Origin of the sequence: Candidatus Clostridium helianthi (genome assembly GCF_045310795.1) — a bacterium.
Classification (GTDB): Bacteria; Bacillota; Clostridia; order Clostridiales; family Clostridiaceae; genus Clostridium; species Clostridium helianthi.
In genome coordinates this window covers 1-45,116 of record NZ_JBJIAB010000032.1, presented here as the reverse complement: position 1 = coordinate 45,116, position 45,116 = coordinate 1, and the positions used below count along the sequence as shown (strand labels likewise).

The 45,116-nt window shown below is 29.9% G+C and carries 40 protein-coding genes, 1 tRNA gene and 1 riboswitch; of the genes, 7 read left to right on the top strand and 34 right to left on the bottom strand.

The features are described from left to right. Nucleotides 1–86: 86 nt before the first annotated feature. The 19 genes from ACJDTP_RS20030 to purR all read right to left on the bottom strand — a co-directional run bounded on the left by ACJDTP_RS20030 (nucleotide 87) and on the right by purR (nucleotide 18,873). Nucleotides 87–175, bottom strand: a tRNA-Leu gene (locus ACJDTP_RS20030). Between the two features lie 275 nt (nucleotides 176–450). Further along, on the bottom strand, nucleotides 451–861 hold the full coding sequence (locus tag ACJDTP_RS20025) for a S1 domain-containing RNA-binding protein (protein WP_017209499.1): 411 nt from the start codon (nucleotides 859–861) through the stop codon (nucleotides 451–453). A gap of 149 nt (nucleotides 862–1,010) precedes the next feature. Continuing rightward, complete coding sequence (locus ACJDTP_RS20020; RefSeq protein ID WP_077837368.1) at nucleotides 1,011–1,298, bottom strand: FtsB family cell division protein; 288 nt, start codon at nucleotides 1,296–1,298, stop codon at nucleotides 1,011–1,013. 77 nt (nucleotides 1,299–1,375) lie between these two features. Further along, on the bottom strand, nucleotides 1,376–1,768 hold the full coding sequence (gene yabQ / locus ACJDTP_RS20015; RefSeq protein WP_017209500.1) for a spore cortex biosynthesis protein YabQ: 393 nt from the start codon (nucleotides 1,766–1,768) through the stop codon (nucleotides 1,376–1,378). Nucleotides 1,769–1,777: 9 nt separating this feature from the next. Continuing rightward, nucleotides 1,778–2,071, bottom strand: coding sequence for a sporulation protein YabP (yabP, locus tag ACJDTP_RS20010; RefSeq protein ID WP_011967457.1), 294 nt, complete (start codon nucleotides 2,069–2,071; stop codon nucleotides 1,778–1,780). 213 nt (nucleotides 2,072–2,284) lie between these two features. Continuing rightward, entirely contained in the window at nucleotides 2,285–2,545 is a 261-nt protein-coding gene (locus ACJDTP_RS20005) for an RNA-binding S4 domain-containing protein (RefSeq protein WP_077837367.1), read from the bottom strand. 70 nt (nucleotides 2,546–2,615) lie between these two features. Continuing rightward, nucleotides 2,616–2,891, bottom strand: coding sequence for an HU family DNA-binding protein (locus tag ACJDTP_RS20000; RefSeq protein ID WP_008422747.1), 276 nt, complete (start codon nucleotides 2,889–2,891; stop codon nucleotides 2,616–2,618). A 220-nt stretch (nucleotides 2,892–3,111) separates the two neighbouring features. Then, entirely contained in the window at nucleotides 3,112–4,563 is a 1,452-nt protein-coding gene (gene yabN / locus ACJDTP_RS19995) for a bifunctional methyltransferase/pyrophosphohydrolase YabN (RefSeq protein WP_077841500.1), read from the bottom strand. A gap of 17 nt (nucleotides 4,564–4,580) precedes the next feature. Beyond that, nucleotides 4,581–6,116 (bottom strand): putative polysaccharide biosynthesis protein, encoded by a 1,536-nt coding sequence (locus ACJDTP_RS19990; RefSeq protein ID WP_077841501.1) that lies wholly within the window; start codon nucleotides 6,114–6,116, stop codon nucleotides 4,581–4,583. 95 nt (nucleotides 6,117–6,211) lie between these two features. Beyond that, nucleotides 6,212–6,760, bottom strand: coding sequence for a stage V sporulation protein T (spoVT, locus tag ACJDTP_RS19985; protein WP_011967453.1), 549 nt, complete (start codon nucleotides 6,758–6,760; stop codon nucleotides 6,212–6,214). 255 nt (nucleotides 6,761–7,015) lie between these two features. Next, nucleotides 7,016–8,050: a peptidylprolyl isomerase gene (locus tag ACJDTP_RS19980; protein ID WP_406762221.1), complete on the bottom strand. Its 1,035-nt coding sequence runs from the start codon at nucleotides 8,048–8,050 to the stop codon at nucleotides 7,016–7,018. 287 nt (nucleotides 8,051–8,337) lie between these two features. Next, entirely contained in the window at nucleotides 8,338–11,838 is a 3,501-nt protein-coding gene (mfd, locus tag ACJDTP_RS19975; protein ID WP_077841503.1) for a transcription-repair coupling factor, read from the bottom strand. 14 nt (nucleotides 11,839–11,852) lie between these two features. Further along, a complete protein-coding gene (pth, locus tag ACJDTP_RS19970; protein ID WP_077841504.1) occupies nucleotides 11,853–12,428 on the bottom strand; it encodes an aminoacyl-tRNA hydrolase in 576 nt (191 codons plus the stop codon). Nucleotides 12,429–12,450: 22 nt separating this feature from the next. Continuing rightward, nucleotides 12,451–13,872 (bottom strand): sensor histidine kinase, encoded by a 1,422-nt coding sequence (locus tag ACJDTP_RS19965; RefSeq protein ID WP_077841505.1) that lies wholly within the window; start codon nucleotides 13,870–13,872, stop codon nucleotides 12,451–12,453. Continuing rightward, nucleotides 13,873–14,559 (bottom strand): response regulator transcription factor, encoded by a 687-nt coding sequence (locus ACJDTP_RS19960; protein ID WP_011967448.1) that lies wholly within the window; start codon nucleotides 14,557–14,559, stop codon nucleotides 13,873–13,875. It abuts the gene before it with no gap. A 318-nt stretch (nucleotides 14,560–14,877) separates the two neighbouring features. Next, nucleotides 14,878–15,843 (bottom strand): ribose-phosphate diphosphokinase, encoded by a 966-nt coding sequence (locus ACJDTP_RS19955; protein ID WP_077837361.1) that lies wholly within the window; start codon nucleotides 15,841–15,843, stop codon nucleotides 14,878–14,880. A 47-nt stretch (nucleotides 15,844–15,890) separates the two neighbouring features. Next, nucleotides 15,891–17,258 (bottom strand): bifunctional UDP-N-acetylglucosamine diphosphorylase/glucosamine-1-phosphate N-acetyltransferase GlmU, encoded by a 1,368-nt coding sequence (gene glmU, locus ACJDTP_RS19950; RefSeq protein ID WP_077841920.1) that lies wholly within the window; start codon nucleotides 17,256–17,258, stop codon nucleotides 15,891–15,893. 195 nt (nucleotides 17,259–17,453) lie between these two features. Beyond that, a complete protein-coding gene (gene spoVG, locus ACJDTP_RS19945; RefSeq protein ID WP_011967445.1) occupies nucleotides 17,454–17,729 on the bottom strand; it encodes a septation regulator SpoVG in 276 nt (91 codons plus the stop codon). A gap of 328 nt (nucleotides 17,730–18,057) precedes the next feature. Further along, a complete protein-coding gene (gene purR / locus ACJDTP_RS19940) occupies nucleotides 18,058–18,873 on the bottom strand; it encodes a pur operon repressor (protein WP_077837359.1) in 816 nt (271 codons plus the stop codon). 286 nt (nucleotides 18,874–19,159) lie between these two features. Between purR and murC the strand changes: the two genes are divergently transcribed. From murC to asnS, 3 genes are all read left to right on the top strand, one after another. After that, a complete protein-coding gene (gene murC / locus ACJDTP_RS19935; RefSeq protein WP_077841921.1) occupies nucleotides 19,160–20,539 on the top strand; it encodes a UDP-N-acetylmuramate--L-alanine ligase in 1,380 nt (459 codons plus the stop codon). A gap of 36 nt (nucleotides 20,540–20,575) precedes the next feature. Further along, the gene (locus ACJDTP_RS19930) at nucleotides 20,576–21,274 is read left to right on the top strand and encodes a metallophosphoesterase family protein (RefSeq protein WP_077837357.1); all 699 of its coding nucleotides are present in this window, start codon (nucleotides 20,576–20,578) and stop codon (nucleotides 21,272–21,274) included. Nucleotides 21,275–21,606: 332 nt separating this feature from the next. Continuing rightward, a complete protein-coding gene (gene asnS / locus ACJDTP_RS19925; RefSeq protein ID WP_077837356.1) occupies nucleotides 21,607–23,001 on the top strand; it encodes an asparagine--tRNA ligase in 1,395 nt (464 codons plus the stop codon). 502 nt (nucleotides 23,002–23,503) lie between these two features. On the opposite strand, the gene serC is transcribed toward asnS, so the two are convergent. After that, entirely contained in the window at nucleotides 23,504–24,586 is a 1,083-nt protein-coding gene (serC, locus tag ACJDTP_RS19920) for a 3-phosphoserine/phosphohydroxythreonine transaminase (RefSeq protein ID WP_406762220.1), read from the bottom strand. A gap of 381 nt (nucleotides 24,587–24,967) precedes the next feature. Between serC and ACJDTP_RS19915 the strand changes: the two genes are divergently transcribed. Continuing rightward, nucleotides 24,968–26,053, top strand: a complete 1,086-nt coding sequence (locus ACJDTP_RS19915) for an HD-GYP domain-containing protein (RefSeq protein ID WP_406762219.1) — start codon at nucleotides 24,968–24,970, stop codon at nucleotides 26,051–26,053. Nucleotides 26,054–26,128: 75 nt separating this feature from the next. Continuing rightward, nucleotides 26,129–27,094 (top strand): glycosyltransferase family 2 protein, encoded by a 966-nt coding sequence (locus ACJDTP_RS19910; RefSeq protein ID WP_406762218.1) that lies wholly within the window; start codon nucleotides 26,129–26,131, stop codon nucleotides 27,092–27,094. 55 nt (nucleotides 27,095–27,149) lie between these two features. On the opposite strand, the gene ACJDTP_RS19905 is transcribed toward ACJDTP_RS19910, so the two are convergent. The 6 genes from ACJDTP_RS19905 to ACJDTP_RS19880 all read right to left on the bottom strand — a co-directional run bounded on the left by ACJDTP_RS19905 (nucleotide 27,150) and on the right by ACJDTP_RS19880 (nucleotide 34,786). Next, on the bottom strand, nucleotides 27,150–27,347 hold the full coding sequence (locus ACJDTP_RS19905; protein WP_038457010.1) for a hypothetical protein: 198 nt from the start codon (nucleotides 27,345–27,347) through the stop codon (nucleotides 27,150–27,152). Between the two features lie 126 nt (nucleotides 27,348–27,473). Beyond that, on the bottom strand, nucleotides 27,474–28,085 hold the full coding sequence (locus ACJDTP_RS19900) for a DNA-3-methyladenine glycosylase (RefSeq protein WP_173711570.1): 612 nt from the start codon (nucleotides 28,083–28,085) through the stop codon (nucleotides 27,474–27,476). A 165-nt stretch (nucleotides 28,086–28,250) separates the two neighbouring features. Beyond that, entirely contained in the window at nucleotides 28,251–28,760 is a 510-nt protein-coding gene (nrdG, locus tag ACJDTP_RS19895) for an anaerobic ribonucleoside-triphosphate reductase activating protein (protein WP_406762217.1), read from the bottom strand. Nucleotides 28,761–28,965: 205 nt separating this feature from the next. Further along, nucleotides 28,966–30,888, bottom strand: a complete 1,923-nt coding sequence (locus ACJDTP_RS19890) for an aconitate hydratase (RefSeq protein WP_406762216.1) — start codon at nucleotides 30,886–30,888, stop codon at nucleotides 28,966–28,968. 15 nt (nucleotides 30,889–30,903) lie between these two features. Continuing rightward, entirely contained in the window at nucleotides 30,904–32,073 is a 1,170-nt protein-coding gene (nifV, locus tag ACJDTP_RS19885; RefSeq protein WP_011967434.1) for a homocitrate synthase, read from the bottom strand. 604 nt (nucleotides 32,074–32,677) lie between these two features. Further along, complete coding sequence (locus ACJDTP_RS19880; RefSeq protein ID WP_078117587.1) at nucleotides 32,678–34,786, bottom strand: anaerobic ribonucleoside triphosphate reductase; 2,109 nt, start codon at nucleotides 34,784–34,786, stop codon at nucleotides 32,678–32,680. 460 nt (nucleotides 34,787–35,246) lie between these two features. On the opposite strand from ACJDTP_RS19880, the gene ACJDTP_RS19875 reads away from it, so the two are divergent. After that, entirely contained in the window at nucleotides 35,247–36,095 is an 849-nt protein-coding gene (locus ACJDTP_RS19875; RefSeq protein ID WP_077841928.1) for a DegV family protein, read from the top strand. A gap of 404 nt (nucleotides 36,096–36,499) precedes the next feature. Further along, a riboswitch (TPP riboswitch) is annotated at nucleotides 36,500–36,600 on the top strand. Nucleotides 36,601–36,654: 54 nt separating this feature from the next. After that, complete coding sequence (gene thiT / locus ACJDTP_RS19870; RefSeq protein WP_077841930.1) at nucleotides 36,655–37,332, top strand: energy-coupled thiamine transporter ThiT; 678 nt, start codon at nucleotides 36,655–36,657, stop codon at nucleotides 37,330–37,332. Nucleotides 37,333–37,553: 221 nt separating this feature from the next. Here the strand turns inward: thiT and ACJDTP_RS19865 are convergent, their stop codons facing one another. From ACJDTP_RS19865 to rnmV, 8 genes are all read right to left on the bottom strand, one after another. Then, nucleotides 37,554–37,745 carry a ferredoxin gene (locus ACJDTP_RS19865; RefSeq protein ID WP_011967430.1) on the bottom strand — a complete coding sequence of 64 codons (192 nt, stop codon included), beginning with the start codon at nucleotides 37,743–37,745 and terminating at the stop codon, nucleotides 37,554–37,556. Nucleotides 37,746–37,874: 129 nt separating this feature from the next. After that, nucleotides 37,875–38,714, bottom strand: coding sequence for an Mrp/NBP35 family ATP-binding protein (locus ACJDTP_RS19860; RefSeq protein WP_077841931.1), 840 nt, complete (start codon nucleotides 38,712–38,714; stop codon nucleotides 37,875–37,877). Nucleotides 38,715–38,732: 18 nt separating this feature from the next. Further along, entirely contained in the window at nucleotides 38,733–39,515 is a 783-nt protein-coding gene (locus ACJDTP_RS19855; RefSeq protein ID WP_192927367.1) for a YhfM domain-containing protein, read from the bottom strand. 43 nt (nucleotides 39,516–39,558) lie between these two features. Next, entirely contained in the window at nucleotides 39,559–40,329 is a 771-nt protein-coding gene (locus ACJDTP_RS19850; RefSeq protein WP_078117590.1) for a prolipoprotein diacylglyceryl transferase, read from the bottom strand. Nucleotides 40,330–40,548: 219 nt separating this feature from the next. After that, nucleotides 40,549–41,121 (bottom strand): hypothetical protein, encoded by a 573-nt coding sequence (locus ACJDTP_RS19845; RefSeq protein WP_078117591.1) that lies wholly within the window; start codon nucleotides 41,119–41,121, stop codon nucleotides 40,549–40,551. Nucleotides 41,122–41,132: 11 nt separating this feature from the next. Beyond that, nucleotides 41,133–43,367, bottom strand: coding sequence for a DUF7922 domain-containing protein (locus ACJDTP_RS19840; protein WP_406762215.1), 2,235 nt, complete (start codon nucleotides 43,365–43,367; stop codon nucleotides 41,133–41,135). A gap of 169 nt (nucleotides 43,368–43,536) precedes the next feature. Further along, nucleotides 43,537–44,382, bottom strand: coding sequence for a 16S rRNA (adenine(1518)-N(6)/adenine(1519)-N(6))-dimethyltransferase RsmA (gene rsmA / locus ACJDTP_RS19835; protein WP_077837339.1), 846 nt, complete (start codon nucleotides 44,380–44,382; stop codon nucleotides 43,537–43,539). Continuing rightward, complete coding sequence (gene rnmV, locus ACJDTP_RS19830; RefSeq protein WP_077837338.1) at nucleotides 44,383–44,940, bottom strand: ribonuclease M5; 558 nt, start codon at nucleotides 44,938–44,940, stop codon at nucleotides 44,383–44,385. Between the last annotated feature and the right edge of the window lie 176 nt (nucleotides 44,941–45,116).

The following is a 45,116-nucleotide window of genomic DNA, read 5'->3' as shown; positions in this document are numbered from 1 at the left end:
GGCAGGACTTGAACCTACGACCTTCGGGTTATGAGCCCGACGAGCTACCAACTGCTCCACCCCGCGATATTATTTTTTCATATATATGGTGCCGAAGACCGGAATCGAACCGGTACGGTGTTTAACCACCGCAGGATTTTAAGTCCTGTGCGTCTGCCAGTTCCGCCACTTCGGCATATCTTATAAACTAATTTCCAACGACAAGGCTAATTATAATACATATTATTTTCAGTGTCAACAATATTTTTTTATTAATCTTAAATATTTAAATTTTTAATTGTAATAATCGGTAATTTACACGTTTTAATCACTATAAATACCCATTTATAATCTTAATAATGCAGAATAAACTGTAAACAAATATAAAAATTTCTCTACAAATCTATTCTACATTTGAAATTTATCAAGCAAATTTTATATTTATTTTCCTAATAAAGATTTTAAAAATTTTTAGTAGCCTTTTTTTCCACCTTTACTTTTAAATTCTTGATGTTTCTTTACATCTTGCATTCTTTCTTCGCTATCTTTTAGAAACTTAGACATAATATCTTCGAAATTTCCTGAATTAGTAGTTTTCTTCTTATCAGGTGCTTTCCAGTCAATCTCTGCTGGTTTAACCGATTTTCTTTGAACATTTGCTTGCTTTATTGAAAGACTAATCTTACCATTATCATCAATTGAGATAACTTTCACTTTCACTTTATCTTGCTCGCTAAGATGTTCTCTAATATCTTTTACGTAAGAATCTGCCACTTCTGAAATATGAACTAATCCAGTTTTGCCTTCAACTTCAATAAAAGCTCCAAAGTTTGTGATGTTTATCACTGTGCCCTCTACTATGTTTCCTGCCATTAAGGTCATGTTTAAAAGACTCCTCCTTAAATTTAAAAATATATAAATTTATAAGAACAAATCTGCTGTGCAGATGCTCTTTAATTTAGAATACAAATTTAATTATTCAGCTACTATAATATTACCAGAGTTTTATAAGTTTTTCTATAAATTGAAATTTAATTTTGATTTGTTATCTCACCATTAACAACTTTTTCACCAGGCTTAATCATCCCAAGTCTTTCCCTTGCTAATTTTTCAAGATAATCCGATGAATTTGAATTAATTTTATCAACTTCATCTTGAAGTCTTTCGTTTTTTTGATTAATTTCATTTAACTGAACTTGCTTACTGTCAATTTCCTTTTGAATTCTATTCATTGTTATACTTTGCCTAATATAACTAAAGGCAAAGAAAATAATAAATCCAGTAATTATTGTCCGCTTTAATATTAACTTCGTTTTCATCTATAAGAACCTCTATTTTGCAAATTCTCTTAAGTCTATTGTAAACACTATATTAGTATTATTCAAGTAATTTTTTATCATTTCCTTTTATCTGTAATTTTATATGCAATTATTTTTAATGGATACAATAAATTTTTCAATAAAATTCTAATCAACTTATAAGATAATTTTGCAATTAGCATCTCACTGTTATAAAAATACTTACTAATAAATTTGAAGTATAATATAATGGCCATAATTATGAAAATATATACATAGGGAGTTAAAAATGCGTAATTAGTATATAATAAAAAGGTAAACACAATCAAAGCAATAAGTACACAAAATAGCATATCTTCTATTATTGTTAATATTTTTATAGAGTTTAATCCTCTTATTCCTCTATATATATCAAACAATATTCCCGTTATAACACCTCCAATTAAGCTGCATACAACAAGGTTAATCTGCATATTCAATCCTAAAGGCATACTATATTCCTACTTAAACAATCTGCTTATTATACTTTCATTGCTTTTCTTAGATATCTTCCCATTATATACCATAGATGCAATGCTTCCAGCAATTATAACATCGCCATTTTGCACATCCAACTTGTTCATTTTTAACTCTTCTCCCTTAATAGTTAAATTCCCTAGATTAGTTGTTAAATCTATTTTTTGCTCATCAAAACTTATAACCTCTATAACACCACTTAAAGTTAATTTTTTTCTATTCTCTAGAGATAAACTTGATTTATTATCTTCTACTTTATTTTCCACTCTTTTCTCCATTAAAAATTCCTCCATTTATTTTTCTTATACAATATATGTTTATATTTTGTATTTTAGAATTTAGAACCTTTAATAAGTTAAGTATAGTAAAATTTATATCAAGTTATTTCTTAGAAGCCATTAAGTGTTATTATTTATGATAATTTTACTTAACATAAATCATTCTTGTTCAATACCCATATATAGATAAAGAGTAGATAAACTATACAGTTTCTACTCTTTATCTTCCTCACCCTCAAGGATAATATACATTTCTTTTGCTTCTTCCTTTCTCACATGTTCTGCTATACTAGCAATTTCTGCTTTTAATACTTTATTAGCAAAAGTTATTTCAATTATATCTCCTTCTTTTATTTTTGTAGAAGGCTTTGCTACTTTCCCGTTTATTAATATACGACCACTCTCACATATTTCTTTCGCTACAGTTCTTCTTTTTATAATACGCGATACCTTTAAATATTTATCTAGCCTCACAATTTCTCCTCCATTCAAAAGAACCCGAGAAAACTCGGGTTCATATTTACTCTGTCTAACTTGTATTTTATTACTTGTTAACTTTATCTTTGAATTCCTTACCTGCTTTAAATACTGGAACTGTTGTTGCAGGAATGTTTATAACTTCTTTAGTTCTAGGATTTCTTCCTTCTCTAGCTGCTCTTTCTCTAGTTTCAAAAGTTCCAAATCCAACTAATTGAACCTTTTCTCCTTTTTCTAGTGCTTCCTCAACACTTTCAATTAAAGCTTTTAATGCTAATTCTGCATCTTTTTTTGTTAATTTACTTTTTTCCGCCATACTAGTAATTAATTCTGCTTTATTCACAATAACATCCTCCTTAAAATCCAGTTACATATTTTCTAACTGTTTTCTTTATGTACTAAATTGCACTTCTTTATTATATAACCTCTTCAGCTACCCGTCTATAGAAAAACGCTTTCTTTTCCTATATATAACTAAATAATCCAATAAATCGTTACAAAGTAGTTCTTTATAAAATTATTATTCTTCATAAACTAGAAAATTCCTTTATTTAAATTACCTATCAACCTAAATTTTTCGAAATTTCCCATAGTTCATTCATTTCATCTAAAGTCATACTTGTTAATTCAATATTCTTATCTTTAGCTGCTCTTTCAATATACTGAAATCTTTTTATAAACTTGTCTATAGTACAATTTAATGCTATTTCCTCATCTACTTTCAGAAACCTTGCAATATTTACACATGAAAATATTAAATCTCCGACTTCTTCTTCTATTTTCTCCACATTTTCTGTATTATATACATCAATTACTTCTTTTAACTCTTCTTTTACCTTACTTACAGCAAAATCTATATTTTCAAAGTCAAATCCAACCTTACTTGCTTTTTCTTGGATCTTATGTGCTCTTAAAAGTGCAGGTAACCCTTTTGTTATACCTTTCATTTCGTCCACAACACTATTATATCCCTTTTCCTTTTTCTTCAACTCATCCCACTTTATTAGTACATCTTCCGAGGAATTCAATCCATCAGCATCTTTAAACACATGAGGATGCCTACTTATCATTTTATTACAAATTCCTTCTATAACATCTCCTATATCGAAATATCCATCCTCTTTTCCAATAGATGCATGAAAAACAACTTGAAGAAGTACATCTCCTAATTCTTCGATTAACGAATTATCATCTTCTTGATCTATCGCATCTATTACCTCATAGCTTTCTTCTATTAAAGCTTTCTTAAGAGACTTATGGGTTTGTTCTCTATCCCACGGACATCCATCTTCACCTCTCAAAACTTCTATTATATCTAAAAAATCATTAAAGTCTTTTTTATTTTTAAAATCCTTTGGTATATAAATAGATGTTAAATAATCTATGTCTTCCTGCATATCCAGTTCAAATAAAGGTATCTTTCTTATGCTTTCCTGTCCTTCTATTCCGGCTGCTCTTACATAATAAATCTCTGTTTCATCATTATAGCATTCTAGCAATCTTAATTTAACTTCTGATGCTATCAATTGATTGTATACCTGAGTAACAATTGTTCCTATTCTTTTGTCTAAAATTTGATTATTTATATCAAAAGAGTCTATAACCTTTAGCCCCTCTATAGGATCAATCTTAAGGCTTTCAATCATTGCATCGATAAAACTTACTGCTGGTATAACTTTATATTCTATTCCATTTTCTTTACATAGTTCTATTAAGTTAAATACTGATTTTTCTGCAACCAGTGGATGGCCTGGAACTGCATAAATTAAATCAGTCATATTCTTATGTTTATTAATTATGTCTTTTGCGATATTTAAGTATACTTCATCAAAATTATCTGTACTATCATAAATATTATCATAAGTATCAAATACGATATTTTTTTCCTTCAGGTAATCTACTGTTGGATGCTTTTCTGTTCTTAGAAATATATGTTTGCTTGCTTCGAGCTCATTTATTGTTCCTATTGTCAATGCATCCTTACTTCCTGGTCCTAATCCCACTATCTTAATCATTAGAATTTCTCTCCTTTTTACTTTCTTTTAAATCTATCTCTTATTTCTTCAACATTAAATACCTTAAATACAATTATCATTATAATATATACTATCATACCCAAAAATATAGATGTCAAGCAAGATATTCCATTACTAATTGTATTCTTATATAAAATATTATAACTTATTAATACAATTAACATCATAATACTCGATGCATAGCAAGGTTTTATTAATATTTCGTATAAGTTAAGTCTTACTCTTAGTGTAAATTTCATCATCATTATATTTAAAATACTTACTGTTAAATAAGCTCCAAAGCTCGCCAAAACAGCACCATATATGTTAAACATTTGCATAGGAACTAATACCCATGTTAATACAATTTTAATCAAACATCCAATCAAGAGGTTAATAACAGGTTTTATATAATGCCCTGTTCCTTGTAGTATTGCTGTTGTTGTTTGAGTAATTATTATAAAAGGAATTGTTAATGATAAATATTTTAATATCTCTATTCCTTCAAACCTACCAGGAAATATAAACTTCATTACTGGTTCAGCTAAAAAGAATAACCCAAAAGTACACGGAATAGCAATTACTGATGCCATTTTCATAGATGCATCTATTTTACTTTTTAGTTCCTTCTGTTTCTTAAGTATAAAATTCTCAGCTATGATAGGAATTAGAGATGTACAAATAGCCATAGAAAGAGTTAATGGAATATTTACAATTACAGACGCTTTCCCTGTTAATTGCGCATACAATACAGTTGATTGTACATTTGTAAATCCTGCATCTAATAGTTTTTGTGGTACTAAAATGGAATCTATTAAATTCATGATGCTTGATACTGTAGTACCTAATGATATTGGTATTGCAATCTTTAATATAGTATTTAATATTTCTGGATTACTTTTTATTCTTTTAATGGCATAACGTTTCTTTACTCTTTTATAATTCGAGTATAAATAAGCTCCTCCAAGAACAGCTCCTGCAGTTGCTCCAAATGCTGCACCGCCTGCTGAGTACTCTATGCCTCTAGGTAGTAAAAATACAGCAAGTCCAACACCGAATATGACTCTACCAATCTGCTCTATTATCTGTGATATAGCTGACGGAGTCATATTTTGCAGCCCTTGAAAGAATCCTCTAAATATAGTTACAAAGGATATTACAATTGGTGCAAATGATATTCCGATTAATGAGTAATACGCTTTTGAATCCCACTTCAAAAATGATACTATTGGTTTTGCAAAAAAGAATAATGCTAAAGTTGTGCCTGTCCCTATTATTGTCATTAAAATAGCAGATTCTTTCATTACTTCAAAGCTTCCATATATATCATTTGTTGCATTCTTTTCTGATATCATCTTAGAAATTGCAACTGGAACTCCAGAAGCCATAGCTATAAAAAACATATACAGCGGGTATGACATTTGATAATATCCAATTCCCTCATCTCCAATTAACATTATTAGTGGCCATCTAAAGAATAGACCTAAAAATCTTGTTAATATTCCTGCAACTCCAAGAATTATGCTCCCTCTTATTAGGGATTGTTTTTTCATAAAACACCTCCAAACTTACATGTTACTAATTAATTATTATTGTAAGTTTGGAGGTATTATTCCTTTTATTTTCATAATGTGGTTATTTATAAGTATTATTGCTCCATTTGTTTGCCTAAGAATGCTGCTGCTGTCTCAACTAGTTTTGTTTCAACTTCACCAAGCTCTCCATCTTCTTTTGAAAGAATAATTACAGCTCCTATTTCATCACCTTCAGCTATGATTGGTGATATAACTTGACTAGTATACTCTGTTTCATCGTCATCATTATGTAATGGTATTACTGCGTTATCAGCTTTATTTAATAATACAGTTTTTCTTCCGTCCATTATCTTTTCTAGCTCACTGCTTACTTTTCTTTCTATATAGTCTTTTTTTGGTGCTCCGCTTACTGAAACAAATGCATCTTTATCAGCTATTAGTACTACATGACCTATAACTTGTTGCAAGCTTTCACAATATTCTTTTGAAAAGTTAGTAAGTTCTTCAATTGGCGAATATTTTTTTAAAATTACTCCACCATCTCTATCAGTAAAAATTTCTAAAGGATCCCCTTCTCTTATTCTTAAAGTTCTCCTTATCTCCTTTGGTATTACTACTCTTCCTAAATCATCAATTCTTCTAACAATTCCTGTTGCCTTCATTGGTTATATAACCTCCTTTGAACTCTATTAATTGGTTGCACTATTATTATTTGAATTTCTAGAAATTTTATACACTTATAGACAAATTTTATATTAATTATTTTTTTGTTAATATAAATGCTGTTATTTCAATGTGATACATATAGTAGAAACAAAAATAGGACTACTTTGAATAATCAGAGATATTTCAAAGTAGTCCTAACTTTCATTATTAAATAGCTAAATTATTAATAGATACCTAACTATATTTTGGTATTATAATTTATCTTCATAAGTTTTTACTTTTAGGTCTGTTTTCCATTCTGTAATCTTAGCACTTAAAGCATCTTGTTGCTTTTGTTGTAATAATGATGATTTTATTTGATCCTTAACTTGTTCGAAAGGAGTTACTTGTGAGTCTTTTAATCCAGTAGCCTTAATTATATGATATCCAAACTGACTCTTTACTGGTGCTGAAACTTCCCCTTCTTTCAAATTCTTAAACCCATCCATAAATTCAGTAACTAATTGTGTTGAGTTGTATGCTACAAATCCTAAACTACCACCATTATCTTTTGTTGCTGCATCTGTTGAGTTATCCTTAGCTAATTTCGCAAAATCAGCTCCAGAATCTAATTTTGCTTTTATAGCGTTAGCTTTTGTTAATGATGCATCATAATCTATTGATCCATCACTAGCCTTTTCAGCTATTAGAATGTGTGATGCATTCGCTCCAGCTCCTTGTGTATATTTTGAATCCTTATTTTCATTATAATATGTTTGAACATCGTCATCAGTAACTTCTATATCTTTCACTATATCTTGTTGAACAGCCTGCATTATAACATTATTTTTTATAGCATCTTTTAGCTGATCTTCAGTCAATCCATTTTGCTCTAAAACACTTTCAAATTGTCCTTCTTCTGAATATTGAGATTTAATTTGAGCTATCTGATCATCAACTTGCTTATTTATATCATCATCAGACGGCTTAAGATTTAACTCAGTAGCCTTTTGTAATACTACTTTTTGAGTTACTAAGTTGTCTAATTCCTGTTTTTTTGCTTGTTGCAACTGATCTTTAACTTGAGCATTACTTTCATAATTATCTCCATACTGCTGTTTTAGTTGTGCAGTATACTTTTCCATTTCTTTATCTAAATCACCTTTTGTTATTTTTTCATTTCCAACTGTTGCAAGAACTGTTTTCTGTATCGCTTCTGGTGTTTTCTCAATCATTTTGCAACCCATAGCTGATACCGCAATTGTCACCATAGCTAAAGCTGCAACAAATTTTTTTAATTTTTTCAAAGTTTTCCCCTCGCTTATTCTAGATTTAAACCCACTAAAAATAACTTTCCACATAAATATATATAATTTAGACAAACTAAAATCACTTTTCAAATTCTACTTAAACAAAACTTGCTAGAATTATAAAACGAAATTTGAAAAGCAAAATTAATTTTTGTCGGATAACATTATTCTTTTAGGTTTCTTACTGTAAAAATTCATAACATTAGTATATCAATATTGCTTTTATAATTCAAATTTTTTACACTATTTTATTTCTTCTACTTTTCTTTTATATCATAGATTTGTTACAATATTATGTCATCAAAAACGTCCTTCAGAAACTCCAATTTATTTTCTTTCTTAATATATTTTAATTTAAATGCGAAATAAGGGTTTGAACCAAATTTTAATACTACACTACTTTTATATTTTTCCATCAATATTTTAAATATATTTTTATATTCACTTTCACCTTGTGCAAACTTGAACAATAATTCTTTTGGGGTTTCTTTTATCTCTTCAATGAATATAGATTTAGCTCTACTCTTTATATAAGCAATATCCATTAAATTATATACAGGTTCTGGTATCTTAGAGTATCTATCTTCTAGTTCTTCTTTGATATCACTATAATCGTCTAATCCCTCAATTGCAGCAATTTTCTTATAAACTTCAATTTTTTGAATTTCATCTTCTATATAATTTTCTGATATAAAGGCATCTACCTTTATATCTAAGGTTGTTTCTATAGGTTCTTTTTGAATTTCACCTTTAAGAAGTTTAACAGTATCTTCAAGCATTCTGCAATACAGATCATATCCTATAGAGGCCATATGTCCATGTTGAGAAGATCCCATCATATTACCTGCACCTCTAATTTCCAAATCTCTCATAGCTATTTTAAAACCAGAGCCCAATTCAGTGAAATCCTTTAATGCCTTAAGCCTTTTTTCAGCAACTTCTGTTAACACTTTATCCTTAGTATACAGCAAATACGCATATGCAATTCTATTTGATCTACCAACTCTACCTCTAAGCTGATATAACTGAGAAAGTCCCATCTTATCTGCATCATATATTATTATAGTATTTACATTTTGAATATCCATTCCAGTTTCTATTATAGTAGTGCAGACTAATACGTTATACTCTTCTGACATAAAGTCAAACATTTCCTTCTCAAGTTGTCTTTCTGCCATTTGACCATGAGCAATTCCAACCTTACTCTCTGGAACTAGCGCTTGAACATACTTAGCCATCCTTTCTATATCTTCCACTCTATTGTATACAAAGTAAACTTGGCCGCCTCTACCTATCTCCCTAAGAATTGCGTCTCTTATGAGCTGATCATTCTGCTCAACAACATATGTTTGAACAGGATACCTTTCTTCCGGCGGTGTTTCTATAACCGAAATATCTCTAACCCCGCTTAGTGACATATGAAGGGTTCTAGGAATTGGAGTTGCACTTAGAGTTAAAACATCAACATTTTTCTTAATCCCTTTAATTTTCTCTTTTTGTTTAACTCCAAATCTTTGCTCTTCGTCTACTATTAATAAACCTAGATCTTTAAATTGAATGTCTTTAGATACTAATCTATGGGTACCTATTAAAATATCTAAATTACCTTCCTTCACCTTTTGAAGTATTTCCTTCTGTTGTTTTGCTGTCCTAAACCTACTAACCATATCTATCTTTATTGGAAAATCTGAAAATCTATTTTTTATATTTTTATAATGTTGCTCTGCTAAAATAGTAGTTGGAACTAAAAGGGCAACTTGTTTTCCATCCATTACAGCTTTAAACGCGGCTCTTATGGCAACTTCTGTTTTGCCATACCCAACATCTCCACATAAAAGTCTATCCATAGGTTTATCAGATTCCATATCTGTCTTTATTTCTTCCAGTGAGGTTAATTGGTCTGGAGTTTCTTCAAACGGAAACTCATCTTCAAATTGTTTTTGCCATTCAGTGTCCTTAGAAAACTTATGTCCCTTTACAGTACTTCTCATTGCATAAAGCTTAACTAAATCTTCAGCTATTTCATTTATTGATTTTCTTGCCTTTGCCTTTGCTTTTTGCCATTCAGAGCTTCCAAGTTTATTGACTTTAGGTGACTTCCCTTCACTTCCAACATATTTTTGAATTAAATCTAGTTGATCTACTGGAACATATAATTTATCGCCTTTATCATAAACAATATCTAAATAATCTCTTTTATGGCCTCCAACATCTATTTGCTTAATTCCTTTGTATACTCCGATACCATGATTTGCATGTACTACGTAATCTCCTGGTTTTAATTCTGCAAAGCTCTTGATTTTAGAAATTCCCTTTTTCTTTGCTTTACTACTTTTTAATTTTCTCTTTGCCGCACCAAATACTTCTTTATCTGATATTATACATACTTTATATTGGGGATATTCAAATCCTCTCAACTGATTACCAAAAGTTATTGCAACTTCACCATACTCAATTTTATCAACTGTATCCTTATAGACACTTTCTATTCCTCTATCTCTTAATGTTCCAACTAAACGTTCCCCTCTAGCTCGAGTTCCTGATAAAATTAGTGTCTTATAGCCTAAATTCTTTTTCCCTAATATTTCGTCAATTAATAAATCTAGCTGACCTTGATAGTTATTTAATGTTGTTTGAGCTACATTTATTATTGATAGTGGCTTTAGCCAGCCAGAAACTTTTGTCAATGCTTCGATAAAAGCAATTTTTTCATCTTCAAATGATTCTAATACTTCTTCTTTATTAATTAATAAATTTCCTTGCCCGGGAAATATATCTCCTCTTTGAGAAAAAGCTGTGAAGTTTTCTTCAAACTCTAAATAAGTTGATTCTAATTTCCCCTTACATCTTTGAACATTATCTACTATAAAGAAATAATTATTAAAATAATCGAAAAGACTTTCTGTCTCCTTTGTAAAGTAAGGAAGATAACTATCTATTGTTTCAAAAGATGAAGTCTCTTCTAATAGCTCTAAGTTTTTATTTAATATTTTTCTTAGTTTTTCTACTCTTTCGCTGTCTTTATCATTTTCAGCAATTTTATTAAACTCTTCTTTAAGCTTATTTCTTCCAACCTCTAACATCTCTTCTGAAACTATTACTTCTTTTGCAGGAAAAATATCTATCTTTTTAACTTTCTCAATACTTCGTTGAGATTCTGTATTAAAAGTTCTTATGGATTCTATTTCATCGCCAAAAAGTTCAACTCTATATGGATAAGTTGAACCTGTTGGAAATACGTCTAATATACCTCCTCTAAGTGAAAATTGTCCTTTACCCTCAACCATTTCCACTCTTTCATAACCTGATTGAATTAATTTATTTGATATATCGGCAAGATTAACTTCATCGCCTTCTTTAAATTTCATGCTATATTCTAAAAATAAATTACGAGGAGTATATTTTGCCGCAAAAGCTTCTATTGATGTCACTATTATTTTTTTCTTATTATTTAATATTTCATTTATTACTTTTAATCTTGCCCATCTCAAATCTCCAGAAATAGCATCAATATTATAGAAAACCATTTCCTTTACTGGAAAATAATATACCTCATTAGTATAAAATATTAAATCTTCATAAAGATTTTTTGCTTCCATATCGCTTTGAGTTACAACCACAATTGATCTGTTAGTATTTTCAAATATTCCACTTATAATGTATCCTCGACCTGATTCAGATGCACCATATATACCAATAGGGTATCTTTTACTTTCAATACCTTGTATTATGTTTTGAAATTCTAAACTACTTTCCAAGGGCTCCAATAACCCTTTTAATCTCATCCCATGCACCTTCTTTAAACTGTTGTACTCGCCTTGAATCCATTGAACTGATTCATAGCTGTCTTAACATCACTTTTAATTATTTCCGCTGCCGCCTTTGTGGACGCTTCTACACTTTCACTTAGAATCGCAGTTTCTTCTTTCGTAAATTTACCTAATACATGTTTTACTAAATCTCCATTAGGTTGTCCTACCCCTACTTTTATCCTTGAGAAAATTTCACTATTTAAATGCGCTATGATGCTCTTTATTCCATTATGCCCTCCAGCACTTCCTTTTTCTCTTATTCTTAATTTGCCAACTTCTAGACTGATATCATCATATATAACTAATATCTCATCATTGCTAAGGTTATAAAAATCAACTACTTCTCTTACACTTTCACCACTTAAGTTCATATAAGTAGTTGGCTTTAAAAGCATAACCTTTTTTCCATTTATAAAACCTTCTCCATACATACCTTTAAATTTTTGCCTGTTTATTTCAATATTATACTCTTTTGCGATATTATCAATAACTTTAAAACCAATATTATGCCTTGTATTCTCATACTCATTTCCTGGGTTTCCAAGACCTACTATTAAAAACATACTTGTTTCCTCCTTAGCGCTCTTATCTAATCTTATTATTCTTATATTTTGTAAGTGAAAATGTAAATGTGACTCCTATATTAGGATGATTCTTGACCCATACTTCCTCACCTTGTTGCATAATTATCATTCTTACTATTGGCAATCCGAGTCCAGTGCTAACTTTGTTTGTTCTAGACTTATCTGATTTATAAAATCTATTCCATATATGCCTTATTTCTTCATCTGCAATTTTAGGTCCATTATTATATATCTCAACAAATACTTTAGAACCCTTGGAATATGTACTAATTCTTATAATTCCATTGTTTCCGCAGTATTTTATTGCATTATCTAATAAATTAGTCATGACTTGCATTGTCTTATCTTCATCCGCTTTTACATAACAATTCTGATCTTTCAAATCTACTTTTAACATTATTTGCTTTTCTCTTATCTTTTGTTCATTATTTATAACACATAATCTAATTAACTCATTTATATCGTTCTTTTTCATATTGAATTTTAATTTACCTGATTCAATAGCTGATAAATCCAGTAAATCATTAATTAATCTTGTAAGTCTTTTTATCTCACTATATACTATGTCTAGATAATATCCTTCTTTATCCCTTGGAATCACTCCATCTATTATTCCGGCAATAAATCCCTTTATAGAAGTTATTGGTGATCTCAACTCATGGGAAACATTTGATATAAAATCTCTTCTATTATTCTCAACCTTTTCCAAAGACTCCGCCATTATATTAAATGAACTTGCCAGCTCACCAATCTCATCACACGATTCTATATGAACTCTTTTATTAACTTCTCCATTAGCAAACCTTTTGGCCGCCTTGTTTATTTCAGCTAAAGGATTAATCAATATTTTCTTTGAAACTAATGATAAAACTACAGATGCAAATACCATTGCTCCTAATGCCGATATCCATACAATAAGATATATTCTATGCAACTGTTTACCTATTGTTGATAAAGGAGCTGTCATGACAATATATCCTTGAAATTCATCATCTTTTAATATTGGATATATATAGGTGTAACGGTCTCCAATATACTCTACTGGCTTTCCATTAAGTAAAGAATCTTTACTATTCTCTAGATTCTCTGGTTTATTGTCTATCTCCTTAGTACTTGACGCTTTAGAATATATATATATATTATCGAACTTATCAGAAACAGTAATATCAGCATTTGCTCCAACACTTGACATATCCACTATAGCCTGTAATTTATCATATTCCAATGAATTTTTGTCAGAATTGTATGCTTTTATAGATTCGGATATATACTCTCCATCTTTCTGAAACTGCATCTTCTTTTCAGTAAAATATGTTATTCTAAACCATATAGATAATAGCCAAGCTAATGAAACTAAAACAATAGTCAAAATAACTATAAATGTTATTATAAGTTTTTGAAGTAAGCTTCCACTCTTTTTCATTTAATTTACCTCAAATTTATAACCAACACCCCATACTGTTTGGATTTCCCACTGTTCTCCACTACTTAATTTTTCCCTTAATCTTTTTATATGAACATCTACAGTTCTAGAATCTCCCGGATAATCATATCCCCACACTTCACAAAGTAATTGTTCTCTCGTAAAGACTTTGTTTTTATTATTAGCCAAGTAATATAATAATTCAAATTCCTTTGGTGGCATTTTTATTTCTTCTTCATTATATATAACCTTATAGGAAGTTGAATCTATTGATAAATCACTTAATTTTATTACTTCATTTTTAATATTCTCTGAAGAATATCTCCTTAATACAGCTTTTACTCTCGCTAATAATTCTTTAGGTTCAAAAGGTTTCACTATATAATCATCTGCACCAATTTCCAGTGCTAAAACCTTATCAAAGGTGTCCCCCTTTGCTGTAATCATTATAACTGGAGTTTCCTTCTGTTTTCGTATCCATTTTAGAATATCAATTCCATCTATATACGGTATCATAACATCAAGCAAGACAATATCTGGATTATATTCTAAATAAAATTCTTGAGCCTCTTTACCATTCAAGGCTATTTTTGTATTATATCCAGAGCTTTTTAAATACATGTCTATCACTTCACTAATGTTTTCATCATCATCCACAATCAGAACCTTGGTTGTAACTCCATCCACTCTTCTTTCCTCCTTAATTTATTACTATTACATAAGCATTCATATCCTAATATAACATAAATATACTATTTATTATAGAAAACAAAATCATCCTTTAATTATAATAAATATTCTAAAAATATATAAGTATAATAATTATTTAATAGACCCTATTTTAATTAAATCATAAAACTTTTCTCGTTTACAATCTTAATATTGACGTAATGAAATAAATTTATTTAACTATAAAAAATAGAATATATATTTACCCTAATTACTTAGAGTAAATATACATTCCTTTTAATATCTTATTCACTTAACAAATCTTTAAATTATTATCTATTGTTGACATTCAAATAACTTACTTATTGGCTGATCATCATAAATTCTCTTTATTGCTTCTGCAAATAAAGGAGCTACTGATATAGATCTAATTTTACTATTATCGTTACCTTCTTTTAACGGAATCGTATTTAATAGTACTAATTCTTCAATTGCTGAAGCATTTATTCTGTCCATTGCAGGACCAGACAATACTCCATGTGTACAGCAAGCATAAACATTCTTAGCCCCTAAATCCTTAAGCGCATTTGCTGCATTTGCAATAGTTCCTGCTGTATCTATCATATCATCAATTAATATACATCTTTTTCCTTCGATATCACCAATAATATTCATTATTTCTGAAACATTTGCCTTTGGCCTTCTCTTATCTATGATTGCTATTGGAGCATGTAAATTATCCGCAAATTTTCTTGCCCTAGTTACACTTCCTAAATCTGGCGAAACTACAACAACATCATCTTGATCTACTAATCCTTTTGATATATAATGCTCAGCAAGTATTGGTGCTCCAAGTAAATGATCTACTGGAATATTAAAGTATCCTTGAATCTGAGATGCATGTAAATCCATAGTTAAAACCCTATTTGCTCCCGCTGCAGTTAATAAATCTGCAACCAGTTTTGCAGTTATAGGATCCCTTGACTTAACCTTCCTATCCTGTCTAGCATATCCATAGTATGGAATAACCGCTGTAATTCTACCTGCTGATGCTCTTTTAAATGCATCAATCATAATTAGCAATTCCATTAGATTGTTATTAACAGGTGAAGATGTAGATTGAACTATGAACACATCATTCCCTCTAACAGTTTCATTAATATCAACAGATATTTCACCATCGCTAAAAGTTGAAACTTTAGACTTTCCTACTGGAACTCCTAAAATATCTGCTATATCTTGAGCTAACTGTGAGTGCGAATTTCCAGTAAATACTTTTATATTTCTTCCATGAGTTATCATAATTGAGAAGACCTCCTTAAAATTTTGGCTGATTTATTATTAAAAAATTATTTTTTTAATCCCTTTTTATCTACCCATCCACTGATATTTCTTTGCTTAGCTCTTGCAACTGCAAGATCACCCTCTTTTACTTCAGATGTAATGGTCGATCCCGCCGCAATATAAGTATTATCATGAATTGTGACAGGTGATACCAAATTGGTATTACAGCCTATAAAGCTATGATCTCCTATAATAGTCTTATGTTTATTCTTACCATCATAATTTACAACTACTGTACCACATCCGAAATTACATTCCGATCCCACTTCTGCATCTCCTATGTAAGTTAAGTGAGAAACTTTAGTTCCATCTCCAATAGTAGATTTCTTTATCTCTACAAAATCTCCTATTCTCGCATGCTTACCAATTGTGGTTTCTGGTCTTATATACGCAAATGGACCAACAGTAGTATTATCACCAATATTACTATTTAATATAACTGAAGCTTGAACATCTACCTCATTACCAATATTACTATCAACAATTCTTGAATTTTGATAAATTAAGCAGTTATTACCTATCTTTGTATTTCCCTCTAAAATATTATTAGGATATATTATTGTATCTTTACCTATTTCAACATCAATCCCTATATATGTTGTTCTAGGATCAATTAGAGTAACTCCATTTTCCATATGCATAAGATTTATTCTATTCTTAAGTATTTCTTCTGCTTCTGCTAACTGAACTCTTGAATTTACTCCGATAGTTTCCTCATATTCAGTTACGACTGCACCTATTTTTTTACCTTGAGATTTTAATATTCCTATAGCATCTGTAAGATAATATTCACCTTGTCCATTATTATTTGTTATCTTATTTAATGCATCTACAAGTAGCTCAATATCAAAACAATATATTCCTGAATTCATCTCGTTTATCTTAAGCTCTTCTTCATTGCAATCTTTATGCTCTACAATTTTTGATACGCCATCATTCGTTCTTACGATTCTTCCATAACCTGTAGGATCATTAACTATTGCTGTTAATATAGTTGCTGAATTTTTTGCTTCTATATGTTCATTAAATAACCTTTCGATTGTTGATTGCTTTATTAAAGGAGTATCACCAGTAAAAATTGCGACTACTCCTTTCTTATTCTTTAAGAACTCTTCAGCGCACTTAACAGCATGGCCAGTTCCTAATTGCTCAGCTTGCATTGAATAACTAACATTTCTATCTAATGTTCTCTCTTTAACAAGCTCAGCACCTTTCCCTATAATTACATCTATATCATCAATTCCTGATTTTCTTATCGAATCTATAACATGTTTTAGCATTTCTTTACCACATACTTTATGCAATACTTTAGGTAAATCAGATTTTATTCTTTTACCTTGACCCGCTGCTAAAACCAGTGCACATTTATACATTATATACCACACCTCATTTATAAATTTATATTAACACGATTATTTACTTGCAATAATCGGTTAAATATTCATATCAATTTAATTATATTGGAAAGCTACTCTTATTTCAACCCATTAGTACATTTAATATTTGGCTATAGAAATACTTTATGACAAAACAAAAGGAAGTCATTAAAACTTCCTTTTGTTAAAAACCTAGCCTTCTACAACTTCTTCTGAAACTGCTTTTTCATAAGCTTCTAAAATTGCAGTTTGTATTTTTTCTCTTGCTTCTGTATTTATTGGGTGAGCTATATCCTTAAATTCTCCATCTGGTGTTTTTCTACTAGGCATAGCAATAAATAAACCCATTTGTCCTTCTATAACTTTGATATCATGAACTACAAATTCATTATCAAATGTGACAGAAACTATTCCTTTCATTTTACCTTCTGATGCAATTTTTCTAATTCTAACATCTGTTATTTGCATTTTACTCCACCCCTCCCAGTTGCCTTAAAAATATTTAATATTATATAATTTCTCCACAAATTTCTAAATTCCTTTTTTATATTTGATAAATCCTTATAAAATTTATTTTTTTGTGTAATCTTATACAAATACTAAATTTCTGAGATTGTCCTATTTAAATTTCAGAACAATTTCTATTCACGACAACTTGAAGTAACAATAAATATTCGCAATGAAATTCATGTTTTTTGTTGGTACTAGCTACAAATTTAATATTTATTTATATGTATACTAAATTAAAAGCATTTGGAATTACGCATCATCTTTAGAGTAAAATTTTCTGTTAATTTTAAGAAAATGTTTTTGAAGGTTGTATTCCTATAATTGCTGATTTATCAACAGCTTTTAACTCTACAATGGAAACATATTCGTCTACTAATTTTTTTTCAATTTGTTTATTATCGACTAATACACCTATTCCTACTAGCTCGCTATCAAACTCTTTCAATAAGTCCTTAATACCTATTGCAGTTCCTCCACCCTTCATGAAATCATCGATAAATATACATCTACTTGATGGTTTCATGGACTTTTTTGATAGTGACATTTGTTGCAACCTTCCATTGCTTCCCGACACATAATTTATAGTAACTGTTGGCCCTTCCGTTACTTGACTATCTCTTCTAGCAATAACTAATTGTACTCCTAAATTTCTAGCAACCTCATAAGCTAAAGGAATACCTTTAGTTTCTACTGTTATTACATAATCAATCTCTTTTCCTTGAAAACATGATGAAAGCATAACTCCTGCTTTATTTATTATCTTAGGATCATACATTAGATCCGTCATATATATTATATTTCCTGGTATAACTCTTCCATCATCACTTAATTGCTGACATAGTTCTAATGCAAAAGCTTTCTTCTCTTCTTCGCCACTTTGAGGAATATATTTTATCCCCCCTGCTACTCCTGCAATTGTTTCAACTTTACCCATTTCAAGTCTTTCTAGAATTTCTCTAACAACGACAATATCTTCACTTATAGTAGATTTAGCCGCATTTAGTAATTCTGAAAATTTATTTAATCCCAATATTTTATTTGGGTTTTCTAATAATATTTTTGTTATGGCAACTACCCTATTATTTCTTGTAAACTTCTCCATAAAATCACCCACACGAATTTTTTTATATTAAATCGCTTTAATATTCATATTTTATGCTAATTTCAAGTTAATATCAATATTTTTAGTTATAAAGTTAATTTATATTTATAACTTGTTCACAAACTCGCTAAATATGCATAAAATATTGTGTATTTATTTTTTACTATGGTTGATTTTTTGAAAAATGTATATAATTATAGTTAAAGTATAAAACTAAAAATTCTATACTCAAATTTTGGAACTTATAATAACATTTAGTTTTATTAATTAAAAAGGAGTTGATCATTTGTCTTTCAATTTTATAAAAGATAAAGATAAAAAAATTCATTTCATTGGCATTGGTGGAATTAGTATGAGCGGACTTGCTGCTGTTTTATTAAATAGTGGTTATAGTGTATCTGGCTCTGACTTTAAGGATTCTGCAATCATTGATAAATTAAGATCTTCAGGTGCTGAAATTTACATAGGTCATAGAAGAGAGAATATTAACAATGTAGATTTAGTAGTCTATACCGCTGCAATCCCATCTGATAATCCTGAACTTTTAGAAGCCAAGGAAAAAAATATTGCATTAATGGACAGAGCTGAATTTTTAGGGCAAATTATGAAGGGCCACAAATACAGTGTTGCAATATCTGGAACCCATGGAAAGACTACATGTACATCCATGCTTTCTCATATAACACTTGCTGATAATTTAGATCCAACTATCTTAGTTGGTGGTGAATTAGATGCAATTGGAGGAAATTTCAGGATTGGTAATAGTGAATATTTCTTAACTGAAGCTTGTGAATATAAACGTTCATTTTTAAAATTCCCACCTTATGTTGGAATAATTCTAAATATTGATTCTGATCATCTTGATTACTATAAAGATATAGATGAAATTGCTGATACATTTTTACAATTCTCAAGACTTATCCCAGAAGATGGTTATCTTGTTGGATATGCTGACGATCAAAGGGTAAATGAAATTCTGTCTAAGACAAATTGCAATACTCTAAGTTATGGATTTAGTGACAATGCTAATTTAACTGCTAAAAATATTCATTTCAATACAAATGGATGTGCCACTTTTGATGTGTATAAGGACGGTAAAAACTTATTCAATATTACTTTAAATGTGCCAGGTAAGCATAATATATTGAATGCCCTTGCTTCAATTTGTGTTTCTCTTATATTTAATATTTCTAATGACTGTATTATTGAAGGATTATCAAACTGCAAAGGAGCGCATAAAAGATTCGAATATAAGGGAGAATTAAATGGTGTAACTGTTATAGATGACTACGCTCATCACCCTACAGAGATTAAAGCCACATTAAGTACTGCTAAACAAATGAATCATAATAAGACTTATTGTATTTTTCAACCTCACACATATACTAGAACAAAGGCCCTATTTGATGAATTTACAGAATGTTTCAATGATGCAGATGAACTTATACTAATGGACATCTATGCAGCTAGAGAGAAAAATACTGGACTAGTATCTTCTGACGAACTTGGTGATGCATTAAGAAATAAAGGATTGAAATGTACCAATGTTCACTCACATGATGAAGCACTTAATTACGTAAAATCAAAACTAGTTTCTGGTGACTTGCTATTAACAGTAGGTGCTGGTGATGTAGTTATTGTTGGGGAAAAATACTTAAAAGCCTAAATACTTAATTTGCTAAATAACTTAGGAGGAATGCTCATGAAAATAGCAATAATTTCAGATATTCATGCTAATGTCTATGCTCTTATTAATCTTTTAGAAGATATTGATATTGAGAAAGTTGATACAATTATTTGCCTAGGAGATTTGGTTGGTTATGGTCCTCACCCTAACGAAGTAATTTCCATGATCAGAAGACGTCATATTCTTTGCATAAGAGGAAATTATGATAGTTCTGTAGTTAATAATGAATATTCATATATAAGAGAGACTCCTATTAATGCTTTTTCTCTTCCTTGGACCGTTAAAGAATTAAGAGAAGAAAACAGACTATTTCTTGCTAATTTACCTTCAACTTTAACTTTGAATATTGCTAATAAAAGTCTCTTATTTGTTCATGGAAGTCCAGATAAAATAGATGAATATCTATTAAAGGATGGAGATAATACTTCAGAAGTTATGAACTCTATTTCTAACGATGTATTAATTTGTGCACATACGCATATACCTGGAATGAAGGACTTTAAAAATAAGGTATATATAAACTCTGGTAGTGTTGGAAAGCCTAAGATTGGTAGACCAAATAGCACTTATTGTATTCTAAATATCAGTAAGGAAGATGGAATGAAAGTTCAGATAAAAGAAATTCCCTACGCCTATAAAAGAATAGTTAAAGATATGACAATGTTAAACTTTCCAAAAGAATTGATTCAGAGTTTTGAAAATGGCTTGGAATAGACAAGCATGTTAAATAAATACTCTTAATATAAAAAAAGCTTTATTTTTTATAATTTTACTATAAAAAATAAAGCTTTTTTATTATAAATTACATATATCTATAATTTATATATTTATTTCACGTATTATTTATACTCAGGCGATCTAAAGCACTGATTTATTATATGTTTAGGGACAGGTCCTAAGTTGCATTCACCAAAAAAGTATTGTAAAATCTATTTATTATCAAGGGTAATAGGTTACATAAATGATATTTTAAAATAGTGAAAAATTTTTTTCATTAATAATATGTTTTGATCACAAGATTAATTATAAAATGGAGGTCATGCAATATGGCAAAATCAATTTTAATTAGAAGTCTTTACAGAAATACTGATGATTTCTTATCAAAGGAAATAACAATATCAGGTTGGATAAGAACTTTAAGATCATCTAACGCTTTTGGATTTATAGAAGTTAATGATGGTTCTTTCTTTAAAAATATTCAAGTAGTTTTTGACGATAAGTTAAATAACTTCAAAGAAATATCTAAATTACCTATAAGTTCTTCAATTTCAGTTATCGGCACCTTAGTTGCTACTCCTGAAGCAAAACAACCTTTTGAAATTCAGGCTAAGAATATTATTATCGAAGGTATGTCAAACTCTGATTATCCACTTCAAAAAAAGAGACACACCTTTGAATACTTAAGAACAATAGCTCATTTAAGACCTAGAAGTAATGCATTTGCTGCAACTTTTAGAGTTCGCTCTGTTGCTGCTTACGCGATACATAAGTTCTTTCAAGATCAAAATTTCGTGTATACTCATACACCAATAATAACTGGCAGCGATTGTGAAGGTGCTGGAGAAATGTTTAGGGTAACAACACTTGATCCTAAAACTCCTGAATTAAGCAAAGATGGAAGTGTAGATTTCAGCAAGGATTTCTTTGGCAAAGAGACTAATCTTACTGTATCTGGTCAGTTAAATGCTGAATGCTTTGCTTTAGCGTTTAGAAATATCTATACATTTGGACCAACATTCAGAGCTGAAAATTCAAATACTACAAGACATGCTGCTGAATTTTGGATGATTGAACCTGAAATTGCATTTGCAGATTTACAAGATGATATGGAACTTGCTGAAAATATGCTTAAGTATGTTATTAAATATGTTATGGATGAATGTCCTGAAGAATTAGAATTCTTTAATCAATTTGTTGATAAAGGTTTATTAGAAAGATTAAATCACGTAGTTTCATCAGATTTTGCTAAAGTTACGTATACAGAAGCTGTTGAAATACTACAAAAGTGTGGAAAGAAATTTGATTACGATGTATCATGGGGTATTGATTTACAAACAGAACACGAAAGATATCTTACTGAAGAACACTTTAAAAAGCCACTATTTGTAACAGACTATCCTAAAGACATTAAAGCTTTCTATATGAGATTAAATGAAGATGGAAAAACAGTAGCAGCTACTGATCTTTTGGTACCAGGAATCGGAGAAATTATAGGTGGTAGCCAAAGAGAAGAAAGACTAGATGTTCTAAAAGATAGAATGACTGAATTAAACCTATCCGAAGATGATTACTGGTGGTATTTAGAATTAAGAAAATATGGAGAAACTAAACACGCTGGTTTTGGTTTAGGCTTCGAAAGATTAATTATGTATATAACAGGAATGACTAACATTAGAGACGTAGTTCCATTCCCTAGAACTCCTGGAACAAGCGAGTTCTAATTAATTAACTGTTAATTTTATATTATTAATAAAGAGGGGTATATCGATTAATTCGATAGCTCCTTTTTTGATATTATATCATGATTAATTTAATATATATATTGCAATAGTAACTTTGCCTTTAAAATTCTATCAAGTTAGTTAGCAAATTAGGATTTATGAACTAATCCAAACCATATTTATATTAAATTTTTCTACCTTGTATTCTGTTTGAATATCTTTATATGGCTATTACACCTCTATAGATTTATCTGCAATTTATTTCATCTGTAATCTACACCTGAATATTCTTATATATGTCTTTTATATGGCAATTAATCTAATATTAGCTTATAAAAATATTACATGTACTAATAACATTTAAAATTGTATATATTGTATTGATTATCTATACATAATACATATTATAAATTCAGATATTAGTATAATTTTATTTATAAAATTAATTAAGGAGATAACCAAAACCTGATTATCTCCTTAAATTTAATTTATTTTTATTCTATTACTTATTATCTTCTTCGAACTTTCTCATGAATTCTACTAAATCTTTAACACCTTCAATTGGCATAGCATTATATATACTTGCTCTCATCCCACCAACTGTTCTATGTCCTTTTAGGTTTTCAAATCCTGCTGCTTTAGCTTCTTTTACAAATTTAGCATCTAGTTCATCTGAACCTGTTACAAATGGTACATTCATTAAAGAACGATCTTTCTTTACAACAGTTCCTTTAAACATACTGCTTGAATCAAGAAAATCATATAGAATAGAAGCTTTTTCTTCATTAATTTTCTTCATAGCTTCTAGTCCACCCTTGTTTTTAACCCATTTAAATACTTTTCCGCATATATATATTCCATATGCTGGTGGTGTGTTATATAGTGATTTATTGTCTGCATGAACCTTATATCTTAGCATTGTTGGAGTCCCTGGTAATACATCTTCTGTGATTAAATCTTCACGAATTATTACTACAACAACACCAGCTGGTCCTGCATTTTTTTGTACTCCTGCAAATATTAGTCCATATTTTGATACATCTACTGGCTCTGATAAGAAATCCGATGACATATCTGCTACTAATATCTTATCCCCAACGTTTGGTAATTCTTTATACGTAGTTCCATAGATTGTATTGTTATGACATATGTAAACATAGTCTGCATCATCTGAAACTTTTAAATCCTTTAAATCTGGTATATATGAAAAAGTTTTATCTTCTGAAGACGCTAATATATTAACCTTTCCAAATATTTTTGCTTCTGACGCTGCTTTTTTTGCCCATTGCCCTGTAATAATATGATCTACAACTCTATTTTTCATTAGATTCATTGGAATCATTGCAAATTGTTGTGATGCCCCACCTTGAAGGAATAATACCTTATAGTTATCCGGAATATTCATTAATTCTCTTAATGTCTTTTCAGCATCTGTGATGATTTCTTCGAACGCTTTAGAACGATGACTCATCTCCATAACTGACATGCCTGTCCCCTTGTAGTCTAGCATTTCCCCCGCTGCTTCTTTTAGGACTGACTCTGGTAATACAGCTGGTCCTGCTGAAAAATTATAAACTCTTGACATTGAAAAAGCCCCCTTTGATATTTTTATTTGTAATCTATAATATTATAACACAATTTAAATATCAAGTAACAAAATTATCATTTATTAATATAAAAAGTTAATGGACTTATATATACTCAAATCTGCTAAAATACTTAACTTATTATCAATTATGAGTTTAGTATCCTATATTAAATATGTTGTATAAGAATCTAACTATCAGACCTGTTTTCTAACTAGTGGTTAGTTCTATTTTTTAAATATGTTAAACAAAATAATATATTTTTTCATCATAATACTATAAATACGCCAATTTTACTGATATACTACTATTATGTTTAACATTTAACTAAGAATTATGTTGTAAATTGTACTATAACCAACATTTGAGGAGAAGATAATATGAGATTAATTCCAATTGAATGTGTAAAACCGAATACAGTTATTGGTAAGACATTATATGATTCTGATGGTAGAGTATTAGTAAGGGCTGGTATGGTCCTTAGTGAAAGAATTATTTTTAAGATAAAGGATTTAAATATTTTATCAATATATATAATTGATGAATTTAGTTCTGATGAAATTGAAGATATTATTAAACCTGAATTAAGACAAAAAGCAATTCTAACAATAAAAGAAGCTTTTTCAAATATAAATAGACTTACTGTTGCTGATAAGTTTTCAAAAAAGGAATCAGTATATTTCAATAATATTGAGTCTATGGCTGAAGATTTAATTGAAAATGTTCTAAATAATAAAAGTGTCTTACTTTCACTAATAGACATAAGAAGCATGGATAATTATATCTACTCTCATTCTGTGAATGTTGCTGTAATATCGCTAGTCCTTGGAATTGCACTGAAGCTTCCAAAAAGACAACTTCAATATCTTTGTATTGGAGCTTTGCTTCATGATGTTGGGAAAACATTTATTCCAAAAGAAATTCTTATGAAAGAAGAAGAACTAACGGATAAAGAAGTTACGATATTAGACCAACATCCAATACTCGGATATAAATATTTATCAGACTCTTATAATCTGAGCGCTAATAGCAAAATAATAACACTACAGCATCATGAAAGACCTGATGGATTAGGTTATCCTAATAAGCTAGCTAATGATGAGATAAATACCTTAAGTAAAATTGTAAGCATTGCTAACGCATATGACTCTTTATCAACCGGTAGACCTAATAAAAGAGCAATGTTTCCAAGTGATGTTCTTGAATATTTAATGTCTAATGCAGGCAAAAAATTTGACTATGAAATTGTTAATATATTCTGCAAAATTGTAATTCCTTTCTCAAAAGGAACTTTAGTTGATCTAAGTAATGGTGACATAGCTGTTGTACAAGAAACTATACCTAACTTCCCACTAAGACCTATTGTAAAAATTCTTAAAAGTTCTAGACCAGATAGGGTTAATACTGAAATTAATTTAATAAGCGAAACCTCTGTAGTTATATCAAATATAAGATATGAATTATAAAATAATGAATATTAAAACTACAATTGAATAATATTGTTAATTTATTTGGTTATACTAATCATTGGAGGCGATTTTATGAAGGATATACTATATCTTGTAATTCCTTGCTACAATGAAGAAGAAGTTTTACATGAAACTAGTAAAAGATTGCTAGTAAAAATTAAGACTATGATTTCAAATAACTTAATATCTAATAAAAGCAAAATACTTTTTGTTAATGATGGTTCAAAAGATAGAACTTGGAGCATAATTGAAGAGCTTCATTCTAAAAATAATATATTTTTAGGAATTAATCTTTCAAGGAACAGGGGCCACCAGAATGCCTTACTTGCTGGGCTCATGGTTGCTAAAGATTATTCAGATATGACTATATCATTAGATGCAGATTTACAAGATGATATAGATGTCATAGATGCATTTGTAGAAAAATATTATGATGGATGCGATATTGTTTATGGAGTAAGATCCACTAGAGAAACTGATACCTTTTTCAAGAGAACAACTGCATTAGGTTTTTATAAATTAATGCGTATTCTGGGCGTAGACATGGTCTATAATCATGCAGATTATAGACTTATGAGCAAACGTGTTGTAGACGGGCTAAGTCAATATAAGGAAGTTAATTTATTTCTTCGTGGAATGATTCCATTAATAGGATATAAATACTCAGTTGTTGAATATGAACGTCATGAAAGATTTGCTGGTGAATCTAAATATCCTCTAAAAAAGATGATAGCCTTTGCCTTGGACGGAATTACATCCTTTAGCATAAAACCAATAAGATTAATAACCCTCCTTGGTTTTACTATATTTTTTGCTGGAGGTGCAGCCCTACTTTATACTCTTATAGTTAAACTTTTAGGCCGTACAGTTACTGGTTGGACTTCATTAACCCTTTCCATTTGGGTACTTGGCGGAGTTCAGCTCTTATCTCTTGGCGTAATAGGGGAATATATTGGGAAAATATATAATGAAGCTAAACACAGACCTAGATTTATCATTTCAGATAAATTAATCAATGTTGATAAAGAAAATGAGTAATATAAAGATGACAGTACATGCCTTAATTAATCCATGTACTGTCATCTTTATATTACTATTTTTTTATAGACTTAGATATATTTCTATTAAGATCTGATACTGATATAATTCCTTTTTTCCTAAGCATTTGTACATTCTCAAGTATTTCACTAAACGATATAATATTTTCTTTAGTAACTTTTATTTTTAAAGATGCTTTTCTCTTTTTATATTTATACGTACTAAAATTTCTATTAATTACTCTAGTAATCATAAATCTATCTCCTATAAAAAAATATCTCATGATAGATTTATCGTATTAAATATATTACGCTTTATTTCTTTTTAGTAAAAATTTGTATTTAAATTAAATGCCAATAGGAATTACATTGAAAGTTTGCTACTTTTTCGATATGTATTTATTTCCCTCTATATAAAATCTCCATGGAAAATCTATTGCTTCTTCTGCATAATCTATTCCGATTCTTTTCGTTTCTACTATTTTAAACGTATCTTTTTCTCCTTCTTCTATATAAAAGTCACCTTCCTCATATAACCTTTTATAATTTTCTGATTTATCTATTGAAAATGCAATGCACAGTTTTGACGGTCCATTTGTAATTGCCTTTTTCTTTGTTTCTGAAAGTTCATCATAATTTTGATTAAACCTTTTTTTTGCAAGATAATCAAATTCATTTAACGGTTCCAATGCTCTTATTAGAACTCCCTCTCCCTTATCTTCTAATCCACTTATAACATTAAAACAATAGTATTTTCCATAAATAAAATAAACATAAGCAATCCCACCTTCTCTAAATAAAGGTTCAGTTCTTTCAGTCCTTCTTCCATTATAAGCATGCGATGCTTTATCTATTTCTCCTATGTACGCTTCTGTTTCAACAATTTTAGCTCTTAAGGTCACTCCGTCAACCTTTCTTATAATAACTTTTCCCAAAAGTTCTCTCGCTAAAATTAATGCACCTTGTTTATAAAATTCTTTATTTAAAATCAAGCTTCATTCACCTAACTTTCACTATAAGTAATATAACTTATGTTGTGATATATGCGCCTATTTTATTACTCCAAAATTTATCCACATAGTTCAAATAATAATCCACAACTTTTCTAATTATACTCACACATTTGTGGATATTTTCAAAAACATCTTATATTAATGTTAAAGTTCTATAGTAACAATTTGTTCTTTTTTTATACTTTCTTTAACATCTATTATTCTTTGATTAGTTGAACCTCTAAACTTAAGTCCATCTGACATCTTACTTTCTTCGAATCTTCCATCTACAAGAACATCAATATTGTTTAATAAATCACTCCAGCCTAATCTCGAATCCTTATTTTCTAAAATATATTCATAAGTATATCCTGTATAGCTCCAAATATTTAAACCTTTTTTTCTAAACTTCTTTGCCATATATGCAAATTTATCTGCCTGTTCCCACGGATCTCCGCCACTAAATGTTACACCCTTTATAATTTCATTATTTAATGTATCGCTAATTAATTCATCTATATCTCTTTGTTCTCCGCCATAAAAATCATGAGTATCAGGATTAAAACAACTTTTACAGTTATGTTTACAACCTTGTGAAAAAAATACTCTCCTTATACCAGGCCCGTTAACTAAACTCTCATATGCTATTCCTGCTAATCTTATAGTCTTTTCCATCAAACTTACACTTCTTTCTCATCAATCTATTTATATACATTCTATTAGATAATTAATTATAACGTAAGTATAATCACATTTACAAATCACCTGCATATTACACCTATCTTGAATTTGAATTATAGACCTTAAGCATTTACATGCTTATTTGTATAAAAAAATGCAGAGTCTTAAAGACCCTGCATTTTCACTCTTTATCTTATAATTAACTATTTGCTTTAACGTAATTAAGTCTTCCGCCTTCTTTAATAACAGCAATTTCTTTCTCTGTTAAATCAACTGTAGCTTCAAACTCAGTTCCCTTAGTTAAGTTCTTAACTTTAACTATTCCTGATTCTAAAGCTGCTTGGATGTCTTCCATCTTTAAATCATCAGTTAGCTCAATCTTGTCATAATCAGCTTCATTCTTAAATTCCATAGGAACTATTCCATTATTAATTAAGTTTGCTTTATGAATTCTTGCAAATGATTTAGCTATAACAGCCTTAACTCCTAAGTATAGTGGTGCCAATGCTGCATGTTCTCTACTTGAGCCTTGTCCGTAATTTCCTCCAGCAATTATAAATCCACCATTAAACTCCTTAGCTCTCTTAGGGAATTCTGCATCAACTGTGTTGAAGCAATATTCTGCAAGATAAGGTATGTTTGATCTAAATGGCAATAACTTAGAATTCGAAGGCATAATATGGTCAGTTGTAATATTATCTTCAACCTTTATTAGTACTTTACCATCTAATTCTTCAGCTAACGGCTTACTTACTGGGAATGGCTTAATGTTTGGTCCTCTAACAACTTCAACTTCAGCATTTGTTGGTGCCGGTGCTAAAATCATTGAATCATCTATTAAGAATTCCTTAGGCATATCTATTGTTAAATCTACATCTACTTCTGTTGGATCAGTTAAAAATCCATTTATAGCCGAAACTGCAGCAGTTTCAGGACTTACTATATATATTTGTGCTGATAATGTTCCACTTCTACCAAAGAAGTTTCTATTTACAGTTCTAAGCGAAATTGCATCAGTTCCTGGTGATTGACCCATACCGATACATGGTCCGCAACCATTTTCAAGTATTCTTGCCCCTGAACTAATTATATCTGCTAGAGCTCCATTTCTAGCTATCATCTCCATAACTTGCCTTGATCCTGGTCCAATTACCAAACTAACATCTGGATGTACTTTATTTCCCTTTAATATCTTTGCAACTTTCATTAAATCTTCATAAGAAGAGTTAGTACAGCTTCCTATAAATACTTGGTCAACTTTAATCTTACCAACTTCACTAACTTTAGCAACATTATCTGGACTATGAGGCTTAGCTGTAAGTGGTGTCAATTCACTTAAATTGATTGTTACTACTTCATCATATACCGCATCTTCATCTGGCTTAAATTCTATAAAGTCTTCTTCTCTTCCTTGTGCCTTAAAAAATTCTAATGTTCTTTCATCACTTGGGAAAATTGAAGTTGTAGCTCCAAGTTCTGCTCCCATGTTAGTTATAGTAGCTCTTTCTGGAACTGAAAGTGTCTTAACACCTTCACCGGCATATTCAAATACTTTACCAACGCCGCCTTTAACTGTTAATTTTCTTAGGACTTCAAGAATAACATCTTTTGCAGCAACCATTCTATTTAATTTTCCAGTTAGTTCAATCTTTACAACTTTTGGAGTGTTAATATTGTACGCTCCACCTCCCATAGCAAGAGCAACATCTAATCCACCTGCACCCATGGCAAGCATACCAACACCACCAGCTGTTGGGGTATGACTATCAGAACCTATTAATGTATCTCCTGGTGTTGAAAATCTTTCTAAGAAAATTTGATGACAGATTCCATTCCCTGGCTTTGAAAAATATACTCCATATTTAAATGCAACTGTTTGAATAAACTTATGATCGTCTGCATTTTCAAAACCTTGTTGTAACATATTATGATCTATAAATGCTACTGATTTCTTTGTCTTAACTCTATCTATTCCCATAGCTTCTAATTGAAGATATGCCATTGTTCCTGTTGAATCTTGAGTCAACGTTTGATCAATCTTTAATGCTATAGGCTCTCCTGCCTTTAATTCCCCTTCAACAATGTGGCTTTTTAAAATCTTATAAACTAAATTATCTCCCACGTTTACGCCCCCCTATTATTGCTTATTTCTTTCTTCTAATCGTCTATGATACTCTTTATATAATTGAACTACTTCTTTATCAAATAAAGTTCTCTTTAATCTAACTGACGTAGCTCTTACAAGTTCAAGTATTCCTTTTGCTTCATCCTCTGTAAGTTCTCTATTATATTCTCTAAATTTATTTATTATTGAAGCTCTTCCTGAATGCTTTCCTATAACAATTTGCCTTTCAAGGCCAACTATATCTGGATCAAACGCTTCATAATTCTTAGGATCTTTTATTGCTCCATCTGCATGAATTCCTGATTCATGTGCAAACATATTTGTTCCAACAATAGCTTTCCATATTGGAAGTTCTCTTCCTGATGCTCTTGATACATATTGTGATACTTCTCTAAACATTTGCGTATTTATTCCATCGCCATTATATCCGTAAACAAGCATTAATGCCATTATAACTTCTTCTAATGCTGCATTACCCGCTCTTTCTCCAAGACCATTTACAGTTACTCCAACATGCGATGCTCCACCCTTAATACCTGCTACCGCATTAGCTGTTGCCATTCCAAAGTCATCATGAGTGTGCATTTCTATATCAAAGCCTGTTTTATCATATATATATTTAATATCATCTCTAATTTTAAATGGCTCCATAATTCCTACAGTATCGCAATATCTAAATCTATCTGCACCTGCTTGTTTAGCTGCATTAATATATTCAACTAAAAAGTCTTTATCTGCTCTAGATGCATCTTCCCCATTAACAGATACATAAAGGCCATTTTTCTTTGCAAATTCTACAGATTTAACCATGCTTTCTAATACCCATTCTCTAGATGTTTTAAGTTTATGCTGAATGTGTATATCCGATACTGATATTGATATGGCAACTGCATCAACTCCACAATCTATTGATTGTTCTATATCGCTGACTACAGCTCTATTCCATGCCATAATACTAGGCTTTAAATTTCTTTTTACAATCTCTTTTATAGCCTTCTTCTCGTCCCCGCCCATTGTAGGAATCCCTACTTCTAGCTGATCAACACCTAAGTCACTTAACATTTCTGCTATTACTATTTTTTCTTCATTAGCAAAAACTACCCCTGCTGTCTGCTCACCATCTCTAAGAGTAGTATCTACTATAGAAACTTTTTTATTAGTTTTTAAATTACTAAGTGCCATTTTAGTCCCCCCATTTATATTATTTTCTTATTACTTAAAGCATATTTTTAATAAATTAACATTTTTACTGTATATTTATAATATCATATATTAATAAATCTATACAAGATTTATTTTATTTTTTTGCAACGAAACAGCTACTCTCCTTCATGTATTTTCAAATTTTAATTGTTTTTAATGAAAATACTCTCAATTATTGCAAGTTTTTTTTTTGATGTTGCAATACATTGATAAATTAACAGTCCATTTTCTTTAACAGATTTACCCAATATATTTAGTATTCATACCAAATAGTTACATTATATTCTCTATTAATTTCATTAATATATTAAAGTTTACTTTTTATGCCTCTATTTTTTAATAATTCTTATAGAAAATATGTTTTTTTGCTTCCTTAATATATAACTTCTGTATTATATAACTCATTCCCCATAAGATTATTTGTTTTATATTGCCTTATAATCCAATATAACATCTGATGAATTAAATATTTAAAAATATATATTGATATATTTTTAAATAAAAAAAGAAGATGAGATTAATAAATCCATCTTCCTTTTCTATATTATAATTTATAAATTAAAAATCTATCATCAGTATACTTTTAGTAATGATGCCCATGTCTCTCAGTATGTGATATTCTATCTTCTCTTTCATGATACTTTCCAGCACCAAATCTTTCATCTAAACTTAAATATCCTGTAACTCTTGATATTCCTTGAATATTCTGACTGCCACATTTAGGACACTTGTTTTCATTGTTTTGAAGATAAGTACCACATTCTCTACAATATCTTATATGGAAATTAATACCCATATAACTGATATTAGTATTTCTATATGCATAATTTATTATATCCATTATTGTTTCTGCATCTGGTGTGTCATCTACTTCAATATAGCTTATATGCCCACCATTGCAAAGTTTATGATATGGCGCTTCAATATCAATCTTATCTTTAATAGATATTGGGTATGAAACAGGTACATGATAACTATTTGTGTAATATTCCTTGTCAGTTACTCCTTTTATCAATCCAAATATCTTTTGATCTTGCTTTATAAACTTACCCGAAAGTCCTTCTGCTGGAGTCGCATAACAGCTCCAATTTAACTTATATTCCTCTGTAAGTCTATCACAGTATTGTCTTATATGTTCAACAATCTTTATTCCTAATTTCCTTGCTTCTTCATCTTCACCATGGTGCTTTCCAACTAAAGCTAATAAGGTTTCAGCAACACCTATGAATCCTATTCCCCAAGTTCCTTGCTTTAATATTGGCTCTATAGAATCATCGGGTTTTAATCCTTCTGAACCTTTCATAAGTCCTTGACCTGCGACAAAAGGTAAATCCTTAACTCTTAGATTTTTTAAAATCTCATATCTATGCATTAAAGAATCTTTTGCTAACTCTAATCTTGCATCTAATATACTAAAAAACTTATTTATATCATTTTTAGCCTGCAAGCCTATTCTTGGAAGATTAAGAGTTGTAGGTGCTATATTTCCTCTTCCTTTACAACCAGGTTCACCATTTATATTTTTCATAAGATAAGTTCTACATCCCATTGTAGCTGGAACATAACCTTTATCGTAATATTCTTTATTAAAATCTGCATCGATATTCATAAAAGTTGGATTCATTCTCTTTGCAGCCACTCTACATGCTAGCTTATATAAATAAAAATATTCATCATTTTCTTCTCTATTAACACCTGATTTAACTCTAAAAATTATGTTAGGGAAAATTGGTTGTTCACCTTTACCTAATCCTTTTTCATATTCTAAAAGAAAAACTTCGCATACTAATGCTGCATCTGAGCTTGTAGGTAAACCAATATTAATTGAACTAAATGGTACTTGAGATCCTGCTCTAGAATGCATTGTATTAAGGTTATAAACTACACCCTGCATTGCTTGTTGTACCTTTTTTCTTACTTTCTTTTCTACCATAGCTTCTAACTTTTCGTCTGATACACCTAGTTCCAATAATTCTTCTCTAATTTCTTCTCTAGTTGGCTCTACAAATATAGCCATATCATTATCAAAATCTGGATGAGATTGACCACCAAACATATCATTTTGAGTTGATTGTAATAATATACATGATAATTCAGCAGCGGTTTCAATTCTCTTAGGAGCATTAATTGTCCCATATCCAGTATTAAATCCATTTTCTAATATCTCTTTTGTTGGTATATGCAAGCAGTTTACAGTTAAATTATAGCTATCTAAGTCATGATAATATAAGTCTCCATTCTCATGAGCCTTTGCTAAATTCTTTGGCATAGTAGCTAGTGTATTCCACTTATTTGATTCAGATGCTATTCTTAATAACTTAGAGCTGAAGTTATTTCCTACATTTGCATTATCTCTATCAGTTTCAACTCCAATTTGTCTTATAGCTTTCATTAAATCTGATTTTATGTCTCTGACTTTAGTTCTTTCACGTCTGTATGCTGAATAAGCGACTGCTATATCTTTGTGTCCCTCATCTCTTAATGCCTTCTCTACAAAATTTTGTATTTGTTCTACAGTTATAGTCTTTTTATACTCTTCTTCTATATACGTAATCACCTTATGTACGGTATCTAGAACTTGACTTTCTTTTAAATTTAAACCGATTTCACTAGCTGATCCTTTAATTGCTTGAGCTATCTTATCTGAATTAAATTCAACTTCTCTTCCATCGCGTTTCACAACATATAGCATTATTATTCCCTCCATGGCACAATATATAGTATTTTTACTACCGTACTATTATACTGTATTAGGTATTCATTAGCAATACTTCTAATTTTTTATTTTTAAGCCACTAGATTTTAATTATCTTAATTTACATCCTATTATCTTTCGATTTATTCATTTTTTACGACTTTTTTATATTTGACTTATTGTAGATAATCTTTATTGTTGTAATTTACTATGATTTCAAGTATTTTTTCATAATAAGCTATAAGAAAATTATTATTATCTGTGTTCTAAAAGCTTAATTGAGTAGAATTTATTTCAAACTATCATGTTATGCAAACCAAACAATTTTATAAATAATGGAATTTATTATTTAAAACTTATAATACAAATTATTTCTTTAAGTAAGCTATAAGAAATGTAATTTTTACAAATAGTGTTATAATTAAACTAAGACTATACATTTCTAGGAGGAACTAATATGGATAAAATAGCATTAATAACTGATAGTGCTTCTGATTTGAATGCAAATTTCGTAATAGAAAATAATATTAAAGTAGTCCCGTTTAAAATTATATTCTCTGATAGAGAGTATATTGATGGAATAGATATAACACCAAAGACTTTATATGAATATTTGCCTAAGGAGATACCTAAAACTTCCTTACCTGGCGTTGAGGATTTTACAGATGCTTTGGAACAGGTAAAAAATGAGGGATATACACATGCAATTATTATAACAATATCAAGTGGCCTTTCTGGCGCTTATAACTCTGCAAGACTTGCATCTGAAAATGTCCCTGAAGTGAAAACTTTGGTATTTGATTCTATGACTTTAACTATGTCAGAAGGAGCTATGGTCATTGAAACTCTAAACCTAATAAAGCAAAGGAAATCCTTTGATGAAATAGTAATGACCTTACCTTCCTTTAGAGATAAGATTGACGTGTTTTTTACAATAGATACATTAGAATACTTAATAAAGGGAGGCCGAGTTGGTAAAGTTGCCGGAACTATAGCGGGTGTACTCAATCTAAAGCCTATTATTACTGTTGGCGATGACGGCATATACCATACGGTTTGTAAGATAAGAGGCATAAAACAGTGTATATCTAAATTAACAAATATATTAACAAATTATCTAGAAAATCATAAATGTAAAGTTTGGGTTTTAGATGGGAATGCACCTGAGAAATCTAAAATGCTTTATGATTCTATAAAAGATCTTCCTAATCTAATTGAATGTACTTTAGGAGGATCAATAGGACCTGCTCTTGGCGTTCATACCGGACCTGGTCTTGTTGGATTTATAGTTGAAAGATTAGATTAATCGAAAAATATATATGTTAACTATTTACTCATAATTAAAGAGCTAAATATTAAAATTCATATTTTTTTATTTAGTTCTTTAATCTTTTACAAGTATACTTACTTTTCTACTTGTAAATAATAATAACAAAGAAATCTTTACTGAAAGGACTGTTTTGTTATTATGAAAGATTTTATATTAGATTCAACATATAAAGATGCTACTATTGTCAATAGAAATGATGATATCTTCACCATTTCATCAAATAAATTACCAAATAACACAATCCCACATCACTCTATAAATTTGATTGCTTCTAGCTCAAATTCACATTCCAATTTAAGTAATAATAACAAATTTAATACATACAATCTAATTGACTATCTATAATAATAGGTATAAAATAGTGTAAGTGTAATATATTTATAATGTGCTAGGGGAGCCGAGCGGCTGAGATTTGATATTCATAAACCCTTAAAACCTGATCTAGTTAATTCTAGCGTAGGGAATGCAACCTCTTAAAAACTTTAAACTATTTATTTGGTTGATAATCTCCGAGCACAATTAAGGAGGTTTTTTTATGTCAATTTTTAATGATTGGATCGAACAGTTTTCCAAACTTTTCCAGAATTTCTCACAAAACATTCAAGACATTCTTGCAAGTCCAATGTCCATTATAACTTTATTAGGATGTATTTTACTGCTTATAGTATTAGCTAAGGCAAGAAAGATAAAATTCACTCCAGAACTAATTGCTAGGATTGGTATAGCATTGGCGTTAGCCACTATATTAAAAATGCTAAGATTATATCATTTTCCTCAAGGTGGTAGCATAACTTTAGGCAGCATGATACCAGTATTACTCATAGCATTCATATATGGTCCTGAAGTTGGATGTTTAACAGGATTTCTTTATGGTGTAATAACCTTAATACTGGATCCATATATACTACATCCTGTTCAAGTTTTGTTTGATTATCCATTGCCCTTTACAGCATTAGGTCTTGCCGGATTTTTCAAACAAAGAAAATTAGTTGGGGTAAGCATTGCAGTACTGGTCAGATTTTTATGTCATCTTATTTCTGGTATAGTTTTCTTTGGATCATTTGCCCCAGAAGGAATGTCTCCAGTAGTTTATTCTTTGCTTGTTAATGGTCCTATGGTTGGAATAGAAGGAATCATATGCTTAGTAATTTTAGCTGTTCTTCCTATAGAAAGAATATTTCATGCATCATCAGTAAATACTATTTCAAACTAACTATTATATAAAACAATTTATATATATACAATTAAGTTTCGAAGCTCTACGTAGTAATTAAACATTTCACTTATCTGCGTTTTAAGCTTATTAATGCAAAACATATAGAATAAAAATAGGATTAATTTTGTTTTATAAAACAAAATTAATCCTATTTTTGATCAAATAACAAATAAATATTATTTATTTTAGACGTTTTAGTTGTATTTTGCAATTAAATTTTATTCTTCTATTTCAATTGCATTTACTGGACAGCTTTCTTCTGCTTCTTTTGCCTCATCTACACAACCTTCTGGAACTTCATCAACTATAGCTCCTGCTTTTCCATCATCCTGCATGTCAAAGCACTCTGGACATATAGATGGACATAATCCACAAGCTATACAAGTATCTTTATCTACTTTTGGTTTCATGGTTTACTTCATCTCCTCTAATATCAAATTACAAACTTATTATTTCCCAAGAAATATTAAGTTATGTATATTTAATAATATAATTTAAAATAATGAAATAAATATAGTATAAGGAAAAGAAGTTTTCTATTAATATAATCCTTCAAATATCAGTGAATATAGCGGATTCTCCTTAACGTATTCCTCTGCTTTTCCTTGCTCCAATGCTTCTGTAAGTTCAATATTAATTGGTAGCTCTCCTATTAAAGGAATTCCAAGATAATCTGCATTTTCTTCTGATGACTTTCTGCTAAATACTCGTATCTTTTTATCACAATCTGGACAGTTTATATATGCCATGTTCTCTACTACACCCTTAATCTTTACACCTATCTTTTGGGCCATAATAACAACTTTCTTGACTATCATAGACACCATATCTTGTGGTGTAGAAACTATTACAATTTCATCAATAGGAAATTCCTGCATTACAGTTAAAGCAATGTCTCCTGTACCTGGTGGCATATCTATAAGTAAATAGTCAAGCTCTTCCCAATTAGTTTCTACAAACATCTGCTTTAACACCCCTGTAATTACAGGTCCTCTCCAGATTACAGGTTCATCTTCTACTGCTGTTAAAAGATTCATGGAAATTATTTTTATCCCGCTTTCTGTTTCCACTGGCTCAAATTTTACCATATCATTTTCTAATGGAATTATTTTAGCTCTTTTATTGTTAACTCCAAAAAATCTAGGCATAGATGGACCTGTAATATCTGCATCCAATACTCCTACTTTATATCCCTTCTTAGATAACATACTTGCCATCATTCCAGTTACAGTTGATTTACCAACTCCACCTTTTCCACTTATAATACCTATAACATTTTTAATATTTCCATATCTGGATGTTAACTTTAAACTTTCTTCACTACATCCTGTTCCTTTAGATTGACATGTGTCTTTACTTTTACAATTTTCACAACTCATTTATATATGCTCCTTTGCTTACCAATCTTGTGGGGTTTTATTAGGCTCACTTATTTTAATATCCCAGTCTTTATAATTATATTCTGCTGTTATATAATAGCTTTCAAAGGAATTATCCTTTTTATTATCTACTGTTATTAGTGTTTTGAAAACAGTACTATTATATCCTCTATTTTTCACTTTAATTATTGTATCAAAATCTTCATAATTATTATTTACTAAATCAACACTAGGTAAAGTTTTGTTCAAACTTTTCTTAAAATCTTCTAAATCCACAGAAAATATGTATTTCAAACAATCTGTATCTCCAGCTATGTTCACTCCAACTTTGTTTCCGTTGGATAAACTTTCTTTTTTCTTATCAATAACTTTTAATATTGATTGATAGTATATATAATTAAAGTCTCTTGGCTTTCTTATGAATGAAAGATTTTGCATTATTGTATTCTCTAAATTTTTAGGTACTGAAAATGCCTTATCGTCATCATAAAAGTTTCCTGTCCCATGTTCGTTAGCTCCAACTACATACTGATACTTTCTCACTTCATCTCCAATGCACACCTCAAAAATATAATCTGGATCTAATGAGCTTTTCTTTGAAACTTCACTTCCATCTGATAAAATCTTGTAAATGTCTTCTATGGCTTTAGGATCGTTAACTACAAACCTAAATCCACTATCTCTAACACTTTGTATGATAATTTTATCGACTTTATTTTGCTTTATATAATCAAATTGTTGATTTTTAAGATTCATTTTAACTTCTATATTATCAATGAAGCTACACCCTGAGAGCATCATACTAGAGACTACTACCAATGGTAAAACTATTGTTAAAAACTTACTATTTCTCACTGTTCTTCTTCGCTCCTTTGAAAATCCTATGGTTATTAAATACAACAATACCAATCACCAAAGTAAATATTGCGATAAATTGTGATGTTGATAGAATCCCGATATTCCCTCTTGGATCATCCCTTAAAAACTCTACTAAAAATCTACCTATACTATATACTATTAAATATAGTCCCACTATTTTTCCTTTTTGTTTTTCTTTCTTACTATAGTACAAAAGCATAAATCCTAACAGAAAGTCAAATATTGATGAATAAATTTGCGTTGGATGCACGTGTATTCCAGCTGGTGCTAAAGATCCCTTTGGAAATGTAACGCCTATTGGTAACTTGGTTTCTGCTCCATAACAACATCCAGCCAGAAAACATCCAACTCTACCAAAACCTTGGGCTATTGCAAGACCTGGAACCGTCATATCCAACATTTCAACAATGTTCCAAGACTTTTTCCTAGAATATAAGTACATAGCCAAGGCTCCTCCACCTATGGCACCATATATAACAAATCCATATCCAAAGTTCAGTAATATGCTTGGCTCTTTAATAATATCTTTAATCTCAGTTAATATAAATAATCCCTTTCCACCAAGTGCTCCACCTATTACAGCTAAAATTACTAAATTTAATAAGGAATCCTCATCATAGCCTTTTTTCTTTCCTTTATTTATAAATATAGCAGCTGCAACTATTATTCCAATTGCAATCATTAATCCATAACTCTTTATCTGTATCCCAAATATCTCAAATAGTATTATCCTCATTGCTCGCCTCCAAACGTCAAATAAGTATCAAGGAGAAGCTATCCTGGCCTCTCCTTGATACTTAAATTATAATACTTATGCTTATCCTTGGCAAATCTTATTTAACTCATCAACTCAACATTCATACAATTATATGTTTTATATTAAGCATATAATGTAATCTTTTCACATCAACCACTTATGATCCAGAAAACTTTATATACAATAAATTGGTTAATTTCAACTTTGAGATGATTTAATACTTGAGATAATCGTATTTAAAATAGTCTTCATATTATCCTTATAATCCTTTGACTTAAGATTAAATAATATCTTTGCTGTTTTACCTTCTTCTAAATTTAGATAATAGCATTCATTATTAAAATCATACCCATTCTTTACTTTTGTTTCATATTTAACTAATACTCCTGAATTATAGGAATTTTTAAAAGGTGTTAATTCTGAATTATAATATTCTAGGCATTGACTATTTAAATCTTTTTCTGCAAACACGTTTATATCCTCTTTTGTATTTACTACTTGCAATAAACCAGTAAGCTTATTATTTTTGTCTTTAAAATCTAATTCATAACTCACATATTGCCCTTTACTTTCTTTTTCCTCCACATTCCATTCACTTGGCAGAGATATAACATATTTATTCTCGTCAAAAGAATATTCTTTAAATTTGCTTATTCCCTGATCCATAAGAATTACCTGTTCGAAATTTTCTTTAAAGAAGCCCTGGGTTATGACCAGTATCAACATCAATGATAACAATATTGACGTAACAATCAACTGCTTCTTATTCATAACAATGTTCTCTATCTTGCTGGAATTACGATTGAAGAATTTTTAAAATCATAGAACATTAACCAATATCCTTGGCCATTATTACTATCATTAGTCCATGTTACGAAACCTGTTCTTCCACCATATGGTTGATCATTTTTTTCTTTGCTTCCTGGTATTGCATATATAATATATTGCATTTCTCCATCTTTATTGCATTTATATCCTAATAAGAAATGTCCTGTTTTACTAATGTAAGGATAATAATTTAACATTGGATAATATGCTAATGTATATTTGTTATAATTTGAATCATTTGATAAGTCTTCTATACCATTTACAATGATTTTATACCACTTACAGAAGTTTATATCATTTAATTTTCCAATAAACGGTTTAAAATCTTGTGCTAACTTCTCAAAATACTTACCTATATCTCCACTTATAGTGAATCCCTGATTTGAAGTATTTTGATTATTATTATTTTCATTTGATGTATCTCCCATATTTAAGTCTAGCTGTCCCATGCCTCCAGTTTCACCGCTAGTCTCTGGCTCTCCCATTGTTCCTGTCTGATTCATTGTTCCACCTGACCATGGTTGCCACATTGTTCCTGTGTTCATTTGATTCATTCCAGTATTTGATGATGTTTGATCTGCTACAGTATTAGTGCCTGTCTGGTTCATACCTCCTGCGCTAGTCTGATTTGCCGAGTTCCCTGACCATGGTTGCCACATTGTTCCTGTATCAACTTGGCTCATTCCAGTATTTGAGTTGCCTTGCTCCATAGTATCCCCTGCACCAGTCGTAGTATTCCCTGTACCAGTCGTATTCATCGTAGATGTATCATTTGATCCTGTGGCTCCACCTAAATTTCCTTGTTGAATATTATTTTCATATTCATCGAAATCTATTATGTCCATTCTATCTGATGTATCTACGTTATTTAATTTATCCAATTTAAAGTTTTCTTCTATTCTTCTAGAGCTAACTTGCACATTATCTATATCCTGATTTTCATTTCTACATTTCTTTTCTAATTTGAATTTCTTCCATTTAGAATTATGATTCTTCTTATCCTTTATGAATCCATATATTATAACATCCTCATACATGTGATGACTTACTTTTAGGTCTATTACCCCATCATAAGTATCTAATTTCTTAGCTATTTTACCAATAACATCATCCATATCTTCTTCTTTTTCGAAATAGTCATACTCATCATGTTTATCATATTTATCAAACTTATTATATTTTTCATCTTTATCACATTTGTCATATTTATCGCACTTATCGTATTTATCCTCTTTATCACATTTGTCGTGTTTATCGCACTTATCATATTTACTCTCTTTATCACATTTGTCGTGTTTATCGCACTTATCGTATTTATCTTCTTTGTCACATTTGTCGTGTTTATCGCACTTATCATATTTATCTTCTTTGTCACATTTGTCGTGTTTATCGCACTTATCATATTTATCTTCTTTATCATGCTTATCACACTTGTCATGTTTATAATCTTTCTCACATTTTTTGCTCTCTTTATTCTTGTTTCTTTCCTCATCTAAATTATCTATAGTTTCAGTTATGTTTTGATGATCTTCTGGAATCCTATTTTGTTTATCTTCAACTTTAGATTCTATGTTCGCTTTAGGTTGAAGATCAATCTCATCTTTTTTTCGTTCAACTGATTCATCTTGTAATTTAGGTGCCTTTATTAATTCATCCACTTTTGTATCTGACTGAGCTATAATTTTACTTGGTGTACTTACAGTCAAATTTTCTTTATCCTTAATTTGTAATGTTGTTTTATCAACAGATTTCCTAGAATCAACTTTTATAATCTTAAACTTTCTCCAATTATCAGCAGATTCTTCTCCATTCATAAAGCCATGCATCACAAACTCTGTTTCATTATCTTTGACCCTGCATATAGCAGCACCAGATATTTTTTCATAAGATATTCCAAGACCAGCTATGTTATTTACATAATATTCTTTGCTAGTATCTCCCTTTCCGACTTCATTTATTGCTAAAGGTCCAATATCAATTAATTGTTTTAAATCCTTCTTACAACATATAAGTACCATGGAATAATTATCTTCCTGCCTAAGGTTTTGCGCATAAAATGAGATTTTGCATTTATCACCTTTGGCCTCCACCTTAGCATATCCAGACAAAGCTTTATCATTAGATTGAGAATATCCTCTTTCATCTTCTTGTAATATTATAAAGTTTCTATACAATTTGTTGTGTGCCAACCCTATATTCCCTCCACATATATTTATTCCATATAGTATATGTTTGGAAATTAGAATTATGATTTAACTAATACTTTTCTATATTTTCATACTCTACGCAGCACAGCAAATTTAATAGAAACTAAAAAATAGAGAATGAATAATTCAATAATTACTCATTCTCAACCTTTTAGTTTCTTATATCATATATGCAATCTGATAAAACCGCAAATTCTTCTAGTGTTAATGTTTCAGCCCTTCTCTTAGGATCAATTCCTGATTTTTTAAATGCTTCTTCTAATTTTTCTTTATCTACTTTTAATGTTTTTGCTGCATTCCATAGAGTTTTTCTTCTCATATTGAAACCTGCTCTTACAATCTCAAACATAATATTGATATCCTTAGTTTTAACTCTTGGTTCATCTAATCTATCTAATCTTATTACTATAGATTCAACCTTTGGTCTAGGAATAAAGCAAGTTGGTGGTACCTTCCTTATTATGTCTGTATTACAATAATACTGAACTAAAACCGACAATGCACCATATTCCTTACAATTAGGTTCAGCATTAATTCTCTCTGCAACTTCCTTTTGAATCATTATAGTTAATGATTTAAAATTATATCCACCTTTTAGAAGCTTAACTATTATAGGGGTTGTAACATAGTATGGAAGATTTGCTACAAGCTTAACACTTTTCTCATCTCCAATAAGTTCATTGAAATCCACTTTAAGTGCATCTTTATGTATTAAACTAAAATTCTCATTTTCTCCCAACTCTTGCTCAAGTATCGGAATTAAATCATTATCTAATTCAATAGATGTTACCTTTTTAGCTTTCATCAAAAGTTGAGCAGTAAGTGTACCTACACCTGGTCCAATCTCTATAATAAAATCCTCATTGTTAACTTCTGCTCCGTTAACTATATCATCAAGAACAGAATCATCAACTAAGAAATTTTGCCCAAGGCTTTTTGAGAACTTAAAATTATATTTTTTGACTAGTTCCTGAGTTTTTATATCTTTTAAATCCATTTATTTCTTACCTACTTCCAATTGTTTTTCTATTTCTTTTATAGCATTAGTAAATTCTTCTTTAGTTATTCCGTAATTATTTAATCTAGAAACCATCTGTGCCGCATTCCCATAACCTATCCCTAATAACTTACCAAGCATATTTCTTCTAATCTTTGAAGTGTTATCTCCTGTAAGCTTGAAATAAAACATATCCTGCATAGTAAAAAATTCTTGTTTTTCTTCTTGTGTTATCTTTGCCATTTCAAGTGCTTTCAAAATAACTTCTGGGCATGCATTTTCTACTCCAATATCTCCATTCTTAAGTCCATCTTCTTTTGCAATATATGCATGTTTTATCCCTTTAACTCTTTTTGCTATTATTCTTCTTATTTTTTCCCCTGCAAAATCTGGATCTGTTAATACAATTACACCTTTTCTTTTTTGGGCCTCCTGTATTCTTGCTATGACTTTTGCATTTATGCCAAATCCTCCCACAGCAATTATTTCTGCATCTATAGCTTTCTTTACAGCATCAACGTCATCTCTACCCTCAACGACTATTACTTCTTTTATCAATACGTTACTTCCTTTCTTTATTAATAATTACTTTATACGTTAATATATTTATATCATAAAATAGCCCTTAATTTATTTTATCTCATTTCTAATAATATGACACCACTTTACAAGTAATTAAAAAGAAATCCCATAAAATACAATGAACCAAACTCCGATTTCTGTACAAACTAATC

Excerpts from the sequence above, each read along its gene's own strand:
- ACJDTP_RS20025 (WP_017209499.1), bottom strand. The coding sequence starts at position 861 with ATGACCTTAATGGCAGGAAACATAGTAGAGGGCACAGTGATAAACATC.
- ACJDTP_RS20020 (WP_077837368.1), bottom strand. The coding sequence starts at position 1,298 with ATGAAAACGAAGTTAATATTAAAGCGGACAATAATTACTGGATTTATT.
- yabQ (WP_017209500.1), bottom strand. The coding sequence starts at position 1,768 with ATGCCTTTAGGATTGAATATGCAGATTAACCTTGTTGTATGCAGCTTA.
- yabP (WP_011967457.1), bottom strand. The coding sequence starts at position 2,071 with ATGGAGAAAAGAGTGGAAAATAAAGTAGAAGATAATAAATCAAGTTTA.
- yabN (WP_077841500.1), bottom strand. The coding sequence starts at position 4,563 with ATGATTAAGATAGTGGGATTAGGACCAGGAAGTAAGGATGCATTGACA.
- ACJDTP_RS19990 (WP_077841501.1), bottom strand. The coding sequence starts at position 6,116 with ATGAAAAAACAATCCCTAATAAGAGGGAGCATAATTCTTGGAGTTGCA.
- spoVT (WP_011967453.1), bottom strand. The coding sequence starts at position 6,760 with ATGAAGGCAACAGGAATTGTTAGAAGAATTGATGATTTAGGAAGAGTA.
- mfd (WP_077841503.1), bottom strand. The coding sequence starts at position 11,838 with ATGAGATTAAAAGGGTTATTGGAGCCCTTGGAAAGTAGTTTAGAATTT.
- pth (WP_077841504.1), bottom strand. The coding sequence starts at position 12,428 with ATGTTTTTAATAGTAGGTCTTGGAAACCCAGGAAATGAGTATGAGAAT.
- ACJDTP_RS19965 (WP_077841505.1), bottom strand. The coding sequence starts at position 13,872 with ATGAAAAAGAGTGGAAGCTTACTTCAAAAACTTATAATAACATTTATA.
- ACJDTP_RS19955 (WP_077837361.1), bottom strand. The coding sequence starts at position 15,843 with ATGATAACTCATGGAAGAAATATAAAAGTATTTACTGGAAATTCGCAC.
- glmU (WP_077841920.1), bottom strand. The coding sequence starts at position 17,258 with ATGTATAAATGTGCACTGGTTTTAGCAGCGGGTCAAGGTAAAAGAATA.
- spoVG (WP_011967445.1), bottom strand. The coding sequence starts at position 17,729 with ATGCAAATAACAGATGTTAGAATTAGAAAAATTGCATCAGAAGGTAAA.
- purR (WP_077837359.1), bottom strand. The coding sequence starts at position 18,873 with ATGGAGAAGTTTACAAGAAATAATAGGGTAGTTGCCATAACAAAAATA.
- ACJDTP_RS19930 (WP_077837357.1), top strand. The coding sequence starts at position 20,576 with ATGAAAATAGCAATAATTTCAGATATTCATGCTAATGTCTATGCTCTT.
- asnS (WP_077837356.1), top strand. The coding sequence starts at position 21,607 with ATGGCAAAATCAATTTTAATTAGAAGTCTTTACAGAAATACTGATGAT.
- serC (WP_406762220.1), bottom strand. The coding sequence starts at position 24,586 with ATGTCAAGAGTTTATAATTTTTCAGCAGGACCAGCTGTATTACCAGAG.
- ACJDTP_RS19915 (WP_406762219.1), top strand. The coding sequence starts at position 24,968 with ATGAGATTAATTCCAATTGAATGTGTAAAACCGAATACAGTTATTGGT.
- ACJDTP_RS19910 (WP_406762218.1), top strand. The coding sequence starts at position 26,129 with ATGAAGGATATACTATATCTTGTAATTCCTTGCTACAATGAAGAAGAA.
- ACJDTP_RS19905 (WP_038457010.1), bottom strand. The coding sequence starts at position 27,347 with ATGATTACTAGAGTAATTAATAGAAATTTTAGTACGTATAAATATAAA.
- nrdG (WP_406762217.1), bottom strand. The coding sequence starts at position 28,760 with ATGGAAAAGACTATAAGATTAGCAGGAATAGCATATGAGAGTTTAGTT.
- nifV (WP_011967434.1), bottom strand. The coding sequence starts at position 32,073 with ATGGCACTTAGTAATTTAAAAACTAATAAAAAAGTTTCTATAGTAGAT.
- ACJDTP_RS19880 (WP_078117587.1), bottom strand. The coding sequence starts at position 34,786 with ATGCTATATGTTGTGAAACGCGATGGAAGAGAAGTTGAATTTAATTCA.
- ACJDTP_RS19875 (WP_077841928.1), top strand. The coding sequence starts at position 35,247 with ATGGATAAAATAGCATTAATAACTGATAGTGCTTCTGATTTGAATGCA.
- thiT (WP_077841930.1), top strand. The coding sequence starts at position 36,655 with ATGTCAATTTTTAATGATTGGATCGAACAGTTTTCCAAACTTTTCCAG.
- ACJDTP_RS19865 (WP_011967430.1), bottom strand. The coding sequence starts at position 37,745 with ATGAAACCAAAAGTAGATAAAGATACTTGTATAGCTTGTGGATTATGT.
- ACJDTP_RS19860 (WP_077841931.1), bottom strand. The coding sequence starts at position 38,714 with ATGAGTTGTGAAAATTGTAAAAGTAAAGACACATGTCAATCTAAAGGA.
- ACJDTP_RS19855 (WP_192927367.1), bottom strand. The coding sequence starts at position 39,515 with ATGATGCTCTCAGGGTGTAGCTTCATTGATAATATAGAAGTTAAAATG.
- ACJDTP_RS19850 (WP_078117590.1), bottom strand. The coding sequence starts at position 40,329 with ATGAGGATAATACTATTTGAGATATTTGGGATACAGATAAAGAGTTAT.
- ACJDTP_RS19845 (WP_078117591.1), bottom strand. The coding sequence starts at position 41,121 with ATGAATAAGAAGCAGTTGATTGTTACGTCAATATTGTTATCATTGATG.
- rsmA (WP_077837339.1), bottom strand. The coding sequence starts at position 44,382 with ATGGATTTAAAAGATATAAAAACTCAGGAACTAGTCAAAAAATATAAT.